General features: G+C 35.2%; 48 protein-coding genes and 4 pseudogenes. 27 read left to right on the plus strand and 25 right to left on the minus strand.

What is annotated here, in order from left to right; genetic code table 11:
- Window positions 1–74: 74 nt before the first annotated feature.
- Complete coding sequence (locus V6E76_RS09800; protein WP_035856809.1) at window positions 75–1379, minus strand: site-specific DNA-methyltransferase; 1305 nt, start codon at window positions 1377–1379, stop codon at window positions 75–77.
- Window positions 1380–1383: 4 nt separating this feature from the next.
- Window positions 1384–1902, minus strand: coding sequence for a recombinase family protein (locus V6E76_RS09805; protein WP_240921803.1), 519 nt, complete (start codon window positions 1900–1902; stop codon window positions 1384–1386).
- A gap of 402 nt (window positions 1903–2304) precedes the next feature.
- Between V6E76_RS09805 and V6E76_RS09810 the strand changes: the two genes are divergently transcribed.
- Both V6E76_RS09810 and V6E76_RS09815 read left to right on the plus strand, forming a co-directional pair.
- Entirely contained in the window at window positions 2305–3873 is a 1569-nt protein-coding gene (locus V6E76_RS09810) for a multicopper oxidase family protein (RefSeq protein ID WP_166626276.1), read from the plus strand.
- A 203-nt stretch (window positions 3874–4076) separates the two neighbouring features.
- Window positions 4077–4403: a four-helix bundle copper-binding protein gene (locus tag V6E76_RS09815; protein ID WP_026867195.1), complete on the plus strand. Its 327-nt coding sequence runs from the start codon at window positions 4077–4079 to the stop codon at window positions 4401–4403.
- Between the two features lie 110 nt (window positions 4404–4513).
- Here V6E76_RS09815 and V6E76_RS09820 read toward each other — a convergent pair whose 3' ends face one another.
- Both V6E76_RS09820 and V6E76_RS09825 read right to left on the minus strand, forming a co-directional pair.
- Window positions 4514–5185: a response regulator transcription factor gene (locus V6E76_RS09820; protein WP_026867194.1), complete on the minus strand. Its 672-nt coding sequence runs from the start codon at window positions 5183–5185 to the stop codon at window positions 4514–4516.
- Complete coding sequence (locus V6E76_RS09825; protein ID WP_026867193.1) at window positions 5178–6566, minus strand: sensor histidine kinase; 1389 nt, start codon at window positions 6564–6566, stop codon at window positions 5178–5180. The genes V6E76_RS09820 and V6E76_RS09825 overlap by 8 nt, the downstream gene beginning before the upstream one ends.
- A 707-nt stretch (window positions 6567–7273) precedes the next feature.
- Here V6E76_RS09825 and V6E76_RS09830 point away from each other — a divergent pair.
- Window positions 7274–7897: a YdhK family protein gene (locus V6E76_RS09830; RefSeq protein ID WP_247352453.1), complete on the plus strand. Its 624-nt coding sequence runs from the start codon at window positions 7274–7276 to the stop codon at window positions 7895–7897.
- A 179-nt stretch (window positions 7898–8076) separates the two neighbouring features.
- On the opposite strand, the gene V6E76_RS09835 is transcribed toward V6E76_RS09830, so the two are convergent.
- The 9 genes from V6E76_RS09835 to V6E76_RS09875 form a co-directional block, all read right to left on the minus strand.
- Window positions 8077–8328: a copper ion binding protein gene (locus tag V6E76_RS09835; protein ID WP_051220549.1), complete on the minus strand. Its 252-nt coding sequence runs from the start codon at window positions 8326–8328 to the stop codon at window positions 8077–8079.
- Between the two features lie 139 nt (window positions 8329–8467).
- Window positions 8468–8944 (minus strand): CopY/TcrY family copper transport repressor, encoded by a 477-nt coding sequence (locus tag V6E76_RS09840; protein ID WP_371807486.1) that lies wholly within the window; start codon window positions 8942–8944, stop codon window positions 8468–8470.
- 63 nt (window positions 8945–9007) lie between these two features.
- The gene (locus V6E76_RS09845) at window positions 9008–11056 is read right to left on the minus strand and encodes a copper-translocating P-type ATPase (protein WP_247352455.1); all 2049 of its coding nucleotides are present in this window, start codon (window positions 11054–11056) and stop codon (window positions 9008–9010) included.
- Window positions 11057–11312: 256 nt separating this feature from the next.
- A complete protein-coding gene (locus V6E76_RS09850) occupies window positions 11313–11819 on the minus strand; it encodes a CueP family metal-binding protein (protein ID WP_026859513.1) in 507 nt (168 codons plus the stop codon).
- Window positions 11820–11928: 109 nt separating this feature from the next.
- On the minus strand, window positions 11929–12633 hold the full coding sequence (locus tag V6E76_RS09855) for a cytochrome c biogenesis protein CcdA (protein ID WP_499797806.1): 705 nt from the start codon (window positions 12631–12633) through the stop codon (window positions 11929–11931).
- Window positions 12634–12721: 88 nt separating this feature from the next.
- Window positions 12722–13255 carry a thiol-disulfide oxidoreductase ResA gene (gene resA, locus V6E76_RS09860; RefSeq protein WP_026867188.1) on the minus strand — a complete coding sequence of 178 codons (534 nt, stop codon included), beginning with the start codon at window positions 13253–13255 and terminating at the stop codon, window positions 12722–12724.
- A 409-nt stretch (window positions 13256–13664) separates the two neighbouring features.
- Window positions 13665–14285 (minus strand): CadD family cadmium resistance transporter, encoded by a 621-nt coding sequence (locus V6E76_RS09865; protein WP_198687233.1) that lies wholly within the window; start codon window positions 14283–14285, stop codon window positions 13665–13667.
- Window positions 14282–16750, minus strand: coding sequence for a heavy metal translocating P-type ATPase (locus tag V6E76_RS09870; protein WP_247352457.1), 2469 nt, complete (start codon window positions 16748–16750; stop codon window positions 14282–14284). Before V6E76_RS09870 ends, V6E76_RS09865 begins: the two co-directional genes overlap by 4 nt.
- Window positions 16743–17111: an ArsR/SmtB family transcription factor gene (locus V6E76_RS09875; protein ID WP_247352459.1), complete on the minus strand. Its 369-nt coding sequence runs from the start codon at window positions 17109–17111 to the stop codon at window positions 16743–16745. The genes V6E76_RS09870 and V6E76_RS09875 overlap by 8 nt, the downstream gene beginning before the upstream one ends.
- An 883-nt stretch (window positions 17112–17994) precedes the next feature.
- On the opposite strand from V6E76_RS09875, the gene V6E76_RS09880 reads away from it, so the two are divergent.
- Complete coding sequence (locus tag V6E76_RS09880; protein ID WP_026858751.1) at window positions 17995–18321, plus strand: ArsR/SmtB family transcription factor; 327 nt, start codon at window positions 17995–17997, stop codon at window positions 18319–18321.
- A 331-nt stretch (window positions 18322–18652) separates the two neighbouring features.
- Entirely contained in the window at window positions 18653–20566 is a 1914-nt protein-coding gene (locus V6E76_RS09885; protein ID WP_176760582.1) for a heavy metal translocating P-type ATPase, read from the plus strand.
- Window positions 20567–21806: 1240 nt separating this feature from the next.
- On the opposite strand, the gene V6E76_RS09890 is transcribed toward V6E76_RS09885, so the two are convergent.
- Both V6E76_RS09890 and V6E76_RS09895 read right to left on the minus strand, forming a co-directional pair.
- Window positions 21807–22220: a universal stress protein gene (locus V6E76_RS09890; RefSeq protein WP_247352462.1), complete on the minus strand. Its 414-nt coding sequence runs from the start codon at window positions 22218–22220 to the stop codon at window positions 21807–21809.
- Between the two features lie 18 nt (window positions 22221–22238).
- Window positions 22239–23690 carry a SulP family inorganic anion transporter gene (locus V6E76_RS09895; RefSeq protein ID WP_026858754.1) on the minus strand — a complete coding sequence of 484 codons (1452 nt, stop codon included), beginning with the start codon at window positions 23688–23690 and terminating at the stop codon, window positions 22239–22241.
- 115 nt (window positions 23691–23805) lie between these two features.
- Between V6E76_RS09895 and V6E76_RS09900 the strand changes: the two genes are divergently transcribed.
- The gene (locus V6E76_RS09900; RefSeq protein WP_247352464.1) at window positions 23806–24348 is read left to right on the plus strand and encodes a recombinase family protein; all 543 of its coding nucleotides are present in this window, start codon (window positions 23806–23808) and stop codon (window positions 24346–24348) included.
- 49 nt (window positions 24349–24397) lie between these two features.
- The gene (locus V6E76_RS09905) at window positions 24398–24673 is read left to right on the plus strand and encodes a helix-turn-helix domain-containing protein (RefSeq protein WP_026858756.1); all 276 of its coding nucleotides are present in this window, start codon (window positions 24398–24400) and stop codon (window positions 24671–24673) included.
- Window positions 24674–24929: 256 nt separating this feature from the next.
- Here the strand turns inward: V6E76_RS09905 and V6E76_RS09910 are convergent, their stop codons facing one another.
- Window positions 24930–25343: a universal stress protein gene (locus V6E76_RS09910; RefSeq protein WP_026858757.1), complete on the minus strand. Its 414-nt coding sequence runs from the start codon at window positions 25341–25343 to the stop codon at window positions 24930–24932.
- Between the two features lie 19 nt (window positions 25344–25362).
- Window positions 25363–26814 carry a SulP family inorganic anion transporter gene (locus V6E76_RS09915; protein ID WP_247352466.1) on the minus strand — a complete coding sequence of 484 codons (1452 nt, stop codon included), beginning with the start codon at window positions 26812–26814 and terminating at the stop codon, window positions 25363–25365.
- Between the two features lie 130 nt (window positions 26815–26944).
- Here V6E76_RS09915 and V6E76_RS09920 point away from each other — a divergent pair, with 130 nt between their 5' ends.
- Together V6E76_RS09920 and V6E76_RS09925 are read left to right on the plus strand one after the other, a co-directional pair.
- Window positions 26945–27487 (plus strand): recombinase family protein, encoded by a 543-nt coding sequence (locus V6E76_RS09920; protein ID WP_026858759.1) that lies wholly within the window; start codon window positions 26945–26947, stop codon window positions 27485–27487.
- 353 nt (window positions 27488–27840) lie between these two features.
- On the plus strand, window positions 27841–28443 hold the full coding sequence (locus V6E76_RS09925) for a recombinase family protein (protein ID WP_026867172.1): 603 nt from the start codon (window positions 27841–27843) through the stop codon (window positions 28441–28443).
- A 52-nt stretch (window positions 28444–28495) separates the two neighbouring features.
- Here V6E76_RS09925 and V6E76_RS09930 read toward each other — a convergent pair whose 3' ends face one another.
- On the minus strand, window positions 28496–29263 hold the full coding sequence (locus V6E76_RS09930; RefSeq protein WP_166626268.1) for a hypothetical protein: 768 nt from the start codon (window positions 29261–29263) through the stop codon (window positions 28496–28498).
- 492 nt (window positions 29264–29755) lie between these two features.
- Here V6E76_RS09930 and V6E76_RS09935 point away from each other — a divergent pair, with 492 nt between their 5' ends.
- The 3 genes from V6E76_RS09935 (at window position 29756) to rpsN (ending at window position 31180) form a co-directional block, all read left to right on the plus strand.
- On the plus strand, window positions 29756–29830 hold the full coding sequence (locus V6E76_RS09935; protein WP_156889177.1) for a type I toxin-antitoxin system Fst family toxin: 75 nt from the start codon (window positions 29756–29758) through the stop codon (window positions 29828–29830).
- Between the two features lie 301 nt (window positions 29831–30131).
- On the plus strand, window positions 30132–30353 hold the full coding sequence (locus tag V6E76_RS09940; protein WP_026867170.1) for a hypothetical protein: 222 nt from the start codon (window positions 30132–30134) through the stop codon (window positions 30351–30353).
- A gap of 557 nt (window positions 30354–30910) precedes the next feature.
- Entirely contained in the window at window positions 30911–31180 is a 270-nt protein-coding gene (gene rpsN, locus V6E76_RS09945; RefSeq protein WP_026867169.1) for a 30S ribosomal protein S14, read from the plus strand.
- A 52-nt stretch (window positions 31181–31232) separates the two neighbouring features.
- On the opposite strand, the gene V6E76_RS09950 is transcribed toward rpsN, so the two are convergent.
- The 4 genes and pseudogenes from V6E76_RS09950 to V6E76_RS09965 all read right to left on the minus strand — a co-directional run bounded on the left by V6E76_RS09950 (window position 31233) and on the right by V6E76_RS09965 (window position 34680).
- The gene (locus V6E76_RS09950; protein ID WP_051220547.1) at window positions 31233–31991 is read right to left on the minus strand and encodes an aminoglycoside adenylyltransferase domain-containing protein; all 759 of its coding nucleotides are present in this window, start codon (window positions 31989–31991) and stop codon (window positions 31233–31235) included.
- Between the two features lie 242 nt (window positions 31992–32233).
- Window positions 32234–32849, minus strand: a pseudogene (locus tag V6E76_RS09955) (IS6 family transposase).
- Window positions 32850–33382: 533 nt separating this feature from the next.
- Complete coding sequence (locus V6E76_RS09960; RefSeq protein WP_247352469.1) at window positions 33383–34327, minus strand: cation diffusion facilitator family transporter; 945 nt, start codon at window positions 34325–34327, stop codon at window positions 33383–33385.
- 17 nt (window positions 34328–34344) lie between these two features.
- Window positions 34345–34680, minus strand: a complete 336-nt coding sequence (locus V6E76_RS09965; protein WP_247352471.1) for an ArsR/SmtB family transcription factor — start codon at window positions 34678–34680, stop codon at window positions 34345–34347.
- A 375-nt stretch (window positions 34681–35055) separates the two neighbouring features.
- Between V6E76_RS09965 and V6E76_RS09970 the strand changes: the two are divergent.
- From V6E76_RS09970 to V6E76_RS10020, 11 genes and pseudogenes are all read left to right on the plus strand, one after another.
- Window positions 35056–35802: pseudogene (locus tag V6E76_RS09970) on the plus strand (AAA family ATPase); the annotation flags it as partial.
- A 292-nt stretch (window positions 35803–36094) separates the two neighbouring features.
- The gene (locus tag V6E76_RS09975) at window positions 36095–37663 is read left to right on the plus strand and encodes a multicopper oxidase domain-containing protein (RefSeq protein WP_247352473.1); all 1569 of its coding nucleotides are present in this window, start codon (window positions 36095–36097) and stop codon (window positions 37661–37663) included.
- 205 nt (window positions 37664–37868) lie between these two features.
- Complete coding sequence (locus V6E76_RS09980) at window positions 37869–38195, plus strand: four-helix bundle copper-binding protein (RefSeq protein ID WP_247352475.1); 327 nt, start codon at window positions 37869–37871, stop codon at window positions 38193–38195.
- Between the two features lie 218 nt (window positions 38196–38413).
- Window positions 38414–38953, plus strand: coding sequence for a transposase (locus V6E76_RS09985; RefSeq protein ID WP_123808778.1), 540 nt, complete (start codon window positions 38414–38416; stop codon window positions 38951–38953).
- Window positions 38954–39076, plus strand: a pseudogene (locus V6E76_RS09990) (ring-cleaving dioxygenase); the annotation flags it as partial.
- Between the two features lie 24 nt (window positions 39077–39100).
- On the plus strand, window positions 39101–39688 hold the full coding sequence (locus tag V6E76_RS09995) for an alpha/beta hydrolase (RefSeq protein WP_123808780.1): 588 nt from the start codon (window positions 39101–39103) through the stop codon (window positions 39686–39688).
- A gap of 32 nt (window positions 39689–39720) precedes the next feature.
- Window positions 39721–40323: an NAD(P)H:quinone oxidoreductase type IV gene (wrbA, locus tag V6E76_RS10000; protein ID WP_247352477.1), complete on the plus strand. Its 603-nt coding sequence runs from the start codon at window positions 39721–39723 to the stop codon at window positions 40321–40323.
- A gap of 157 nt (window positions 40324–40480) precedes the next feature.
- A complete protein-coding gene (locus tag V6E76_RS10005; protein WP_247352480.1) occupies window positions 40481–41803 on the plus strand; it encodes an ABC transporter substrate-binding protein in 1323 nt (440 codons plus the stop codon).
- A gap of 11 nt (window positions 41804–41814) precedes the next feature.
- Window positions 41815–42699: a carbohydrate ABC transporter permease gene (locus V6E76_RS10010; RefSeq protein ID WP_247352481.1), complete on the plus strand. Its 885-nt coding sequence runs from the start codon at window positions 41815–41817 to the stop codon at window positions 42697–42699.
- A 2-nt stretch (window positions 42700–42701) separates the two neighbouring features.
- Window positions 42702–43544 (plus strand): carbohydrate ABC transporter permease, encoded by an 843-nt coding sequence (locus tag V6E76_RS10015; RefSeq protein ID WP_123808788.1) that lies wholly within the window; start codon window positions 42702–42704, stop codon window positions 43542–43544.
- A gap of 21 nt (window positions 43545–43565) precedes the next feature.
- A complete protein-coding gene (locus tag V6E76_RS10020; protein ID WP_247352484.1) occupies window positions 43566–44669 on the plus strand; it encodes an ABC transporter ATP-binding protein in 1104 nt (367 codons plus the stop codon).
- Between the two features lie 203 nt (window positions 44670–44872).
- Here the strand turns inward: V6E76_RS10020 and V6E76_RS10025 are convergent.
- Window positions 44873–45488: pseudogene (locus V6E76_RS10025) on the minus strand (IS6 family transposase).
- 15 nt (window positions 45489–45503) lie between these two features.
- On the opposite strand from V6E76_RS10025, the gene V6E76_RS10030 reads away from it, so the two are divergent.
- Both V6E76_RS10030 and V6E76_RS10035 read left to right on the plus strand, forming a co-directional pair.
- Entirely contained in the window at window positions 45504–45758 is a 255-nt protein-coding gene (locus V6E76_RS10030) for a hypothetical protein (protein WP_198687239.1), read from the plus strand.
- A 207-nt stretch (window positions 45759–45965) separates the two neighbouring features.
- On the plus strand, window positions 45966–46418 hold the full coding sequence (locus V6E76_RS10035) for a CNNM domain-containing protein (RefSeq protein WP_026866989.1): 453 nt from the start codon (window positions 45966–45968) through the stop codon (window positions 46416–46418).
- Between the two features lie 64 nt (window positions 46419–46482).
- Here V6E76_RS10035 and V6E76_RS10040 read toward each other — a convergent pair whose 3' ends face one another.
- Window positions 46483–47370 carry an acetamidase/formamidase family protein gene (locus tag V6E76_RS10040; RefSeq protein ID WP_247352486.1) on the minus strand — a complete coding sequence of 296 codons (888 nt, stop codon included), beginning with the start codon at window positions 47368–47370 and terminating at the stop codon, window positions 46483–46485.
- 120 nt (window positions 47371–47490) lie between these two features.
- Between V6E76_RS10040 and V6E76_RS10045 the strand changes: the two genes are divergently transcribed.
- Window positions 47491–47844, plus strand: coding sequence for a DoxX family protein (locus V6E76_RS10045; RefSeq protein ID WP_247352488.1), 354 nt, complete (start codon window positions 47491–47493; stop codon window positions 47842–47844).
- Between the two features lie 16 nt (window positions 47845–47860).
- The gene (locus V6E76_RS10050) at window positions 47861–49033 is read left to right on the plus strand and encodes an MFS transporter (RefSeq protein WP_026866995.1); all 1173 of its coding nucleotides are present in this window, start codon (window positions 47861–47863) and stop codon (window positions 49031–49033) included.
- A gap of 57 nt (window positions 49034–49090) precedes the next feature.
- Here V6E76_RS10050 and V6E76_RS10055 read toward each other — a convergent pair whose 3' ends face one another.
- Complete coding sequence (locus tag V6E76_RS10055) at window positions 49091–49465, minus strand: hypothetical protein (protein WP_247352490.1); 375 nt, start codon at window positions 49463–49465, stop codon at window positions 49091–49093.
- Window positions 49466–49527: the final 62 nt, after the last annotated feature.

The raw sequence follows: 49527 nt of genomic DNA on the forward strand, positions 1-49527 counted from the left end.
AACTGAGATATGAACATGTTCATATCCCAGAGAAAAATTTATTTTATTCAACTGTAAACTTAAGTGACATCAGGTCACTCCACATCAGACAATATTTTATTTATTTCTTTTTTTGCTTCTTGGTTATGTCCAACATCACCATTCGTCCACCAAGTCCAACTTGTTGCACCATCTGACTCACTCAAATATTTTTTCAATCTTGGACGTGAATCACCATTAATACCAAACCAAATCCTTCCTTGTTTTCTAAGGTTTACAAATTCTTTTTCACTTATCGCCCAACATCTATTGGAAGGAGGAGATATTATCGTACCGTTTGGGAGTGTGACATTGTAAAATTGGCTTTTAGTTGCATGTCCTGTTTGCCCTGTCATATCTACAGAGACCCAAGGGCCATTTATATCATTATCTGGGTTTTTGTATTCTGAAATCCTCTTTTCTGACAAAGGAACTTTATTAATTGTTGGTTTGAATAAATTAATATCTTTTGCATAGACTAATATATTATCGTGCGCAGCTCCTAAAGAGATTCTAGAATCAGGAGAGGTTCTTTTTTGCCAAACTATATTAGCAACAAAATTGTTTCTACCATATATTTCATCCATCAATATTTTTGCGTAATGTGACTCATTATCATCGATATTAATCCATATAGAACCATCAGGACTCAATAGTTCTTTGGCGGCTTCCAACCGATTTTTCATAAATACCAACCACGTAGAATGGTTGAACTGGTCATTATATTTAAAACTATCTCCACCAGTATTGTAAGGTGGATCTATATAAATTAACTTTACTTTCCCCGCGTAACGTTCTCTCAATGAATATAATCCAATAAGATTATTAGCTTTTAGAATCAAATTATCTTTATCTGAGAATTTATCTAAATTCGTCTCTTCGTTTTTAGCATATTTGATAATATTAGTTAGAATTTTAGGAGCTAAAAGTGTATCAATCTCTTCTTTGGCTAAGGTGTTATGATAATAAACTTCGTCTTTCCCTTTTTCTTCTGTCGTCATTCCTCCTTCTAAAACACCATCTTTGTGCGGAAAATCTAGAACTACATCAGAATTATACTTAAAATACTTATTTTCACTGGTGAGACCAATTTCATTTGTATATTTTGTGTAGCTGTTATCCCAGTAGTTTTTGAAACGTAGCATACTGATGAACTCTTCTATCTTAAAAACTAAGCCCGACGGTAGCTCGAGGGAATATGTATCTCTTATCGATTCGTTCGATAGAAGAGCTTCTATTAATTTTTCATTGTAAGAACGTATATCTTCAATCAACTTATTCTTCAATAATATATCTTCATGCCAATATTCAGGAAATACTTTTAGAACATTATTTATCTCTTGCTGGAGCTTTGTTTCCATAAAATCATTTCTCTCCGATCTTTTTCTCAGACTTGCTATTAATCATGTTATAGATGGTACCTCTTGATACCCCTGTCATCCTGATGATTTCATTTATCGTGTATTTCTCACTCTCATACAGAGAAATGACCATTTCCCTTTTATCTTTCGGAAATTTAGGCCTTCCTCCCATTCTACCTCTTGATCGAGCAGATTCTAAACCCTTTTTCGTTCTTTCACTCAATAGATTTGCTTCGAGCTCTGCAAAAGCACTCATCATAGTGAAGAACATCCTCCCCATTGCATCTTTGGTATTAATATTCATATCTATTATTTCCAAATCTATATTCTTTTCATCGAGGTATTGAGATAGTTCTATTAATTGTTTCGTTGTACGTCCGAGTCGATCTAACTTTGTGATTACTAAAGTATCCCCTTTACGTAGGTAGTCGAGACATTTGTCAAGCTCTGTTCTTTTATATTTCTTGCCACTTACCTTTTCGGAAAATATTCGATTACAACCATATTTATTTAAGACATCAATTTAACTATTTAAATTCTGATCTCTCGTACTGACCCTGGCATAACCAACTTTGCTCATAATTTTTCCTCCTTATGTTTCTCTTAGTGGGGGGTTATATGTATTCTATACTCTAATTAGCATTCATAAGCTTTGGCTATAGTACAAAAACTCAATAAGTTTTTAAAATATTGTACAAAGATAATTGTACGGGTTTTTGTACTTTCAATCTATAGTAAAATCAACTATGTTTGTTCTCTTCCTGATGTTCCAATAAACGGTCGTTTTTTAAACTTAATTTTACATGTAGTTTTTGTCATATTAAATACTCATTTTATGCACGGATTCTCGAAAATTATAATCTAGTCTAATACATAAAGGAATGACAAGTTCTTTATTAAAAGTAGAAAGAAGGGATTGTAAAGTATGAGAAAAAAGAACCTATTGATAAGCTTGTTTTCTCTGATGATGGTCATTGTTTTATCAGCTTGTACAAGCAATGACGGAGAAGCATCTGTAGAAGATACTAACAATGGAAAGGATTCAAATGAACAGATGAATATGAATGAGGACAATGAAAATTCTATGGAAGAAAATATGAATAACTCCTCCAGTGAAGGAGAAATGAATAATGGTTCCATGGGTAATGGTCATATGGATCATGATGATGTGGTAAGTCTAATTGATTCGACAGGAGAGAATGAACTGAATATCCCCCCTGTACTCAAAAGCGACAGCAACAAAGGAACTGAGTATACAATACGCGCGCAAAAAGGAGAAACAGAAATATTTGATGGCGTTCAAACAAAAACATATGGCTATAATGACTCGTTTCTAGGTCCCATGCTTCAATTTGAAAAAGGAGATACTGTGAAAATAAACTTAATCAATGAACTCAATGAAAATACCACTTTTCACTGGCATGGATTGGAAGTGCCAGGGAATGACGATGGTGGTCCACACAATGTATTGGAGCCAGGCGAAGAGAGTACTATTGAATTTGAAGTGACACAGGAAGCTGCCACATTGTGGTTCCATCCCCACCCGGAAGGAAAAACCTCTGAACAAGTGTACAACGGACTTGCTGGGTTAATTTATATCGAGGACCAAAATTCAAAAAATCTCGAATTACCAAGTGAATATGGAGAAAATGACATTCCTCTCATTTTCCAGGACAGAGTCTTTGATGACGAAAAACAGTTGAATTATAAAGCAGCAGCAAATGAAGATGGCACTGTCGGAGATACATCATTAATTAATGGAACATTAAATCCAAAATTAACTGTAGATAAAGAAAAAGTAAGGCTTCGACTTTTAAATAGCTCAAATGCAAGAAACTACACCGTTAAACTAAATACAGAAGATGCTTTTGTACAAATCGCAACGGACGGCGGATTTTTAAATGAACCGGTCTCAATGCAAGAAATCACACTCACGCCTTCAGAACGGGCCGAAATAGTCATTGACTTCTCACAAGTTAAAACTAATGAAGAGATTGCTTTAGTAAACGAAGAAGGTACCACGCTCTTACCTTTTGAAATCACAGATCAAACAGGTAAAACCATAGATATACCTGATGAAATGAATGACTTTTCAGTTACGGAAGAAGAAAAGAATTTACCAGTAACAAAAGAAATTGAACTTTTCGGCATGATGGATCAGGTAACGATAAATGGTAAAAAATTTGACTCTGAAAGAATTGATTTTACGCAGGAACAAGGTGTCACCGAAGTATGGGAAATCTATAATAAACCAGACATGATGGGCGGCATGATTCACCCGTTCCACATCCATGGTGCTCAGTTTAAAATCCTTTCCAGGAATGGAGAAGCACCACCTGAGAACGAAAGAGGCTGGAAAGATAGTTTTTCCGTTGCCCCGGATGAGACTGTGAAAATTGCCATTCAGTTTAAAAATAAAGGCATATATATGTTCCACTGTCACATACTTGAACATGAGGACAATGGGATGATGGGACAGGTTAAAGTAGAATAAGATCCAAATCTTCAATCTAATAATAAAAAAGGAACTATTTTTTGATTTTTCTAGGCGAATTACATTATTGAATAAGTGGAGAAGGACAATCATCATTAAAATTATGTGCATTTTCTATGGAGTTTACCAATATCGGTTTATATGCGAAATGGATGGGAATTCAATTAATGCAAGCGTATTTAAATCTATAGGAGGTATTTACAATGGCTCATGAACAACACCAACAACTGATTCAGACGTTACATGAATGTATGGAAGCCTGTAACCACTGCTACGATGCGTGTTTGAGAGAAGAGGACGTAAATATGATGGCGGAATGCATCCGTCTGGACCGTGAATGTGCAGATATCTGTGCATTTCTGGAACAAGCATTAATGAGAGGTACACCATTTGCTTCTGATTTAGCAGCAGTATGCGCCAAAATTTGCGAAGCTTGCGGAAATGAATGTCAGAAACACGACCACGAACACTGTCAGAGATGTGCAGAAGCGTGCTTTAAATGTGCAGAAGCTTGTAAGGAAATCGCTTAAAATAAAACTTATATAGAAAAAACGCCATGTCAGATAATAATTCTGGCATGGCGTTTCTTATTAATAGAACAAAAGCAATCAGTCTAACGTTCTAATATTGAAAGTGTTTTTTAATTTTTAATCCATTTGTAACCAACGCCCCACACCGTGTGAAAGTAATCATCGATAGGAAAGCCGACTTCCCGAATTTTTTCCCGCATATTTCTAACATGGGAATCCACAGTACGTCCTTCCGTTTCAGAATGCATGCCCCACACTAAATCAATCAATTGATTTCTAGAAAATACCCTTCCTGGATTTTTCATGAGTAATCCAATGATTGCAAATTCTTTTGGTGTTAATTTTACAAGCTGTTTTTTATAGGATAGTTCAAATTGATCTTCGTCCCATAACAGTCTTTCGACTTCAATCCGGTTGACAGGTCTTGTTCTTCTTAGTAATGCATCCATTCTTGCAACCAATTCTTCTTCATTAAAAGGTTTTGTGATATAGTCATCTGCACCCAGCTTGAGTCCTTTTACAATATCTTCTTTCTGCTCACGTGCAGTCACCATGATAATAGGTACATCTGAGTATTGCCGTATTTCTCTGCATACTTCCCATCCATTCATTTCAGGCATCATGATATCCAGTAGAATAAGATCAAACTTCTCTTCTTTAACAAACTTAAGCCCTGCTTTTGCACCTACTGCTTTTCGACAAAAATAAGGGTAAGGTTTCAAGTATAATGTCAACAGTTCGAGCATTCTCTCTTCATCATCGATTAACAGCACTTTATTCATTTACATTCTCCTTCTTTAAAGATATGACGAAAACAGTCCCCTTGCCGAGTGTACTTTCTACTCCAATCTCGCCACCATGCAACGCCACAATTTCTTTAGCGATTGTCAGCCCGAGACCAGACCCTCCGCTTACCCGGGATCTAGACTTTTCAGAACGATACAGTCGATCGTATATAAAGGGTATATCTTCTTCTGGGATTCCTTCTCCTGTATCTGAAATAGTTGTTAAAATTTCATTTTTATTTTGAATCACTTCCATTGTGATATGACCTTTCTCGGGAGTATACTTTATTGCATTATCTAATATATTCAATATAACTTGTTGAATTCTTTCGGGATCTGCCATAACAACCAAGTTGTCCGGACAATGAAAGAAAAGCTCTATCTTTTTTTCATTGAGCGCTGGATAGATTCGTGCTAAAACCGTCTCAATCAAAGCGCTAAATACTACCCTCTCTTTTGTGATGGCAAATTCATTATGATCGATTTTAGCTAATTCAAACAGATTTTTTATCAGGTCTGCTAAATGCTCTGTTTCTTCCTGAATGATTTTAATGTATCTATTCCTGTCCGTCGTGGATATTTCTTTTCTGCTAATAATATCCGTATACCCTTTCATATAGGTTAAAGGTGTTCGTAGCTCATGCGATATACTCCCTAAAAATTCATTTCTCTCGTTTTTTAAACGTTCCAGATCTTGCGACAGCAAAGTAATCGAAGTCGCCAAATCTCCAAGCTCATCTTTTCGATGTGTATACAATTCCACGTTATGATTGCCTCTACCTAATTGTTCTGTCGCTTTTTTCATCCTCAATACCGGTTGGGTAATAACTCTGGAAAGAATAAACACCGTTATAACAGTCAGAAGTAAAGTCAATAGACCCACAAGCCAAAACTTATGGCTGAGATGATCAATAATCCGTTCGATGCTATCACTTTCAGCAAACATAAAAACATGCCCGCTATGAGTTTCGTTAAAAGTTAGGGGGCTGTCTGTAGAGACATATTTTTCTTCTGACCAATTTGATTTCAGGATAACTCCTTCTTGTGGTATTTCACCATAATCAGTATGTTCAATAACAGTTATCATTTCTGGTTCAACCGGATCAGAATTGGTGATTATCTCTCCATTCTCATCTGTTATCACCACAATAAAATCTGATTCTGACTCCATAATCGCAACATGTTCCAATGTCGTGGTTGTATAGTTTTCTTCCAATACGTCTCTGTGTGTATTCCCCCGGGCCAATAAATCCCCCATCACTTCCTCCACACGATCAGCGACCAGATTTGTATATAGGATATAGAATAATATGATTTCAATAATAAGAATCACCAGAAAAAACAAAAGTCCGATTTTTAAAGCTAATTTATTGAACATAAAAGCCTCCTCAGTTTTCTGCAACAGCATAAATCGTAATAGATCATCTTATCATTTTGTTCATTAGTCATATTATATAGAAAAGTAGTATTTTTATTATGAATAATTCAGCTTATTTTACTTTGCCCACAACTAAAATTTTCTTCCACTGTTCTTATGAGGCGTCATTAGACACATAACTATTTCTGCTTATAGTCTAGATTGCTAACTCATCTTCGTTCTGTGGATTGATTGCAACATACAAAATACCATCATCTTTCATCTCCACTATCTTTCGATAAAAATAATCTAGCAGAGGTAGCAGCTGCAACGAAGTTTTAGTCTGAAAAATGTATGACTAAGTATAACACCTGACCGTCAAAACTTTTTAAATTTAAAGGGTAACTCGAAGTTACATGAGTGATTTTACCGCATCCCGCTAAAAATATAGATGATAATATTATAGTATTAATTATTAATTTTCTTGGTATCATGATTCGCTACTCTCTTTATACATTTTATTATTTAAATATCGATTTTTCGTGCAGATTTGAAGGAAGCGCTGAGATATCATCCACGGTTAATAAATCTTTAAATTGAAATCCAATATGTCGAGTCGGTAATATTATTCTTGATTAAATACATTTATTTTTCATTGAATCTGCACGTAAACTGCAAAAGTTATGGGTAGAGTTATCAGTAGAACTAATAAAATGGAGGGTATATACATGGTTAAAAACAAAGTATTATTAGGGCTTCTTTCCATATTCGCTGTATTTTTAATGGCTGCCTGTGGTAATGGGGAAACTCAGCCTAATGAAGATGAAGAAAGCCAAAGCACTGAAACAGAGTCCAGATCTGAGGAGGAAATGGACATGGAATCAGATTCCGGAGGTCATATGGAACATTCAGCTGATGAGATGTCCAGTTCCGGTGAAGTACCTGAAGACTTGAAAGAAGCAGAAAATCCAACTTATGCAGTTGGAAGTCAAGCGATTATTGAAGCAGAACACATGCAAGGTATGGATGGTGCTGAAGCAACAATTTCCGGTGCTTTTGACACCACTGTCTATACTGTCTCATACACACCGACGAACGGCGAAGAACTGGTAGAAGATCATAAATGGGTCATTCATGAAGAATTGGAAGAACCGGGAGAAGCCCCATTAGAACCAGGCGATGAAGCAGTAATGAATGCATCACACATGGAAGGCATGGAAGGTGCAACGGCTACGATTGATTCTGCTGAAGAGACCACTGTCTATATGGTGGATTTCGTTACAACAGATACTGAAGAAGAAGTTCAGAATCATAAGTGGGTTACAGAAAGTGAACTGGCACCTGTGGAATAAATTAGTGAATAGTAATATAGGATAAAAGCATGGATTCCTGATTACAAAGAAAAAATCCGGCAAATCTTGAATTAAGATTTGCCGGATTTTGTATCTTGGTCTCTTTCTACAATTATTATATAGAATCAATATGACATAAAAAAATGATACTCTAAATTCTTAAAATCTTTTGTCATTAACTAGCTGCAGCATGAACACGCAGAACCATCTTCTTTATCAATATCCTCTTTAATCTCGTAGCCGGTATTTTGAATAGCACCTTTGATGTCTGCCAAATTAATTGTACTGTCATTAAATGTTACATCTACTTTACCTTCAGGAATTTGAACTTTAACTGATTCAACGCCATTTAATTGACCGACGCTCTCTTCGACTTTATTAACGCAAGCCCTACATGACATACCTTCTACATTAAGTGTTACTTTTGACATATAAATTTCTCCTTAAAATTTTATTATATTATTTTATAAGAAAGTTTCAATATACCCATGGTAGGTATTTTACCCTTTTTCATTTTTTATTTAACAAATCAATTATCTGTCTTAATTTATTAATTTTGTCTACTGCTGATTAACAATTACATTGACCTGGAACACAATTGCATGGCACTACGTCAACTGCATCCTCTTTTTTCATCTCTAACACTTTTTCCAACTCTTCTATATCTATATAGCTTAATGTTGATTTTGAAATTAAATCTGCAATAATTTTTCCAATGTCTTTATTACATATATTATCGAAAGTTTGTTCAAGTGTACTTTTGAGAAAGTCACTTTCTTTTAAATTAGTTGAATAAATGTATTTGTTGCCGTCCTTTTCTGTGTTTAATACACCTTTATCAACAAGTCTCCCAATAAGTGTTTTGGTCGTGGCCGGTTTCCAATTCTTTTTATTTTCTATAATATCTCTAATATCTTTACTCGTAGTTTTGTTTTGTGCCCAAACGACCCGCATCACTTCCCATTCGGAATCTGTGATATTTGAATCAATTGCTTTGGTCATATTTTCACCTCTAATTTTTTCAAGTATTTTTAAGATGTCTTTCATATTTCATACAGTAAAGAATTAAAATACCGACTATCCTTAAGTAAGGATTTGTCGGCATTTATTTTATTCTACTTCAAATCTATGAAGTAACTGCGCATTGATTGCAACGATGATTGTACTGAGACTCATCAAAATCGCACCTACAGCCGGACTGAGTATTATCCCCCAAGGCGCCAGTACTCCTGCTGCCAATGGGAGAGCAATCACGTTATATCCGGTTGCCCAAATCAGATTCTGTACCAGTTTATTATATGTTTTTTTAGATAGGCTGAATATTGCAAGAATATCTTTCGGATTACTGTCAACGAGAACGATGTCTGCACTATCCATCGCGATATCTGTGCCTGCACCCACTGCGATACCAACATCTGCTTTAGTCAATGCCGGTGCGTCATTGATTCCGTCACCTGTCATTGCAACAACCAAACCACGTTCTTGGATTTCTGTCACTTTATCTGCTTTCTCATTGGGCATTACTTCAGCATAGACTTCATCAATCCCAATTTGTTCTGCGACATAATTTGCGACTTTTTGGTTATCTCCGGTCAACATTATAGCTTTAATATTTCTCTTATGCAGCTGTTCTATTGTCTGCTTAGAACTTTCCTTAATCTTATCTGCCAGTGCAATGGCACCTGCTAATTCTTCGTTTACCAAAAGAAAAACTACCGTCTTACCTTGTTCTGACCATTTATTAAAGTTCTTATCGTCAAAATCTATTTTTTGTTTACGTACATATCCCGGACTCACTACTTTGACTTGTTTATCATCAATCGTCCCTTCAATTCCTACACCAGTAATTGAATTGAAATTTGACATTTCAAGCAATTCAAGTTCTTTTAACTTGGCTTCATTGAGTATACCTCTCGCAATAGGGTGTTCCGAGTCATTTTCTATTGTTGCTGCATAACTTAAAAGGATATTTTCGTCAATATTATTGAAAGTCTGTATATCTGTAACACCAAATTTACCCTCAGTCAAAGTACCCGTCTTATCGAAGATCACAGCGTTAATTTTACGAGCCTTTTCAAACTGTGGACGTTTTCGAATTAACAAACCGTGCTTTGCAGCAAGTGATGTAGATACTGAAATAACCAACGGTGCTGCCAGACCTAAAGCATGAGGACAAGCAATAACCAAAACTGTTACCAATCTCATGATAGCAGCATCTATAGTTGCTCCAATACTTATCCAAACGATAAATGTGATGATACCGGCAGCTAAAGCGATATAGAATAACCATTTAGCTGCTTTATTAGTTACATCCTGAGTTTTCGATTTAGTACGTTGTGATTCTCTAACCATATCTATAACTTGTGTCAGATAAGATTCATTCATCAGTTTCTCTACTTCAATAGTGAGAGAACCTTCTCTGTTTATTGAACCTCCAATGACCTCGTCATCAACGGATTTTCCAACTGGAACAGATTCACCCGTTAACATTGATTCATCAACTTGCGACTTTCCTTTAACGATTTTACCATCCAGCGGCATTTTTTCTCCGGGTTTTACTAATAGTAAATCACCCGCTTTAATATCATCAATCTGAACTTCTTCTGTTTCACCATTTTCAGTGATACGGTTTGCCGTATCAGGCATTAATGATGCGAGGGATTCCAGAGCCTTGGAAGCATTGTTAATAGCTCGCATTTCAATCCAATGTCCCAGAAGCATGATTAATACAAGAGTTGCCAGCTCCCAGAAAATTTCTTCCCCATTGAATCCAAAAACAACTGCCATACTATAGAAGTAAGCGACAGAAATCGCCATTGCTATTAATGTCATCATGCCTGGTTCTTTGTTTTTCAATTCATCGTAAGCGCCCTTAATGAATGGCCAACCCCCGTAGAAATAAACGAACGTGGCCAACGCTGCCACAATATAACTATCTCCAGTAAATTGCCAATCCACACCTATGAAATTTTGAATCATCGGAGATAGAAGTACAATTGGAATTGTGAATATCAGGATAATGAAGAATTTATTACGAAAATCTGTCACCATATGCGCATGATGATCGTGTCCGCTATGATTATGGGATTCGTGGCTCTCCTCATGGTTATGATGATTTTCTTCATGCTCAGCATGATTATGATTACCTTCTTTATTCATTTTTTCCCCTCCTACATTATAATACGACTACAACTGTAATCGATTTATTAACTTAAGTTTACGTCTGTAATCGTTATTTGTCAAGCTGTTAATTTACTAAGTTTATTATAAAAAAATATATGTGCAGAAACTATCCACTACATGTATTTAAAAACTAAGTAAAAATAAATTAACTGCTACTCTGAGATTTAACATTGAATTAAAAATGCAGATTCCACGACACTAAATAGCATTGGGTAATCTGCATTTAATAATATTATTTAAGCTGTAAATCTGTCAGACAGGTGCTGTCATTCTCAAAAGTTGAAAAATTAGATTCAACTTTTTTTCCATCATAATTAATTTCTAAAGAGTAATTTTTATCTCTTGGCAGCCAAAAATCCAAGAAACCATTCTCAAGGGTAGTCAACTTCTCATCAACGTGAACTTCTCCATCTTCATCTGTAATTTTTACATCCATCTCTTCATTCATCAGCTCTCCCTGACAACCTGTTAAGCTATGAAATTCACAAGGATGTGTATATGAGATGTATGGTGCAATAGATACAAAAAATTCATCGTCTGGCAAAGTATAGACATTCTCATCTCCACTATCTTTAACAATAAGTGTTTTATCATTTATAGATGCTGATTCTACAATATTACTAGCGCTTAATTCCGAAACCATTTCTTTAATATTTGATTCGTTCGATGCTGAGTCATCACTACAACCTGTTAAAATAAAGATTACGCCCATCAAAACTGGCATTAAATATTTTTTCATCCAGATTCCTCCTTGATATTTAATTTTAACAATAATTTTTAAACAAATTTTATAATAATATATCATTTCTATGAAAGTTATATAAACAAGTCATTTAATGTATTCATAATTAGAAGCCTTGAAAATCTCCAAAGTACGGCTGCAGCCAAATAATAATCTGAGTCAATCCATCAAAATACAGAAGTACACCCATTAATATCATGATGACCCCACCAACTTTCATAATCGTATTCGAGTATTTCAGCATCCAGCGTGTACGAGATACGAAAAAGCTCAATATAAAGAATGGAATTGCAAAGCCTAGACAATAGACAATCATCAACATTAAAGCATCGTTAGGTGCGCTTGCACTCATTGCGAAAATAGCTCCGATAATTGGTCCATTGCACGGAGTCCATCCGGCACCAAATGCCATACCTATTAAAGTTGAACCTAAAAATCCAGACGGTCTATTTTTGAATTGTATTTTTCTCTCTTTCATCAGGAAATTAAAATTAAGCACACCGGTAATGATAAGCCCGAAGATAATAATCAGGATTGAACCTAGTTGTCTAATCAGGTTCGCATGGTCAATCAATATTCCGCCTAAAAAGGCCGTGCCAAACCCTAATGCTATATAGAACAAACTGAATCCCACAAGAAAGAAAATTGTGTGGAATATTGCGCGTGCATTGAATTTTTGATTTTCTACTTCATTATAACTCATTCCTGTTATGTAAGAGATAAAAGCAGGAAATACTGGAAGCACACAAGGTGAGACAAAACTTAAAAAACCAGCTCCAAATGCAAGAAAGAAAGTCATTTCACTACCCAAAAAAACACTCCATTCATATTGCATCTTTTAAATAATCCGAACGAATTTCTTCCACATTTTATTTCTTTCAATCCTATAAACTCTCATCCTATTCAGAAGATGATTGTTCTACAAATCTATAAATATCATCTACAGTTAACTGATATTCTTTCTTCTCCACAACAATGCCGTTTTTATTGATTGCTATTGTCGTTGGCAGTGGGCCTACTTGATACGCTTTAGTCACTTCTCTATTGCGATCCAATGCAACTGGAAAATTAAGTTTTTCATCTAAACTGGATAAGAACTGATTAATCTGCTGCTCATCCTCAGAAACATTTACTGCAATGATTTCATAGTCTTCATGTCCTTCATTATAAATTCGGTTCATATCAGGCATTTCTTCACGACACGGCTTACACCAAGTCCCCCAGAAATTCAAAATAACACCTTTTTCTGAATTGATATCCGATAATTGTATTGAATCACCATTTAACGTCTCCAATTGAAAATCAATTGATTCATCGCCTACTTGTAAGGCTTTTGTATCAGAAGTTAAGTTGAACCATAAGGTCACACCTAACAAAATAATGACACTCAGTATAATACTGATTCTTAGAATCTTCCTTGTTTTTTTCTTCATACTCTTACACCTCCAGTAGCAATTACTTTCATCTTGCACCTCATACATAGTTAATTTTGAAAGATAATTTTCAAACAAACTTACTATTCTATTAGAATAAGAAATCATTCGTACACTAGTCTTATTACCAATTTTAGCTATTAAAAAATTCCCCTCTAATTATTTAGCTTAAATCAAATTTTTAAAGAAACTGTGCATTTTATTAGTATTTAATGTGACATTTCAAATTATGAATAAATTTAAATTCAACACTAAAATAAGCCAGATAAATTTGCTTATGAAAATCGGATGTTTTGAGTAGATCCTTATTATACAAATATTGATTGCTGTGACTTTTGACTTTATTTTGCACTAAAATGAAGCCGATATCTCACATTAAAAGAGAGATATCGGCTTATAAAATTTTCTATTAAAATACGAATGAGAACAGAGCGTTGAATGTGCCATTTTCAAATAGGATATAAATTCCTAATCCTATAAAGACGATTGGAACGATCCAACGTTCATATTTTTCGATTTTATCTGAAACAAAATTCAAGGAAGCCAATCGATAGCTGATTAGACATAGAACACCAACCATGATCATGAAAACAATGACGGCAATAATGATTTCCATCATATTTAAAGTCGTAAAGTACGGTATATAGATAGCGAAATCATCCGCACTGGAAGCCAGTACAATGAAAGTGACCGTTATGAATAATTGATTGAATCTACCTGAAGAGAAGAAGGAGAGAATGTTGCCTTCATCTTCGTCTTCTTCACCTTGAATCCATATTTTTATACCCAGGTAAAGTGGCAGCAATCCAAGGAGGCCGATCATCCATTGTTGAGGAATAAAATTGGCTACTCCCAATGCGACCAGAAGACTTGCGCCTATAATAATGATTGTCCCTATATATTGTCCAATCCAAATATGTTTTATTTGATTACTCTTTTTGATTTGCGAAAACAGAAGAATCAATATAACGAGGTAGTCGATTCCTGTCGCTACATAAACGGCAGCAGCTGTAAATGCCGTTACAATCATAGTTCCAACTCCAATTTTTCAGCATCAGTACTTTTATTTATCTGGGAAGAACCCAAGCTTAATTCATCTTCCTTCACACGCATAAGCCTCAAGCCATTCAAGGCCACCACTAAAGTGGCACCCATGTCCGAGAGAATCGCAATCCATAGTGTCAGCCATCCTGGGATGACCAACAATAGAGCAATCAGTTTGATTCCAATGGCAAAAGCGATATTCGCTTTGATGATGTTCAATGTTTTACGGCTAAGTTTGATGGTAAAGGGCAGTTTCCTCAGGTCATCGCCCATTAAAGCGACATCTGCTGTTTCAAGAGCGGTATCTGTACCGGCGCCACCCATAGCGATACCAACGGTGGAAGCTGCCAGCGCTGGGGCGTCATTGACCCCATCGCCGACCATGCCTACATGACGATAATCAGTTTTTAATTGCTTGATTACGTCTAGTTTATCCTGCGGGAGCAATTCAGATTGAATATCTGTGACACCGACATGTGAACCAATCGCACGGGCAGTACTATGATTATCTCCCGTAAGCATGACTGTTTTTTCGATGCCTGCCTGATGCAGATTCTGGATTACCGCTTTACTTGATTCGCGGACTTCATCCGCGACTGCAATAATTGCCTGAACTGTATTTTTTGTTCCTGCAACCATAACGGTCTTACCTTGTTCTTGAAGTGTTTTGACATCACTTTTAATTGCATCATTGAAATTAGCTGCCTCCATCTCTTCAAATAATGCCGGGCTGCCAACGTAATACATTTCATTATTGATTTTGCCCCGTATCCCCTTGCCTGTAATAGAAGAAAAGTCTTCGACAAAGATATCAGAATAAGGAAGGTTATAACCGTCTGCCTTCTTTATAATCGCGGATGCCAATGGATGCTGGGAACGATCTTCCAATGCTGTGATGACTGCCAGCATTTCCTTTTCATCAATTGCATTGTCGATTAAACGATAATCAGTTACAACCGGGACGCCCTTTGTGAGTGTGCCGGTCTTATCAAATGCAATGGCCTTTAATCCACCCATTTCTTCGAGGTAGACCCCGCCTTTTATAAGGACTCCCTTCTTGGCAGCATTTCCGATTGCCGAAACAATCGCTATCGGCGTGGAAATTACCAATGCACATGGACAACCTACAACGAGAACCGCTAACCCTTGATACACCCAAGTGGACCAGCTCGCACCGAAAAATAACGGGGGTACAATCGCAACCAGCACTGCGACACCCATAATGGCAGGCGTATAATATTTTGCAAATTTATCAACGAATGCCTGGGCAGGAGCACGCTCACCTTGTGCTTCTTCCACCAGATGAATGATTTTGGCAATGGTCGTATCTTCAACCAATTTAGTGATTTTAACTTCCAGTAAGCCTTCTTCGTTCAGTGTCCCTGCAAATACTTCATCATCGATCGATTTTTCAACCGGCACTGATTCACCTGTGATTGCTGCCTGGTTGATTGCAGAGTAGCCATTGACAATTACGCCGTCCATAGCAATTTTCTGTCCAGGCTTAACAAGCATGATATCGCCCACAGCAATATCATTGACGTGTACTGTCATTTCCTGTCCGTTGCGTCTGACAAGTGCCTCTTTAGGAGCAATATCCATCAATGAACTGATGGATTGCCTTGCTCGATCCATCGAGAAACGCTCCAACGCTTCGCTGATGGCAAACAAGATGACAACAATGGCGACCTCGGCCCATTCTCCGATGATGACACCGCCAATCACTGCGACTGTCATCAGGGTTCGCATATCAAATTCAAACCGGACTAAATTCTGGAGACCCGTTTTCAGCATTGAAGCCCCTCCGACAATCATGGAAGTGATGAATAGCAGTGGTGTAAGAATATTGTCATCACCATTCACCAACATTGAAATGAAGCCAAAAGCGATAAACAGTAGCGAATAGAGCAGAGTGCTGTGCTTTTTATAAAATGGAATGGTTACTTCCTTTTCTTTTTTGTCTTGTCCACTTTCTTCTCGAGATTTTTCAGGTACCACTTTGAGGTTTTCAAATGCCCCTGCTTCTTCCAGTTCCTCAACCGTTGCAGAACCATATACAGAAATTTTTGATGCGCCAAAATTCACCTTCGCATCTTGAACTTCAGGTAGTTTCTTCACATTTTTTTCAAATGTACCAGCACAATTTGCACAGGAAAACCCCTGAACACGGTAAACATTTTTTTCTTTATTCACTTCTGGTTGCATTTGACGCCTAGACTTTTCAGGCACCACCTTGAGGTTTTCAAATGCCCCTGCTTCTTCCAGTTCCTCAACCGTTGCCGAACCGTATACAGAAATTTTCGATGCGCCAAAATTCACCTTCGCATCTTGAACTTCAGGTAGTTTCTTCACATTGCGCTCAAATTTCCCTGCACAGTTCGCACAGGAAAATCCCTGAACACGGTAAACACTTTTTTCTTCTTCAGTCAGCTCTACGATACCTTCAGACATGGGCCATCACTTCTTTCCTATGTATTAATGCAATCGTCATGATTTCCCTAATATGCTGATCTTCCAGAGAATAGAACGCAAGTTTGCCTTCTTTCCTGAATGTGACGATGCCTTCTTTGTAGAGCGTGCGTAAATGATGAGATGCATTTGCTACAGTCACACCGAGTATATTTGCGATGTCACAGACACATAATTCCTCTTCCCGGCATAAGGAATAGGTGATTTTGGCCCTATTCACATCAGCGATGGCCTTAAGCATCTGTGATATACCGGCAATATCGACAGTTTGTAAATTCTCTTGCATCCGGTTAACCTTTTCTTCGTCATAACAAAAAACTTCACATGTTTCTTTTTTATTCATACATACACCTCATCATTCAAATATTTGTTTGAATATAGTGTATCATCTTATTTTTCTTTATTCAAGCAGATGTTTGAATAATAAAGGGCCCTACCAACAAAACACGGAAAACATACGCTAAGGAAAATAATGCAATGAAAGATGATTTTCCAATCTCGAACAATTGACTGAATAATTACCCTGTCGTGATATGGATTGCTAAAATTATTGCGAACAGTATCCAAGTAAGCATACCGAACGCAGCTAAAAATAATTATTCCTTCAGGTATGTTATGTAGAAATAAGGTGGTCAACATGAAATTTCCCATACTTGTTCCAATTGTTGATCCAATCGCGATGCCAACAGGGAAATTATGAATTGCTATACTGGTAGTTAAAAGTACTCCCGATCGAACGAAAATATCTTTTTGATGACTATTAGTGATAATTGTAATTTTATCTATTAATAGATGAATGGATTGGAATAATACTAAGCCTATTGCTATTCCACCGATTTAAATTACCCACCCGCCTAATTCAATACTTTCTGGAATCATTTCAAAAAATAATAAACCAATTATAAGGCCTGCACATAATGAATAAATGAAGCCATGACCACTTTGAAAACCTTTCATTATCCAAGCGAGTCCACCGCCACACCAATTCAAAATGCAGAAGCGAATGCCGGATCATCCATACTGCACTCATCCCACTACTCTCCTTAAAAATGCTTTGTTTATTTTACGCTAAAAAATCAAAACAAAATATATGAATTCATATTAAATATTATTTGACTCTTTATTCAGATGATAATATCATATATATGAACATATATTAATATATGTAGATAAATAGTGATTATTATATAAGATTTGGACTTGAAACCTAAAGTGAGGGAAAAATAATGGAAGAAAAAAAAGAATTTGAGGAAGTAAATAATAAGGACTTAGATGATGAAACATTATTTGTCGTATCGCAAACATTTAAAGCGTTAGGTGATCCTACGAGAATCCGGATTCTCCATTCGCTCTTTTATAAGGAGTATTCGGTAAACGGTATTGCTGAAACGCTACATCTTAGACAATCAACAGTTTCCCATCAATTGCGGTTCTTGAAAAATTTACGGTTAGTAAAATTCCGAAGGGAAGGCACAACGTTGTTTTACTCCCATAATGATGAACATACTATGAATATGCTAAAACAGGCGATCGATCACGCCTATCATAACTAGTATTCCGTAAACCAGTAATTAGTGTTAATAGTAATTTACGTCATTAATATTGTTATATGATTATATAACAATATAGATTATAAGCGTATGAAAAGAGGGTTTTGCAATGGATATGGAAAACAAAAAACAGAATGGAAAGCGTTGTATGATATCTCGAAAGAAAGTGAGATGGGTGTAGCAGAGAGGGTTAGTGAATACGGTTGATAAATTCATAGGATGTATTATTGGAACAAAAAGTTTGGATGTGGTCAATTAACGTCCTGGTTTAGTTAAGCTTACTGCGAATATATTGGAACCCGATATATCATATTTATTTAGAAAGGTGATAGAAATGAAAAATATTCAAGAGCAACAAGCACACGAAAGTCATAGCCACGATCATACCCACGGAAAAATGCCAATTATTTCATATTTTATTGGCTTAGTGTTGGCTATAATTGGGCTTTTTTTAAGCGATGAAAATTTATTAATACAAAACATCTTATTTTCATTTGCCACAATCACAGCCGGCTACCATGTAATTATTCTCGAAGGAATTGGAGAGACAGTTGAAAATACTAAATTAAAGGGGAAATTCACTCCTAATTCTCATATTCTAATGGGATTAGCTGCAATCGGGGCTTCTCTGATAGGGAGTTTTTGGGAAGGAACCCTTTTGATACTTATTTTTTCCGGCGCTCATTTTCTTGAAGATTACGCTGAAGGAAGAAGTAAAAGAGAAATTACTAAGCTACTCGAAATGAACCCAACGACAGCTAAATTAATTCTACCTGATGGAAACACAAAAATTGTTGATGTCAGTGAATTAAAAGTTGGAGATCAACTCCAAGTGCTGAACGGTGATCAAGTTCCAATTGATGGAATTATTTTATCGGGTACTACCTCAATTGATGAATCTTCTATTAATGGAGAAAGTATAGCGAAAGAGAAGTCTAAGGGTGACGAAGTTTTTGGAAGTACGATTAATGGAACAGGTACTTTTACTATGGAAGTCACTAAGGAAAACAAGGATACTGTATTCTCTAAAATTTTACAATTAGTTAGTCAAAACCAAGATAATCAAACAAAAGCTGCCAGTATCATTCAAAAATTCGAGCCTAAATATGTTAATATCGTTTTAATCGCAATACCATTAGTAATGTTACTTGCTCCTTTTTTATTTGATTGGACATGGTCGCAAAGTGTTTACAGGGGATTAGTGCTTTTAGTCGCAGCTTCACCGTGTGCTTTGGCAGCAGCTACTGTATCTGTAACATTATCTACAACATCTAACCTAGCTAAAAAAGGCGTGCTTTCAAAAGGAAGTACTTACCTATCACAATTAGCGGATATAGATGCAATTGCCTTCGATAAAACAGGAACCCTTACGAACGGAGAACCTAAAGTAACAAATTACTATTTCACTCATTCTGTGAACGAAGAAAATATTATTGATATTATAGTCGCCCTTGAAAAGGAATCCAATCACCCACTCGCTAATGCTATTTTAGAAAAATTTGAAGTTAAAAATAAAATAGGCATCGAAGTTACTAATCAAATTGGAAAAGGTCTGACAGGAGATTATAATGGAAAAAATTATCGTATTGGTAAGCCTACTTCTTTTGAAAGTGTTTCTGAAGAGTATACCCAGTTCAATCATGATTGGGCATCAGAAGGAAAGACGGTTGTATACGTAGCAGAAAATGAAGAAGTTATTGGGCTTATAGCTCTAATGGATATTCCGAATGAGCATGCTAAAGAAACAATTAATTACTTTAAGAAACTTGGTATCCACACGACTTTAATTACTGGTGATTCGGAAATGACGGGAAAAGCTGTAGGCGAACAATTGGGAATAGACGAAGTTATCGCTAATGTAATGCCTGAAGATAAATCCAGAATTATAGAAGAACAAAAAGAAAAATTTGGAGTTACTGCCATGGTCGGAGATGGTGTGAACGATGCACCGGCCCTTGTTAATGCTGATGTTGGTATAGCTATGGGGGGCGGTACTGATGTGGCAGTAGAAGTATCTGATTTGGTTTTAATGCAGAACAATTTATCTAAATTAGTACAGTCTCATAAAATTTCCTCAAATATGGGTCGTGTTATTAGGCAAAATATTATTTTTTCAATGGCAGTTGTTGCCTTTTTAGTTGTCGTTAGTTTGTTAGGATTAACTGATATTACAATCAGTGTAATTGTTCATGAAGGAAGTACTTTAGTTGTTATACTAAATGGACTTCGATTATTAAGATCTAAATAATGAACGAATCGATTGACATGAATGAACTTTGAAGTGTGGATTCTACAATGTTCCCATAACATTGGACACTAAAAAACAGAGCAATCTAATAAAGATGTTATGAGTAAAAACAATGCCTTGCATACCGTTTTTATCATACGGGCGGTCAAATAAGCAATTAAAGAGCATGGGAAGCATAAAATCATAAACAGTGACTTAAGGCAGCCAGTTTACATTCAAAAGTTACATTGACTGTATTAAAAGTTTCGAAACGATTAATATCCGTATGGGGGCAAGCGTCGAGCCAAAGATAATGCCAGGACAGAGCGTCTTTTTCCGTTCTTTTAAGTGGGAAAGGTTTTACCTTCTCTATGCCAAGACAGTCCCAGAGCTAAAAGGGCCAGTTGCTCTTTTTGGGCGTTTGTGAACGGTAATCGCAGGAAGGGGATTTTCCCAACCGCACCTGGTTTTCCATCACAATAAAGTTGGCGGCATTTGTTCTGATATTCTTGGGAATACTTACACTATGAATGGCCGTATTAAGTGATACAGGAGCTGCTATTATTGTAATACTGAATGCTCTCCGCCTTTTGAGGGTAAAAGAATAAAAGTAAGGATAACTAGGTAAAGCTGTTCAATCAAAAATTGAACAGCTTATTTTTCATCAAAATCAAAAACGTTTATTATAATACCTACACTTGTTCCGTTAAACGTACCGATTTTTAACCTTATTGTATCAGTAATATCTTGAAACGAAGTAAGCGACTAAAATTTCTCTTTTATCATACGGTTATAAAAATACACTTTTAAGAACGGTTTGAAAATTTTTGAAATAGATCAAAATAATCTTCTGGTTAAAAAACTTGTAGATATGACTTCTCTCTTAAATTTTTGTTTGATTAGATTAGACCCTAAATAAACATTATAAGACTATTGATTCCATTAGTTTTGGTGTAACTTTATATTTTATTTTGCACTTAATTTAAATGTTGTCTTACGAAATTTTATGAAATTATGTATCTTACATTTAACTATACTTTAACCATTTAGTTCACACTTAATAAGTATTTCAACCGGTGATTAGCCACAAACACCTGGAGATCAACTTATTTCTTCTACATAAATTTCACCTTGAATATGAGTATGCATGCTTTATTTATTTAATTAATTTCGCTTATATATTCTTCTATGTATAAATGGTTTTTTTGATAAAAATTTAAAAAGAAGCGTCTATAGGATTTTCTATAGACGCTTCAAATGTTTATTTAACAATCATTACTGGAATTTTCGAACGTTTGGCAACTTTGTGACTCACACTTCCCATTACCATTTCCTGCAGACTATTCAATCCCCTATTGCCCAAAACGACTAATTGATACTGTCCTTTATTGGCAAAAGCGACAACAGTTTCATTCGGCACACCATGTTCATAATGAATCAGGTAAGGAATATCGTTCGATTCATAAACACTAATAATTTCTGACAGTTTTTCTTTTCTCTTATTAATAATACTTTCTGAAGCTCCACTGTGTAGCACATCGTCTTTAGAATCTGCTGGATCGATGACATTGAGTATGGTAACTTCTGACTCTTCATTGATAAAATTTAACGTTTCCTTTGCGGCTCTGATACTATTATCAGAACCGTCTGCGGCAAGCAAAATTGATTTATACATCGAAATTCCTCCTATATCTTAAGTAAGGTGCTGTTCATTCAACTGACTCAGTTCTTTAACAATTTTACGACTGTCTGTATTTAATTGTTTGATATAAACTGTATTACCTTTTTCCTCAAACTTTCTTACGATGGTATCAATCGCATCTACTGCGGAGTCATCCCATAAATGAGCTTTGGAAAAATCTAATTGAATCGGTTTATCATATTTCTTGAAATCAATTTTTTCAATTGTTGTATCAATTGATGCAAAGAAAATCTGACCTTCAAAATGCAGCGTAATAGTATTTTCCATTTCTTCCAGATACACATCGACTTTTGAGATTTTCGTCGCAAAGAAGAGCGCACTGAATATAACACCCACAATAACACCGATTGCAAGGTTATGTGTAAATAATACAATAGCTACTGTGATGAGCATGACGAATGCATCAGTCCTTGGTGCTTTTTGCACATATCTGAAAGAACTCCAGTCGAATGTACCAATAGAAACCATTACCATAATACCGGCAAGTATTGGCATTGGAATCTGAACAACCCAATTGCCCAGAACAATAATCATCAATATTAATACAACACCCGCACTGAGAGAAGACAATCTAGTTGTGGCACCTGATTTCACGTTGATAACTGATTGACCAATCATGGCACAACCACCCATACCACCAAAGAATCCTGTAATAAAGTTTGCGATACCCTGACCGCGGGATTCTCTGTTTTTGCTGCTGTAAGTGTCCGTTGCGTTATCGACTATTTTAGCAGTCAGTAAACTTTCTACGAGACCTACAATAGCCATCGATAGCGAGTAAGGTAAAATAATCATTAGGGTTTCCATGGTAAATGGAACATCTGGAATAAAGAAGCTTGGGAGAGATCGCTCAATATTTCCTAAATCCCCCACTGTCCCTACGTTAGAACCAAAAATAATATAAATACCTGTCAAAAGTAAGAGTGCAATCAATGGTGCAGGTACCTTCTTGAGGAATCTCGGAACAATATAAACGATAAGAAGTGTGACAATTACATAGATGTAAGTATCAATGGATATACCGAAAATATGTTCAATTTGAGACATAAATATCATAATACCAAGGGCATTAACGAAGCCAATCATTACTGAGTTCGGAATAAACTTCATTAACTTTCCAACTTTTAACAAACCTAGAATCAGTTGAATAATTCCCATGAGTATTGTCGCTGCCAATAAATAATCAACGCCGTATTCACTGACAAGCGGGACTATAAGTAATGCGATTGCACCGGTTGCTCCCGAAATCATAGCTGGACGACCGCCGACAATCGAAATGATTACAGCAATAAGGAATGAAGCATACAACCCTACCATTGGATCGACTCCAGCAATAATTGAAAATGCGATGGCTTCTGGAATCAAAGCCAATGCGACGACGACTCCAGCCATAATGTTAGTACCCGGCGCAGTCAGCCATTCTTTTTTAAACTTTTCTTTCATAAATACACTTCCTACTCTTTTAAAATAACTAAAGTAAGTATAACAGAATAGTTCCATATGTATACCCCTTTATGAGAATAAATGTTATACTTTCTAAAGAAAGGAGTGTTATTTAATGAAATATGGCTACATTAGACCAATTGATTTATATGATGTTATACCTGAACAAGAGAAAAAAATAAAAATTTATACTCATAACATTATAAGGGAAAATCATACAGATACTAAAAATCGATATCAATTAGATAGATTGCTTAATGATATATTGAAGCCAAATGACCAACTGTATGTTACTGATTTATGTATTTTAGCAGATTCAACCAAACAGCTTGTCGATATTGTCAATTCTTTAGACCGCGACTTTATTTCAATCCGTATTATCAATCCTTCTATGTTTATCAGCCCTACACCTCGATATACCTTTAATCAAATTTTAAGTGAAATCTCAAATTTTCAAAGTGACGTAGTCAGATTTAGGACCAAAGAAGGAGTAAACAGTGCTACAAAAAAAGGAAAACAGATGGGAAGACCAAAACGGAACGATGAAAATATTAGAAAAGCGATAGAAATGTATACGTTAAAAAAATTCACATTAGATGAAATTAAATCTGCTACAAATATAAGTCGAGCTACTCTATATAGACATTTAGATAAATAGTCTTATAAACGGATATTTTGAGATGATATATTATAAGGGAGGTAATTTTTTGAGCCAGTATGTTTATGGGTGTAATCGAGTGGACACCCGTCAACAATATTTTATACATCATTCTGATTTATTAGAAAGATATAATTTTGAGGAGAGTTTAAAAGATTCAAGAGGAAGGAATCGAAAAGGCGGCCGCCCAAGAGTTAAAATCACCGATATTACAAAAGCTATTAATCTATATAATACGGGAGAATACAGTGTAAAAGAAATTATTGAAACGATTGGCATTAGCAGAACTACTTTTTATCGATATTTAAACTGTAATAAAAAATAGAACCACTGTACTTCCATCACTGATTATAAAAATTTTCATGTATCTTTTACGACAGATAATATGCTTTTTCCTCATGTAAAATACCTCACTAAAGTAAAAAACTTCTTAAACCTATAGGTGAAAAAATATATCTCATTAACGGGTCATACGTTACGAGAGTTACCATAAATGATATATTCCAAAAATTTAAGAGATGTTAATTATAAAGAAACGACCATTGAAATGAAGTACATTACAGTAGTCGTTTCTTCAAATGTTATTTAACTATCATTACTGGAATTTCTGAACGTTTTGCCACTTTATGGCTCACACTTCCCATTACCATTTCCTGCAAACTATTCAATCCCCTATTGCCAAGGACGACTAACTGATAGTGTCCTTTATTGGCAAAAGCGACCACAGTTTCATTGGGTACGCCATGTTCATACTGAATCGTGTAAGAGATGTTATTCGTCTCATAGAGATTTATAATCTTTGATAATTTTTCTTTACGTTTATGCATAATACTTTCTGAAGGACCACTGTGTAATACATCATTTTTAGAATCAGTAGGGTCGATCACATTGAGTATTGTTACTTCTGTTTCTTCATTGATGAAATTTAATGTTTCTTCTGCTGCCCTGATACTGTTCTCAGAACCATCGGCGGCAAGTAGAATTGATTTATACATTAATATCTCCCCCTTATTATTAAGTCAGATGTTGTTCATTTAATTGACTCAGCTCTTTAACAATCTTACGACTGTCTGTATTCAATTCCCTGATATGAACAATGTTGCCCTTTTCTTCAAACTTTCTTACAATCGTATCAATTGCATCTACTGCAGAATCATCCCATAAATGAGCCTTGGAAAAATCTAATTGAACAGGTTTATCGTATTTCTTAAAATCAATTTGTTCAATCGTTGTATCAATAGATGCAAAGAAGATCTGTCCTTCAAAACTCAGTCTAATAGTATTTTTCATTTCTTCCAAATGAACGTCTACTTTCGAAATTTTTGTAGCAAAGAAAAGTGCGCTGAATATAACTCCTACGATAACTCCGATTGCAAGGTTATGTGTGAATAATACAATAATGACTGTAATTAGCATCACGAAAGCATCTGTACGGGGAGCTTTAGCGACATACTTGAATGAATCCCAGTCGAATGTACCAATAGCAACCATCACCATAATACCCGCAAGTATTGGCATTGGAATTTGGACGACCCAATCACCAAGCACGATAATCAGAAACATTAGAAAAACACCAGCAGTGAAAGTAGATAATCTTGTAGTCGCACCGGATCTCACATTAATGATTGATTGACCGATCATGGCACAACCACCCATTCCACCAAAGAATCCAGTAATGAAATTTGCGATACCCTGACCGCGGGATTCTTTATTTTTGCTGCTGTAAGTGTCTGTTGCATTATCGACAATTCTAGCAGTTAGTAGACTTTCTACCAGTCCAACAACCGCCATAGAAAGCGAATAAGGCAAGATAATCATTAGAGTTTCCATAGTAAATGGAACGTCTGGAATAAAGAAGCTCGGTAGAGATCTTTCAATAGTACCAAGATCACCGACTGTACCTACGTTAGATCCGAAAATAATATAAACACCCGTCAGAACGACAAGAGCGATTAATGGTGCAGGTATTTTTTTAATGAACTTTGGAAATATATATACTATAAATAATGTAGCGATGACGTAAACATAACTATCGATAGATATTCCAAAAATATGTTCAATTTGAGACATGAATATCATAATTGCGAGCGCATTAACAAAACCAATCATCACAGAGTTTGGTATGAATTTCATCAATTTACCAACTTTTAACAGCCCAAAAACTAGTTGAATAACTCCCATGAGTATTGTCGCTGCCAGCAGATAATCGACCCCGTAATCATTGACTAGCGGCACAATAAGTAACGCGATTGCCCCTGTCGCAGCTGAAATCATAGCTGGCCGTCCACCAACGAATGAAATGATTACCGCAATAAGAAATGATGCATATAAACCAACCATCGGATCGACTCCGGCAATAATTGAAAATGCGATTGCTTCAGGAATTAATGCTAATGCAACTACCACACCGGCCAAAATATTCGTACCCGGCGCTGTCAGCCATTCCTTTTTAAATTTTTCTAACATAATACACTTCCTACTCTAAATTAAATATATAAAGTAATTATAACAGAAGAGTTTCATATGTACTTCCCTTTATGAGAATAATATATTTAAATTTAATGTTACAATATTGTAAAGACAGGAGTGGAATTAAATGAAATACGGTTATATAAGACCTATTGAATTATATGATGATATTGAAAATCAAAAGAAAAAATTAGAAGAACATACTAAGGATATCTATATAGAAGAACATGCAGAAAATAAACTTAGAAATCAGTTAGACTCTTTGCTTCATGAGACACTGAAAGAAAATGATGAATTGTTTATTACAGATATATGTATACTAGCCGACTCAACAAAACAGCTAGTAGATATCATTGACTTATGCAGTAAAAAAGGTGTACGTATCCTTATTATCAATCCGGACATACTAGTTTCTGCTGCTGCAGAATATAGTTTCCAACACATTTTAAATGAAATTTCTAATTTTCAAAGTGATGTTGTCAGATTCAGAACACAATTAGGTGTTAAAAAGGCAAGAAAAGATGGAAAGAAAATGGGAAGACCTAAACGAAGTGACGATAATATAAAAAGAGCAGTTGAAATGTATATGTTAAAAAAATACACACTGGATGAAATTAAAGCTGCTACAAATATAAGTCGCGCTACTCTATATAGACATTTAGACAAATAATCTCATAAACGAATATTTTTGAGACGTTTTGAGTTTTTTAATTGTTTAATACAAATACTAGGATTGTCATTTTTGACGATAAATTGCATATATTTTAAGTGTTATTTTGCATAACCAACTTTAAAGCCCAGCTGTCTTTGTGAAAAGATTAGCTGGGCTTCTTAACTATAGTACAAATTATCGCCCAAATCAGTGCGAAATAACATCGAAATTGACAGTATTTCTTTTTTAAAGTGTTATATAGTTGCCTAATAAAGGTAGACCCTAAATAGACATTACAAGGATATTATTTTCACTGGTTTTTCAGTGTATGATTAGGGTGTATTTTAATTATATTCAGAAAAGATGGTTATATGAAAATAGGCTACGCTCGAGTGTCGTCATTGGATCAGAATTTGAATAGACAGATTGAAGTATTAGAAGAATTTGGTGCAGAAAAGGTTTTTAGAGAAAAGAGATCTGGTGCCACCGTAAATGAGCGCAGTGTCTTCAAAGAAGTCTTAGACTTTGTGCGTTCGGAAGACCAACTCATTGTAGAATTTATTGACCGATTAAGAAGAAATTACGATGAAATCATAGATACAGTTAATTTCTTAAAGCAAAAAGATGTTCAATTGGTTATCACAAGTTTGCCTATTATGAGTGAAGCGATCGGCAACCCACTGTTGGATAAGTTCATCAAAGATCTAATCATCCAAATACTAGGCATGATTGCAGAACAGGAGCGTTCGGAATCAAAGCGTAGACAAGCCCAAGGTATTAAATTGGCAAAAAGTAAAGGAATCTATAAAGGCCGACCGATACTTTACTTTCCAAATGCGAAAGATCCTCAAAAGCGACTCGTGTATCATCGTGTCGTTTCTCAGTTGAAAGAAGGCATTGCCATATCCCAAATTGTGAAAGAAGTAGGAATTACACGACAGACTATATATAGAATTAAGAAAGAAATGAAATAGTGTTTATCAACAGAAATGTGACGTATAGTATCAAGATAAGAAGAAATCAAAATTATTTAGGCACAAAATAATAAAAAAGATCTTTCTCAAAATGTTTTTCTAAAAATTCTTTTTGATTCAATACTGTCTCTTTTAGTTTTACAACCTCCATACTTTTTGGTTCAAAACTTACAGTGACATGAGATTCACCATAAACATGACCCATTTGTCTTAATACATAACCTTCTTCATAAACATCTCCAATTTTATTTTCATACGAAACTATTATATAAATGTCAGTATAAAAATTTTTCATCTTACCTTTAAAATAGTGATAAGGAATAGTATTTTTTAATTTTTCATTACTATCTAAATGATATGATCCGTTAGTAGTAAATATTAACCCCAAATCCTTATAACCATTATCTTTATGTTTCATCCAAGTCTCATTTTCTGCATATAAATACAAATAAACCCTCACATTATAAGCAATGTTTTTTGATGTATTTTTAATACTAAAACGATAATCTCCAAAAAGCATAGACACATTCTCAGCAACCCAACTTTCGTTAAAATGAGATTTCTCTTCTGTCATTACATCAGGAAAATACATCACTAAAACAGGTTTAATATTTTCATTGAATTGCTGTTTTTGTAACTTTAATGTCTCTTCTGAAATTTTCAAAGAATCTAAAGTGATTTCATTACTCTTTTTAGCATTAGAAACAGATTTCCAAGTAATTATTAATAAAATTATTGAGGAAATAAACGCTAATAAATCAGAAATTAAAACAGGTTCATAAGTCACTATTTTTTCGATAAATGATTGTTTATTATCCATCCACTTCTCCATTCATATACTTTTATTTTTTACTAATTATATCAATAATTTTTATTCCAATTTTCTTTTGGTGTGAACCAACGGCAACCCTAAAAACCCAAAAGCTGTAGGTAGGCATTTTTGATACCTCGCGGTATATGCCTACCGGTTTTTTAGTTTATTCAGGGTTGCTTTTCCCACCAAAAGTTTTCTCGGCATAAATGAATCTCCACTGTTTTTTCTAGCACAGGAGAAAAAAGTTATGCAGAAACGTCGATCACAACATATGAGTGCGTCCTCACGGATTATTTTATCCCACACCCCACAATATAACTTTCCTATGATAAAATCAAAAGACGTTTCGGAGAAGCCAGTATATTACGGGCAACCAGTCTAACTGATGCGTCTACATTAAAACACGATCGAATCTTATTGCGGGACATAAAAAATGATACAATATCATAGTCGCCTATACTTCCTGGGCGAACATCGACCAGGAAGGAGGTGAACACCATGGAACTAATTTTTGTTAACATCATTGCCCCAATTATCGTAGGGGGCATTGTTGCGCTCTTTGTCTATTGGTGAGATAAGCGTAACAATAAGTAGGCGACAATAACCACACCAAAAAACCCCCAATCTATACCAGTAGATTGGGGGTTCGGTGATTCCATGGAACTAATTTTTGTTATCTACATTATAACATTCTAATTAATTAAAATCAAAATTCTTGTAATGAAACGTTTTTGATATATTTTTTAGCGATAACTTAAGTATGTTTGGTGGTAATATAAGGAACTATTAATTAGATTATATAGTTGGTATGATGAGAGAAGTGAAAAAGCCAACTTTTTTTATTATAATAAATGGCTATTTGGAGGGAGAGGTTATGGCTTTTAAAAAAGTAGTTGTAGACTTTGATATTGTTTTTGAATTCATAGAAGGTAAGGATTCTAAAGCAGAATACTCAGAAACTGTCGAGTTTCAAGATGGACAGAATAAAAAGGAGTTAGAAGCTATGCTAGAGAGAAAAGCTAAAGAAATTGGAAAAGAGCTAAGAGATACTATTGTAAATAACGACTTTATAAGTGTAGGTAACACTTTTTTTTAGAACCAATTTAATTAAATTCGTTTACTGTAAATCCTTAAATTACTAGATTTAGAAAGCTTTTTTTATTTTAATTTTTAAGTGTCTACTTTAGGAGGAGCACATCAGAGATTGAATGAAACATCTTGTGTTTTTTGAATAAACTTTAAGTACTCTAAATAACTGCTATGATTAATTAGGTAATAATACATCGATTCTATACATGACATGCTGCCTTCTTACTTTAAATTAAGTAAGTTTCTTAAATAAGAACCTAGTGGAGTTTTCAGGGCAATAAAAGGGCAAACTATCTGGAAAAGGGCAGATAGTATTGGAATTCTTTTTAAGAAAATAGTTGGAAAACATTGATCTAAAAGGATTTTTATTAACCCTTGTAGGGTGATAATTGGAGTACATCATTGAGTGGGAATAAGAAAGTTGCTTTCAAAGCCGATGTATGTATCTTAAATCATACATCGGTTTTTTTGTTATATAATATTTTATTTTGATAAATCGTAATGATTACGTTATAATTCATTCACTTAGATGAGTTAGAAGATAAAATCAAAAGGAGTGTTTACTTGGCAAAGAAATCTAAAGTAGTTAAAGCACAGAAGCGAGAAAAAATGGTTGCACAGTATGCAGAGTTAAGAAAAGAGTTAAAAGAAAAAGGTGATTATGAAGCACTTCAGAAGTTACCTAGAGATTCATCACCAACACGCGTAAACAACCGTTGTGGTGTAACCGGTAGACCTCGTGGTTACATGCGTAAATTTAATATGTCTCGTATTGCCTTTCGTGATCATGCCTATAAAGGGCAGATTCCAGGTGTAAAAAAGGCAAGTTGGTAAAAAGTAGAGCCAGTAATCTTAATTAAAAGATTGCTGGCTCTTTATTGATAAATTATTCATGTCCTATACGATTTTGCAGTACCTGAATTAAAGTCTCAACTGGGTAAAGATGCCAGTCAATATACTCCCCAGTTTTATAATCATTAACAGCCATTTGAACTAGCTTAGCTTCTTCATCTGATAAGCTTTCCATAACAATTTGTCCGGCAGTTTCTTTCGAATAGACCTCACCAGTAGTATAGGTCAGAATCATGCGACAAAAGGTTAAAATGACATTCGTTTCATCACCCTCATAATCACCTATTAATACTCTAGAAGCATCCTCAATCGCTTTTTGTAAGTCGTTCAAAGGAATCTCAGGAACTAGATTTTTGATATTTTTATCCCCGTAAAGTGAAATTGAGTTTGACCTCGCCTGGTAAAGCAAAATAGCGAGATCTGAATTAGTTTTCTTAGTTGGAATTATATTGTTTAAATAATCTTCCCTGAGCCACTCTCCATAAACAAAATCTTCAGTAGGAGGATAGGTCCAAGGGACATTGTCATTGTAATTAAGCACTGTTAACTCGATGTACCTGAGATTACTGTCCGCTCCAATACTTTTGGAAATAGGCATAATTTTAGAAATTAGTTGTTCTTTCTCTTGATATGTCATATCTCTATTTAAAATAACTAAAAAATCAATATCACTATTGGTTTTTAAGCCACTCTCAACATAGGAACCATACAGATAGACCCCTAATAAGTCATTTGTAAACAAGTCTTTCAACTCATTTAAGACATTATCGATTTGAATATTATCCTCTTTCATAATAAGAACACTCCGATTTAAAGCATTATATATAACCTTTATACCATAATGAGACAGTATACTTTTTATGAATAGATTTTAATTTTAATGGTAGATAGAATATAGATAAATATCGTAAGAGGGTGATAAAGTTCTGTTACTAAATGAGAGTCATATAAGAAATGTAGTCAATATGAAAGAGGCGGTTCTGTTGCAAAGTAAAAAAATATAGCTAACCACTAATTTATCATGTCAGTGTTCGCTTAATTTGCTAGCATGATGCTAATTTCGTGGCATGGCGAAAATCCGTAGATCTGAAGAGACCTGCGGTTCTTTTTATATAGAGCGTAAATACATTCAATACCTTTTAAAGTATTCTTTGCTGTATTGATACTTTGATATCTTGTCTTTCTTACTTTAATATGACGGTGATCTTGCTCAATGAGGTTATTCAGGTATTTCGATGTACAATGACAGTCGGGGTTCAGTTTAAACGTTTTAATAACTTTAGCCATGGCTACCTTCGTTGAAGGTGCCTGATCTGTTATCACTTTTTGAGGTTTACCAAATTGTTTAATGAGCCGTTTGATAAACGCATACGCTGAATGATGATCTCGTTGCTTACGCAACCAAATATCTAATGTACGTCTCATCAATACGCCATTTGTAATAGGCTTTTTTATGTTTTTTCTTCCAAATTTGATACAAAATCGGAGCATATTCTTGAACCCAACGGTAGACCGTTGAATGATGAACGTTGACACCACGTTCTCTTAGTATTTCAGATATATCACGATAACTCAGCGCGTATCTTAGATAGTAGTCAACGGCTACAGTGATGACGTCCTTGTTAAATTGTTTATATCTGAAATAGTTCATATAGCATACTCCTTTTTGTTAAAATTATACTATATACTCAACTTTGCAACAGAACCATAATATTTCTCTTATTTGCTAACTTACCTCGTTAGGTTAAATGAACTTATTTACAAACTCGTTATTTATATTTATTCTGTAAATTTAGTCTAGATCCTAAATAGACAACACTAGAGTGTCTATTTCACCGATGAATTGCATATATTTTAAATACTATTTTGCACATACTACTTTAGAACCCAGCTTGTCTTCTTACGAAGACAAGCTGGGTTCTTTAATTATAATGCAAATTATCGTCTGAATTAGTGCAGAATAATTACGAAAGTGACAGAAGGGGTAACCGGATGTGAATCGGTGATTAAAGTTTAGCAGACCTTTGTCTTAAATCTGGGCTATAGCACTATATAAATTTTCTGCAGTATCAAAAAAATAGGAGTGATTATCTTGATATCAAGACAATCACCCATAATTAATTATATGAAACAAAAACTTAAATATATGACATTTCTTTATTATTGGTTCAATTATAATTCATTTTAGTGATGGTGGTGTCCAGATGACTTAGCTTGCACCTTACACAAGATAGAATTATCGTGCAAATGATCAGGCGTTTCTAATTGAACCGTCATATGGTGAATATTTTGGTGCTCAAGGTCATGTTCGATTTGACGAAGCAATCGTTCACTTTCAGCAATAGACATTCGTTCATCTACAACCGCATGACAAGACAGTGCGTTTAATCCGCTTGTTATCGACCAAACGTGTAAGTCATGAATACCTTCAATGCCTTTTTTATTTTTGATTGTTTCAACCACATCATCCATATCAACATCTTCCGGGGCCCCTTCCATCAAGACATGTAGCCCGGATTTCGTAACAAAGTAACCACTGCGTAACACGAGCACGGCAACAATGACACTTGCGAGTGGGTCTGCCCACTCCCAGCCAAAGAATATGATGAGTAATGCAGCTATAATGGCACCAACAGAGCCAAGCATATCGCTAATCACATGTAAGTATGCTCCACGCATATTCAAATTTCCTTCTACATCTCCGCCGCGCATCATCATCCAAGCAACAAGAGTATTGACTAGTAAACCAATTGTAGCAATGACTAACATTCCGGTAGATGCAACTTCAGGCGGGTTTTGGAAACGTCTGATTGCTTCATAAAAAATAAAAAGTGCGACGATGATAAGTGTCAATCCATTAAGAACAGCCGCCAGTATTTCAAACCGCTTATAACCATATGTTTTACTATGGTTAGCAACTTTTGCTCCAAGGGTGAAGGCGAGTAGCGCAATTCCAAGTGATATAGCATCACTTAACATATGACCTGCATCTGCCAACAAGGCAAGACTATTAGTAAGATATCCACCTATGGCTTCAACAATCATATATGAAGTAATAATAATAAAACTAATCAATAAAACCTTTATATTTGCACCATGCGTGTGATTATGACTATGATCGTGTCCCATTTTAAACGCCTCCTAGATTAATGATGTTCAGCATGTTCAATTGCCTGATTCAATAAATTAATAACATGATCGTCATTTTCAGAATAAAACAATGTTGTTCCTGCTCTTCTATATTTGACTAGTCTTAAATTTTTTAAGAAACGTAATTGGTGAGAGACACTAGATTGGCTCAAATTTAATGTCTCTGCAATCTCATTGACAGCATGTTCACCCGAACACAAAAAGTTCAAAATACGAATTCTGGTTGGGTCACTCAATGCTTGGAACGTTTGCGAAACAATAAACAACGTTTCTTCATCTAAGTCTTGTTTTCCTTCATTCAACAACTCTTCGGGTTTCTGTTCTTCATTCATTTATTTCACTCCTATATAATGTATAGATTTAAATATATGAACATATAATCATATTATCATATATAGCTTATATTACGCTACATTGAATGTCAATTAGAAACTATAACATTCGAACGAGTCGTCAAGGTTTCTAAAAGTTAAAATATAAATATCAGTTTAGATAATGCGACAAGCGTAACTACTATGCTACCTTATCTCTAATGTAATGTTTATCTTGTTCCACAAATATACCTCGTTAGTTTAAGTGAACTTACTCGCAGAATAGTTATTTATAATTATTTTGTAAATTTAGCCTACGCTAAACCACCTTATTTAATAAATTCATTCAGAGACATCTCTACATAAAAGTAATTTTTAGAATAAGAAAATTTTCTTCTCAAAAACGAATATATTGGAATATGCTATGGATTACCCGGTGTCGGAAAAACATTGTCTTCCAAATATTATGCTAATTGGAACACTATCGAAAAAGAAATAGATTACACGAATATCAAGGAATTACAATCAGAAAATCTCGATGAAAGTATACTTGAAGCTAGAACCATTTTTTATACCGCGCCTCCTATAAGAGCGACAAAAATGACTGCAGAAATTCATTCCATTGGATTCAGAATAAATATGGTAAAAAGTATATACAGAGCAAAGAACAGTGAAGAAGAAAAATATACGACAGATTCATTTGAAGATATTGATCTTGTTATTGTAGATGAAATCAATCGATTAAAAATACAGAGTTTATAGCAACTGAGGGATATATATGATAGAAATAATATCGCAATGATATTTATTGGAATGCCTGGAATCGAGAAACGATTGGCACGATACCCCCAGCTCTATTCGAGAATTGGATTTGCTCATGAATTTGATAAACTCAGTAAAGATGAAACGCATCATATCTTGGAATACAAATGGGAAGAGTTGGGCCTTTCTATAAAAATTGAAGATTTTTCTGATTACGAAGCTCTGACTAGTATTATTAAAATTACTGGCGGGAACTTTAGACTCATTCAAAGACTTTTCACTCAAATAGAGAGAATACTTGAAATCAATAATCTTCATACCATTACTTTAGAAGTTGTGGAAGCTGCCCGAGACAGTTTAGTATTTGAAAGTGCAAGATAACATCGAAAGTGACAGTTGGAACATAAAAGGCTGTGTTCTACCTTTTTTCAAATGTGTTATAGTACAAAATAGCGCTTAAAAACAGGCGTAAAATAGCGTCTTAAGTGACATCCTTTTACCGTATGCACTATTTTGTGTGTAAAACGGTCGTTTTTTGAACTTAATCTTGCATGTAGTTTTTGTCATATTAAATACTCATTTTATGCACGAATTCTCGAAAATTATAATCTATTCTAATACATAAAGGAATGACAAGTTCTTTATTAAAAGTAGAAAGAAGGGATTGTAAAGTATGAGAAAAAAGAACCTATTGATAAGCTTGTTTTCTCTAATGATGGTCATTGTTTTATCAGCTTGTACAAGCAATGACGAAGAAGCATCTGTAGAAGATACTAGCAATGAAAAGAATTCAAATGAAGAGATGAACATGAATGAGGACAATGAAAATTCTATGGAAGAAAATATGAATAACTCCTCCAGTGAAGGAGAAATGAATAATGGTTCCATGGGTAATGGTCATATGGATCATGATGATGTGGTAAGTCTAATTGATTCGACAGGAGAGAATGAACTGAATATCCCCCCTATACTCAAAAGCGACAGCAACAAAGGAACTGAGTATACAATACGCGCGCAAAAAGGAGAAACAGAAATATTTGATGGCGTTCAAACAAAAACATATGGCTATAATGCCTCGTTTCTAGGTCCCATGCTTCAATTTGAAAAAGGAGATACTGTGAAAATAAACTTAATCAATGAACTCAATGAAAATACCACTTTTCACTGGCATGGATTGGAAGTGCCAGGGAATGACGATGGTGGTCCACACAATGTATTGGAGCCAGGCGAAGAGAGTACTATTGAATTTGAAGTGACACAGGAAGCTGCCACATTGTGGTTCCATCCCCACCCGGAAGGAAAAACCTCTGAACAAGTGTACAACGGACTTGCTGGGTTAATTTATATCGAGGACCAAAATTCAAAAAATCTCGAATTACCAAGTGAATATGGAGAAAATGACATCCCTCTCGTTTTCCAGGACAAAGTATTTAATGATGAAAAACAACTGAATTACAAAGCCATAGCAAATGAAGATGGCACAGTCGGGGATACATCATTAATTAACGGCACATTGAATCCAAAATTAACTGTAGATAAAGAAAAAGTAAGGCTTCGACTTTTAAATGGATCAAATGCAAGAAATTACACCTTTAAACTAAATACAGGGGATTCTTTTGTACAAGTCGCAACGGACGGCGGGTTTTTAAATGAACCGGTCTCAATGGAAGAAATCACACTCACGCCTTCAGAGCGGGCCGAAATAATCATTGATTTTTCTAAAGTCGATGGTAATGAAAATATAGCGTTAATGAATGAAGATGGTGCCACGCTCTTACCTTTTGAAATCACAGATCAAACAGGTAAAAACATGGATATACCTGATGAAATGAATGACTTTTCAGTTACAGAAGAAGAAAAGAACCTGCCAGTGACAAAAGAAATTGAACTTTTCGGCATGATGGATCAGGTAACGATAAACGGAAAAAAATTTGATCCTGAAAGAATTGATTTTACGCAGGAACAAGGTGTTACAGAAGTATGGGAAATTTATAATAAACCTGACATGATGGGCGGCATGATTCATCCGTTCCACATCCATGGTGCTCAGTTTAAGATCCTTTCCAGGAATGGAGAAGCACCAGCTGAGAACGAAAGAGGTTGGAAAGATAGTTTTTCCGTTGCCCCGGATGAGACTGTAAAAATTGCCATTCAGTTTAAAAATAAAGGCATATATATGTTCCACTGTCACATACTTGAACATGAGGATAATGGGATGATGGGACAGGTTAAAGTAGAGTAAGCTCCAAAGCTTCAATCTAATAACAAAAAAGGAACTATTTCTTGATTTTTTCTAGACGAATTACAATATTGAGTAAGTTGGAGAAGGACAATCATCATTAAAATTATGTGCAGTTTCTATGGAGTTTTACCATATTGGTTTATATGCGAAATGGATGGGTATTCAATTAATGTAAGTGCATTCAATTCTATAGGAGGGATTTATAATGGCTCATGAACAACATCAACAACTGATTCAGACGTTACATGAATGTATGGAAGCCTGTAACCACTGTTACGATGCCTGTCTGAGGGAAGAAGACGTAAAAATGATGGCGGAGTGTATCCGATTGGATCGTGAATGTGCAGATATCTGTGCATTTTTAGAACAGGCTCTGACAAGAAATTCACCATTTTCTTCTGATCTGGCGGCAGTATGTGCCAAGGTCTGCGAAGCATGCGGCAACGAGTGTCAAAAACATGACCACGATCACTGCCAGAAATGTGCAGATGCGTGCTTCAAATGTGCAGAGTCTTGTAAAGAAATCGCCTAAGCACAACACTTAGAAAGAAGTGGTATGTCGGAACTTATTCTGGACATACCACTTCTTTTATTTCCGGTTAAGATTGTACCTAGCATTTTAACGAAAATATACATTAAGGTGTATTTGCATTATTAATTAAGAGCGCCCTTGATTTTGACAATACTTATAAGAGACGCCTTAGTTTAGACAAGGTTATAAAAAACAGTTGAGTTCGTTTAGAACCATCGTTGCAAGGAGGAGTAAACCGAATTCCCTTCAAAACAGTCATTAAGGTACTCAAAAATATCTACGAAAGAAATATAAGATATAATGAGCAATTGAAAATCCTTGGCGATCGAAAAAGCTATTCTAAGACAGATTGTGATGCCACATTCATGAGAATGAAGGAAGACCATATGAAGAACGGTCAATTGAAGGCAGGATATAATTTACAGATTGCGACAAACAATCAATTCACCCTGGCTTATGACATCTTTCCAAATCCGGCGAATTCAAGAACACTCACGCCGTTCTTGAATCATTTCATAGATTTGCATAAGAAACTTCCTAAATATATTGTTGCCGATGTTGGATATGGAAGTGAAGAAAATTATGAGAATTTGATTGATGATTTTGAAGTTACACCTTTAATTCCTTTTAATACATACTATTCGGAGCAATCAAAGAAAAACAGAACAAATATTTTTAATACATTTAATTGGCCATATAATGAAATTGAAGATTATTTTACATGTCCCGAAAATTACGACCTTAGATTCTCTCATTGATTTATGGAAGATGAGCCATACGAAACATTAGGTGAAAAACTCGCACTCCCGCCATTTTTAGAAGATAAACGTGAAGAAATTGAAAGTCAAATTCGTCATTTCGATACGACACGTTCAAATTAAATTCTTAAATATAGGAGGTTTCTCATGAAACACGTATATCAAGAAAATAAAAAAGGTGCACCAGTTTTTGTTTTATTACATGGAACTGGCGGTGATGAGACGGATTTAATTCCTCTCGCTCAAGCAATTAATTCAAATTTCAATTATTTAGGCGTGCGTGGAGAAGTAAAAGAAAATGGAATGAACCGCTTCTTTGAACGCGTCGGTATGGGACAGTATAACTGGGATGATTTACGAAATCGTGCCGATCAACTATTTGAATTTATTAAAGAAAAATCCATCGAGTATGACTTTGATTTAAGTGATGTTTATTTACTCGGATTCTCTAATGGTTCAAACATTGCATTGGAAATGATTTTCCGTCACCCAGAAGCATTTCACCATGCGATACTTGGTGCACCATTATATCCCGCTAACTTAAAAGATACTTTTGATTTAGGACATTTAAATGTCCTTTTATCCATGGGTAAAAATGATCCGATGGCACCCGTTCAAGAAAATGAACGTCTCATTGAAATGTTAAAAGATCGCGGTGCATCAGTTTCTACACATTGGGTAGAAGGGCACAATTTAGATCAGAGTGTTGTAGAGGCAGCTAAAGACTGGATTTAACTATTAAATACAAATAAAATGGAGCTTTTAAAATGAATCAAACAAAATTAGCAGTTATATTTTATACTATGACAGGTACAAACTACGAAATGGCAAAATGGGCAAAAGAAGCAGGTGAAGCTGCAGGTGCCGAAGTGAAATTACTTCGTGTAGAGGAGCTTGCAAGCCAAGAGGTTATAGATAGTAATGAACCTTGGAAAAACACATATAATACAATTAGAGACATCCCTGTAGCTACTGCAGAAGATATTGATTGGGCAGATGCACTCATATTTAGCACGCCAACACGTTTTGGTATGATCTCTTCTCAAATGAAACAATTCATTGATACGTTGGGTGGATTATGGGCGCAAGGTAAAACAATTAATAAAGCCGTAAGTGCAATGACTTCAGCAAACAATGCAAACGGTGGTCAAGAAGCGACATTACTCAGCTTCTACACAACAATGATGCACTGGGGTGCAGTTATCGTACCACCAGGATATACAAGTGATAAAATTGCACCTGCTGGCGGTAATCCATACGGAACGAGCGCAACTTTAAATGAAGATGGAAGCATTAAAGAAGAAGTTCGACCTGCAGTTGAACACCAAGTAAAACGTACATTAGAGATCGCAACTAAAATAAACCAATAATATTTCACACACCAATTCAATAGAGTTGGTGTGTTTTTCATTTTAAATTAAATTAATTGACAATAGTGTGTCCAAAGATTACTCTAAATATGTAAATTTAGTTGTAATTTTCATATATTTTCTACTATGTTTTTAAAATTTTATAAAGGTGGGTATGATGAAACATTTCAGTTATTTTTTTGTATTGATTCTCGTACTGTTACTAACTGCATGTAACGGATTTTCAGTAGACAACAATTCAAGTAATTCTAGCGAAAGTAATGGTGATAATGCATCTTCTGAACCTATCGAACTTAACTTTTGGACATTCTGGGGTAGTGAAGAGCGCCGTACAGTTATTGAGAAAATTATTAAAGATTTTAACGAATCCCAAGATGAAATTATTGTAAAACATACATACGTTCCTTGGAGCGATATTTTTACTAAAAACTTATCCGCTATTGCTGCAGGCGATCCACCAGATGTCATTATTAATGATATTAATTCACTTAGAGTACGCGCATCTGAAGGACAAGTAGAACCCATTACAGAATATGTAGATGATGAAGTTCAATCACGTTTTTATGACCAATTGTTCGATGCGGCAGTCGTTGATGATGAGATTTATGCGTTACCATTTAATACAGATAACTCAGTAATGTTTTATAATGTTGCACATTTAGAAGAAGCAGGATTATCTACAGAAGATTTACCTGAAACATGGGAAGAAGTAGATGCATATGCACAAGCATTAGATATTCAAAATGACGAAGGATATGAACGTATTGGATTTTATCCATTAATACGTGGATCTATTTCATTATGGATGGTCAATGCTTTAGGTGAAAATTATATTTCTCCTGAAGGAGAGATTAATATTAATAACCCTGAAGTACATTCAGCATATGAATGGGTACTTCAGTCTCAAGAAAAATATGGAAAGAATTATTTAGATTCAGTGAATGCCCGATTTGATAACGCACAGCAAGATCCTTTCATGTCAGGAGAAGTATCAATTTTAGTACGTAACGCAAACTATAATGTTCAATTACGTAATCATGCAAGTGATTTAGAGTTTGTTACTAGTCCACTCCCACAAAGAGAACTTGGTGCAAAACCGGCATCAATCGGTGGTGGATTCGTTGCCGAAATACCGAAGGGTGCAAGTAATCCAGAAGCATCATATCAATTTATCGAATATATAACGAATTACGACTCACAGTTATACTGGGCTGAAAATAACTTTGACTTGATGGCTAACGAACAAGCAAGTATTGACGCAGCTGAAAGTACAGAATTTAATAATACAGATCAAAAAGTTTACAATACAATGGTTGACAACATGGAAAACACTGTGTTGACTTTAATTCCCCTAGGCGCACCGGATTACGGTAGTACTTTACATTCTATATTTGATGAAATTATTAACGGTTCAGAAACTGTTGAAGATGGTATACCACGTGCACAATCAGAAATGGAACGCATGTTTAATAATGAGTAAGTGGTGATTTTATGAAACGACAAGAAAATATATATGGCTACTTATTTATATTGCCATGGATTATTGGGTTTTTGGGGCTAACATTTGGCCCCATGGCCTTTTCTTTATATGGGAGTTTTACGAATTATAACGTTACTTCTAGGATGGATTATATTGGACTCAGTAATTATAAAGAAATGCTATTCCATGACAATTTGTTTTGGACATCAATGGCAAACACGTTATTTTTCGTCGTGTTTTCCGTCCCTCTAACGACTATCGCCGCAATTCTTATTTCCGTTATGCTAAACCAAGATGTTCCAGGTATGCGATTTTTCCGTACAATTTATTATTTGCCCGCCGTGCTATCTGGCGTTGGTGTGTATTTGTTGTGGATGCAATTGCTCGATCCATCAGCAGGTTTAATTAATCAGTTTTTAGGATTGTTTGGCATTAATGGCCCAAACTGGTTATTCGATGCGAATTGGTCGAAACCATCATTAATCTTAATGAAGTTATGGAGTGCGGGTGGTGCGATGTTATTATACTTATCCGCAATGCAAGGGATTTCAAAATCCTTGTATGAAGCCGCATCTATTGAAGGTGCAACGAACTTTCAAAAATTTTTTAAAATTACATTACCTTTAATCAGTCCGATTATATTTTTTGATGTGATTACGAGTACAATCGGTTCATTTCAAATTTTCCAAGAAGCATATATTATGAGTTCAGATAACTCCGGGTCTCCTGAAAACTCTTTACTATTTTATAATTTATATATGTGGATTAAAGCATTTACTGTATTTGATATGGGCTATGCAATGGCAATGTCTTGGGTATTGTTTGTCATCGTACTTTTATTAACATTAGTAAATTTTACTTTAGCAAAATTTTGGGTCCATTATGAGGATGATTAATCATGTTCGATAATAAAACGAATAACTTTTGGAAATCGTTTAACTTTATACTGCTGTTAGTTGGAAGTGTGTTTATGGTAGCACCATTGTTTTGGATGGTGTCGACTTCTTTAAAATCTTTAGAAGAAATATATAACGGAGAATTTACGTTTATCCCGAGAAATATTCAATTTTCTAATTATAGTAATATTTTCGATATTGTACCGTTTGGTACTTATTTCTTAAATACGACAGTCATTGCAATTATTGTTGTACTTGCGAATGTATTTGTAAACGCCATGATTGCATATGCGTTTTCTAAAATACATTTTAAAGGGCGCAATATTTGGTTTTTTATTGTATTGTCAACGATGATGTTGCCTGGATTTGTAACATTAATCCCACAGTACGTTATTTTTGCTAAACTCGGATTAGTCAATACTTACTATCCGCTCATTATACCGGCGTTACTAGGTAGTGCGTTTAACATTTTTTTATTAAGACAATTTTTTAAAGGGATTCCTGATAATTACATAGAAGCTGCAAAATTAGAGGGCGCCAATCATTTTCAGATTTTTTATAAAATAGGTTTACCAATGGTACGTCCTGCATTGCTTACCGTTGCGATTTTTTCATTTAATGCGGTATGGAACGATTTTTTAGGCCCATTATTATATTTAAACGATGAAAGACTATATACGTTACAACTCGGTCTCCAAGTATTCCAAGGGCAGTCGACGACACAGTGGAACTATTTAATGGTCGGTGCAATTATTGTACTTTTACCCGTTATATTGTTGTTCTTCTTTTTACAAAAGTACTTTATCCAAGGTGCCAACATACTTGGCGATAAAGATTTGAAATAATCATAACTAGGAAGTGACAAAATGGCAGATTTATCGTTACAACACATTCATAAGCAATACGATAACAAAGGCCTTGAAGTCGTAAAAGACTTCAACCTCGATATAAAAAATGGGGAATTTATCGTGTTTGTTGGTCCATCTGGATGTGGAAAATCAACAACATTACGTATGATTGCGGGCCTAGAAGATATTACTTCTGGAAAATTATTGATTAATGGCCAAGAAATGAATAATGTGCTACCGAAAAATAGGGACATTGCAATGGTATTCCAAAACTATGCATTGTATCCACACATGAGTGTATTTGATAATATTGCTTTTGGTTTAAAGATTAAAAGGTTACCACGTAAAGAAATTCGTTCAAAAGTAGAAGAGGCTGCAAATATTTTAGGACTTGAACAGTTTTTAAAGCGTAAACCAAAAGCGTTATCTGGCGGACAGCGTCAACGTGTCGCTTTAGGGCGTGCGATTGTACGTGATGCGAGTATATTTCTAATGGATGAACCATTATCTAACTTAGATGCGAAATTACGCGTGCAAATGCGTGCAGAAATTATTAAATTGCATAACCGCTTAAAAACAACAACAATTTATGTAACGCATGACCAAACTGAGGCATTAACGATGGCTGACCGCATTGTTATTTTAAATAACGGTGAAATAATGCAAGTCGGTACACCAAAAGAAGTGTATAATTATCCAAACAACTTGTTTGTCGCGCAGTTTATCGGATCACCACCGATGAATATATTTAAATGTACATTTGATGGGGAAGCTGTGCATATAGGAGATAACACTATACTTCATTTACAAGATGAACAAGTTGAATTATTAAATGCGAGAAACTATAAAGATCAACTCCTATACTTTGGCATACGTCCTGAAGATATAAAAATCCAAACTCGTGTGGACGCATCTAAGTCATCAACACAAATAGAAACAGTCGTTCGTGTGAGTGAATTAATGGGGGCAGAATATATGGTGTATGCTGATTTAGAAGGCACAGATTTTGCTGCTCGAGTAGAAGCGGATCGTAATATTGAACAAGGTAATCGTATATATTTAAATTTTAATTTAAATAAAACACATTTCTTTGACTATAATAGTCTAGAAAAAATCGTTTAACCAAATTAAGTGAAAGAAAAAAGTTATAAAAAGTTTGGGTATGACACAACATGTGTATATAAATATATGTATTTGAATTCATTACTTTAAAGGTGGCCATTTTATGAAAGATTTATTTAAACTACTCAAACAAGGAAGTATCGCATCGCTCACCGCGTTAGAAAAAGTATAGCTGATCACCATTTTATCATGTCGGTGTTCGTTTAACTGGCTAACATATGACTGATTTCACGGCATGGCGAAAATCCGTAGATCTGAAGAGATCTGCGGTTCTTTTTATATAGAGCATAAATACATTCAATACCTTTTAAAGTATTCTTGGCCGTATTGATGCTTTGATATCTTGTCTTTCTTACTTTAATATGACGGTGATCTTGCTCAATGAGGTTATTCAGATATTTCGATGTACATTGACCGTCGGGATTCAGTTTAAACGCTTTAATTACTTTAGCCATTGCTACCTTCGTTGAAGGTGCCTGATCTGTAATCACCTTTTGAGGTTTGCCAAATTGTTTAATGAGACGTTTGATAAACGCATATGCTGAATGATTATCTCGTTGCTTACGCAACCAAATATCTAATGTATGTCTCATCAATACGCCATTTGTAATGGGCTTTTTTATGTTTTTTCTTCCAAATTTGATATAAAATTGGGGCATATTCTTGAACCCAACGGTAGATCGTTGAATGATGAACATTTACACCACGTTCCCTTAGTATTTCAGATATATCTCGATAACTAAGCGCGTATCTTAGATAGTAGCCGACGGCTACAGTGATAACATCCTTGTTAAATTGTTTATATCTGAAATAGTTCATACAGAAGACTCCTTTTTGTTAAAATTATACTATAAATTCAACTTTGCAACAGAACCCTTACAAGGATTTTACCAGTTAATTGCAGCAGTTGAAGCGGCAGATATCGAAAATATTTATTTATATAACAGAACACCAAGTAAAGGAGAGAAATTTACTGACGACTTAAGCGCAGTACTTAGTAAGGACATTAATATCGTCGCTTTAGATACGGTGGAGGAAGTAGTGGAGTCAGCTGAAACTATTGTCACAGCAACGACATCTTCAAATTAAATCATGAAGGGTTTTTGCAATCGTATTTTTTGTTTTAGATTGCAAGTATCTGTAATATTTTTATAAACTATATTTTTGGAGGAGATAATATACAATGACAATGAAGTAGGAGATTTTGGATTCATACTCGAAGAACGAAACTACGAGTACTGATGAAGCGGATGATGCGAGTCGACCCATAAAGTTCAAGAGGGTAGGTGATGCACAATGTTAGGCGCCGTTTTAACATTACTCTTAGGTATCATAATCATTCTCGCGATTATTGCTGCGAATGGTTATTTTGTTGCTCAGGAATTTGCATATATGTCTGTCGATCGTTCTCGTTTAAGTACACTTGCAGAAGAGGGGAATGGTGCGGCTAAAAATGCACTATCTGTAACGAGAAAAACTTCGTTCATGCTCTCAGGTGCTCAATTAGGGATTACTATAACTGGACTATTGATTGGTTTTGTTGCGGAACCTTTAGTAGGTAATAGTTTAGCTGTAATCTTAGGGACAGTATTGGCTTTAGCCTTATCTACAGTTGTCCAAATGATTTTTGGTGAGTTATACCCTAAAAACTTAGCGATTGCTAACCCTGAACCTTTAGCACTTGGTATGGCACGTTCTACAAACATATATTTAGCTATTTTTGGCTGGTTAATTACGATTAATGGTTAAAAGGTGCATCTGACTTTTGTCAGATGCACCTTTTTATGTGGAATAAAATAAATTATCACTAAATTTATATTAAGTTAGGGAGCAGTGTTTTAGGCACTCTCACTCTAACGGTGACTAAAGGATTAACGACCTGACTGATGCGAATGTCACAGCAGGCAGACAACAATCGATAGGCCATCTCATAGTCTTCCTTAAGTACAAGCGTTAGATGATCGACCGTATTTTGTGATGCAATTTTAATGGCTTCATCTAATGTTTTAGCTGATGCGATAAAGAAAAAAGCATCTGGACTTTCGACGATCGGGTTTAAAATTGATAAGCCTTCTACTTTAGAAGCTGTTAAAGTGACTTCACCATCAATTTCTACCCCGGTACCATCGAGTTCTCCATCACCCATTGTTGCATGAAGATCTCCCATAGCAAGTAAGCCACCATCTTGAAAAACAGGAAGGTAAAGAGAATTACCTGTAGTAATGTCAGTCGTATCCATATTGCCACCATGACAACCTGGTGAAGCAGTATGGATTTTATCTTCTTTTGTTGCCAGTCCGATGACACCAATCATCGGTTTAACAGGGAGGCATAGACGTTCGCTAAACTTCACGAATCCATCTTCAACCGGTAGAATTTTCGTCGAGTCCTTTTGTATAGTATCACCTAAGACACCGAGCCCAGTATCCGTCATCATAATACCAGAAGAACCAAGTTCTATATTATCAATATCAAGCTTAACCACATCACCGGCTTTCAAACCATTTATATAAATCGGACCTGTAGCTAGATTTATAATTGAACGATCAATATCCCATCTAGAAGTATGTTCATCTTGTACTTGTCCGCCGTAACAATCATGGGTTTCAACAACAAAGCGTTCCCCTAAATCAACAGACATCACAGCCTTTAAATCTGGTGTGAAATGATTTATTGTTTGATTACGTTCTAATTTTTTCATAAGTCCACCTACCCATTAAAATTACTGACATTATAACACTCAATAGGTTCAAGGTAATAGAGTTGATATGGACGACTATGTTAAACTGAATCAAGAAAAATTAAAGAAGGAGACTGATTTATGCGCCATCTATATAGATTTTCACTCGCAATAGTATTTAGTGTTGCAGGTTTTCTACACTTCAAACGAGAAGAAGGCTTTGAAAAAGTAGTACCGAGTTATTTACCATTCAAACGGTTCATTGTCCATGCGTCTGGATTAGCTGAAATCATATTTGGATTGTTACTTTTCTTCAAGCGACCGGGCAAGATACTTAAAAGTCTAATCAATGCTTTCCTACTTGCTGTCTTTCCAGCAAATATTTATATGGCTAGAAAGAAACTCCCACTTGGTACGATCGAACTACCTAAGCGGCTCCTTTACTTAAGATTACCACTACAGTTTGTATTAATGGGTATGGTTAAGAGAATATAGAGAAAGGGTGGATTCCATGCAGAAAAGAACCCTGGGCTTAATTACAGCGCCGGATTATGCTGAAGAGATTATCGATGATTTAATAGATGACCTTCCTAGACACCTAAAACATTACGTTAATAATGATGTGACATGGGAAATCGAGTGTCATGTTGATAGTTGGACGGGTGGTACGAACCGGGCGGATAGGGCAATAGAATGGACGAAAGCGGAGATGTCGAACAAGGGATGGGATTACGCGATTACTTTAACAGACCTTCCTTTATTTGATGGTAAAAAACCGATCATTGCTGAAGTTCATAGTGATGAGCATGTCGCATTTATTAGCTTACCTGGTTTTGGCTTTGCCCCAATGAAAAAGCGTGTCAGGGAGTCTATTCTTCAAATGATGAATGAAATCTATTATGGTAGTTCTGAAAGAGAGAGAAAAGAATCAGAGCAAACTCAGGAATGTAACGAAAAATCGAATGATGATATTCAATATCAAAGTTCAAAAAGTTTAATTGGGCAGAGATTTTTTGAAAAACTCTCTCCATTAGAACGTGAAACTTCAAATACAAAAAATAGTACACATGCAAGATTTACTGTTCAATCAGAGAAAAAAGGCTTACTTAGGATCATTTCAGGTATGATTAATGCCAACAGACCAATGAAGTTATTTAAAGCCTTTTTAAATATAGTTATCATTGCTTTCACAACTGGTGCTTATGCCTTAGTCTTTCCCACTATTTGGGGCTTAAGCACACATTTCAGTACAATTAGAGCAATCGTACTGATGTTTGTTGCGATATTATCCTTAGTTGCTTGGATTATTACCTCTAATAATTTATGGGAGAGTAAAGTAAAGGATGAACATGCTTTTCTAGGTAAACTATACAATGCAACAACGTTTTTCACATTATTGTTAACAGTAGTGATGTACTATGTACTGTTATTTGTTATGTTTATGGTTCTCACCTCATTATTAATTCCACCAAGTCAGGCTGAAGAAAATATGACAGTGAGTGCTGTAAATATTAGTTCCTATGCATATACAACATGGATTGCAACGAGTCTGTCTACAATTATTGGTGCACTAGGGTCTTCCGTTAATAATGAGGATGTACTTTTAAATAGTACCTATGGATATAGGCAGCAACAAAGACAACAAACAACTAAAGAAATTGAACAAGAAGCAGAGAATGATTGATATACAAAAACGAACGCCCCAGAGCAAAGCTCTGGGGCGTTCGTCTGTTAACTTATATTATTTTGACTCATACGACCAAGTCCACTGTTCCCCATCAGAGGCAAAGTGGTAAACGTATTTGTCATCTTCAATCTTAAAGTCATATGCACCAGATTTAACTGGATTTTCATCTAATACTTCCGGGTTGTTATGCACTAAATCAATTAGTTCCTCATCCGTATATTCATTTTGAGCTTCGTCATATGACCAAGTCCATTCTTCACCGTTAGACTTAAAGTCAAACTCATAACCATCATAGATAAAGTTATAGTGATAAGCACCATCTTTTAGTGGCGCAGCATCTAATGTTTTAGGTGCATAAAACGCGTAGCTTGCAAGGTTCTCATTTTCTGATGTGAAAAACCTACCATAGGGACCATGACCTGATGTCACTTAAGTTTACAGTTGAATAAAGTAAATTTTTCTCTGGGATATGAACATGTTCATATCTCAGT

The sequence above is a fragment of the Jeotgalicoccus huakuii genome, assembly GCF_036665975.1.
Classification (GTDB): domain Bacteria; phylum Bacillota; class Bacilli; order Staphylococcales; family Salinicoccaceae; genus Jeotgalicoccus; species Jeotgalicoccus marinus.

Bases quoted from the DNA above. Each gene is read 5' to 3' on its own strand.
- V6E76_RS09800 (WP_035856809.1), bottom strand. From the start codon at position 1,379: ATGGAAACAAAGCTCCAGCAAGAGATAAATAATGTTCTAAAAGTATTT.
- V6E76_RS09810 (WP_166626276.1), top strand. From the start codon at position 2,305: ATGAGAAAAAAGAACCTATTGATAAGCTTGTTTTCTCTGATGATGGTC.
- V6E76_RS09815 (WP_026867195.1), top strand. From the start codon at position 4,077: ATGGCTCATGAACAACACCAACAACTGATTCAGACGTTACATGAATGT.
- V6E76_RS09820 (WP_026867194.1), bottom strand. From the start codon at position 5,185: ATGAATAAAGTGCTGTTAATCGATGATGAAGAGAGAATGCTCGAACTG.
- V6E76_RS09825 (WP_026867193.1), bottom strand. From the start codon at position 6,566: ATGTTCAATAAATTAGCTTTAAAAATCGGACTTTTGTTTTTTCTGGTG.
- V6E76_RS09830 (WP_247352453.1), top strand. From the start codon at position 7,274: ATGGTTAAAAACAAAGTATTATTAGGGCTTCTTTCCATATTCGCTGTA.
- V6E76_RS09835 (WP_051220549.1), bottom strand. From the start codon at position 8,328: ATGTCAAAAGTAACACTTAATGTAGAAGGTATGTCATGTAGGGCTTGC.
- V6E76_RS09840 (WP_371807486.1), bottom strand. From the start codon at position 8,944: ATGAAAGACATCTTAAAAATACTTGAAAAAATTAGAGGTGAAAATATG.
- V6E76_RS09845 (WP_247352455.1), bottom strand. From the start codon at position 11,056: ATGAATAAAGAAGGTAATCATAATCATGCTGAGCATGAAGAAAATCAT.
- V6E76_RS09850 (WP_026859513.1), bottom strand. From the start codon at position 11,819: ATGAAAAAATATTTAATGCCAGTTTTGATGGGCGTAATCTTTATTTTA.
- resA (WP_026867188.1), bottom strand. From the start codon at position 13,255: ATGAAGAAAAAAACAAGGAAGATTCTAAGAATCAGTATTATACTGAGT.
- V6E76_RS09865 (WP_198687233.1), bottom strand. From the start codon at position 14,285: ATGATTGTAACGGCATTTACAGCTGCTGCCGTTTATGTAGCGACAGGA.
- V6E76_RS09870 (WP_247352457.1), bottom strand. From the start codon at position 16,750: ATGTCTGAAGGTATCGTAGAGCTGACTGAAGAAGAAAAAAGTGTTTAC.
- V6E76_RS09875 (WP_247352459.1), bottom strand. From the start codon at position 17,111: ATGAATAAAAAAGAAACATGTGAAGTTTTTTGTTATGACGAAGAAAAG.
- V6E76_RS09880 (WP_026858751.1), top strand. From the start codon at position 17,995: ATGGAAGAAAAAAAAGAATTTGAGGAAGTAAATAATAAGGACTTAGAT.
- V6E76_RS09885 (WP_176760582.1), top strand. From the start codon at position 18,653: ATGAAAAATATTCAAGAGCAACAAGCACACGAAAGTCATAGCCACGAT.
- V6E76_RS09890 (WP_247352462.1), bottom strand. From the start codon at position 22,220: ATGTATAAATCAATTTTGCTTGCCGCAGACGGTTCTGATAATAGTATC.
- V6E76_RS09895 (WP_026858754.1), bottom strand. From the start codon at position 23,690: ATGAAAGAAAAGTTTAAAAAAGAATGGCTGACTGCGCCGGGTACTAAC.
- V6E76_RS09900 (WP_247352464.1), top strand. From the start codon at position 23,806: ATGAAATATGGCTACATTAGACCAATTGATTTATATGATGTTATACCT.
- V6E76_RS09910 (WP_026858757.1), bottom strand. From the start codon at position 25,343: ATGTATAAATCAATTCTACTTGCCGCCGATGGTTCTGAGAACAGTATC.
- V6E76_RS09915 (WP_247352466.1), bottom strand. From the start codon at position 26,814: ATGTTAGAAAAATTTAAAAAGGAATGGCTGACAGCGCCGGGTACGAAT.
- V6E76_RS09920 (WP_026858759.1), top strand. From the start codon at position 26,945: ATGAAATACGGTTATATAAGACCTATTGAATTATATGATGATATTGAA.
- V6E76_RS09925 (WP_026867172.1), top strand. From the start codon at position 27,841: ATGAAAATAGGCTACGCTCGAGTGTCGTCATTGGATCAGAATTTGAAT.
- V6E76_RS09930 (WP_166626268.1), bottom strand. From the start codon at position 29,263: ATGGATAATAAACAATCATTTATCGAAAAAATAGTGACTTATGAACCT.
- V6E76_RS09940 (WP_026867170.1), top strand. From the start codon at position 30,132: ATGGCTTTTAAAAAAGTAGTTGTAGACTTTGATATTGTTTTTGAATTC.
- V6E76_RS09950 (WP_051220547.1), bottom strand. From the start codon at position 31,991: ATGAAAGAGGATAATATTCAAATCGATAATGTCTTAAATGAGTTGAAA.
- V6E76_RS09960 (WP_247352469.1), bottom strand. From the start codon at position 34,327: ATGGGACACGATCATAGTCATAATCACACGCATGGTGCAAATATAAAG.
- V6E76_RS09965 (WP_247352471.1), bottom strand. From the start codon at position 34,680: ATGAATGAAGAACAGAAACCCGAAGAGTTGTTGAATGAAGGAAAACAA.
- V6E76_RS09975 (WP_247352473.1), top strand. From the start codon at position 36,095: ATGAGAAAAAAGAACCTATTGATAAGCTTGTTTTCTCTAATGATGGTC.
- V6E76_RS09980 (WP_247352475.1), top strand. From the start codon at position 37,869: ATGGCTCATGAACAACATCAACAACTGATTCAGACGTTACATGAATGT.
- V6E76_RS09995 (WP_123808780.1), top strand. From the start codon at position 39,101: ATGAAACACGTATATCAAGAAAATAAAAAAGGTGCACCAGTTTTTGTT.
- wrbA (WP_247352477.1), top strand. From the start codon at position 39,721: ATGAATCAAACAAAATTAGCAGTTATATTTTATACTATGACAGGTACA.
- V6E76_RS10005 (WP_247352480.1), top strand. From the start codon at position 40,481: ATGAAACATTTCAGTTATTTTTTTGTATTGATTCTCGTACTGTTACTA.
- V6E76_RS10010 (WP_247352481.1), top strand. From the start codon at position 41,815: ATGAAACGACAAGAAAATATATATGGCTACTTATTTATATTGCCATGG.
- V6E76_RS10015 (WP_123808788.1), top strand. From the start codon at position 42,702: ATGTTCGATAATAAAACGAATAACTTTTGGAAATCGTTTAACTTTATA.
- V6E76_RS10020 (WP_247352484.1), top strand. From the start codon at position 43,566: ATGGCAGATTTATCGTTACAACACATTCATAAGCAATACGATAACAAA.
- V6E76_RS10035 (WP_026866989.1), top strand. From the start codon at position 45,966: ATGTTAGGCGCCGTTTTAACATTACTCTTAGGTATCATAATCATTCTC.
- V6E76_RS10040 (WP_247352486.1), bottom strand. From the start codon at position 47,370: ATGAAAAAATTAGAACGTAATCAAACAATAAATCATTTCACACCAGAT.
- V6E76_RS10045 (WP_247352488.1), top strand. From the start codon at position 47,491: ATGCGCCATCTATATAGATTTTCACTCGCAATAGTATTTAGTGTTGCA.
- V6E76_RS10050 (WP_026866995.1), top strand. From the start codon at position 47,861: ATGCAGAAAAGAACCCTGGGCTTAATTACAGCGCCGGATTATGCTGAA.